The organism is Acinetobacter sp. NIPH 2100, assembly GCF_000369805.1.
Lineage (GTDB): Bacteria > Pseudomonadota > Gammaproteobacteria > Pseudomonadales > Moraxellaceae > Acinetobacter.
This window is the reverse complement of the sequence record NZ_KB850224.1, coordinates 3,380,034-3,431,148: the sequence shown is the minus strand read 5'-3', so window position 1 is coordinate 3,431,148 and position 51,115 is coordinate 3,380,034. Positions and strand designations below refer to the sequence as shown.

Here is a 51,115-nt window from a genome sequence, read left to right as displayed (position 1 = left end):
ATTCCGGTGACTGCACCCAGAGGGCCACCGTCACCAATACCGCCAGTAATGCCACCGATGATGCCAGTGACTGCGCCAAGAGGACCGCCGTCACCGCCACCAATTCCACCAGTGATACCACCGATGATGCCAGTGACTGCACCCAGAGGACCGCCATCACCGCCGCCAATACCGCCAGTAATGCCGCCGATGATTCCAGTGACTGCGCCAAGAGGACTGCCATCACCACCACCGATACCGCCAGTAATACCACCGATGATTCCAGTGACTGCACCAAGAGGACCACCGTCGCCACCAATTACACCGCCAATTGTTCCAGTAATGATGTCGAGAGGGCTGCTTCCTTCACCACCAAGTACGCCACCAACAACACTTGTGACTAGATCGAGAGGACTACCACCTTCACCACTGAGAACACCACCAACAATGCCAGTGACCACATCGATCGGATTGTAATCTCCACTAATAATGCCGTCTACGCTAGCAGTCACACCACCGACTGCACCAGTTACGGTACCCAAGACACCCGTGCTATCAGCATCACCTGTCACAACAGTGGCAAGATTAGTGACAGGTGTAACCAGATCACCATGCGATATGCTATTTAAATCGAGTACAGAGATTGCATTGCCAGAGAAGTTGATCGGGATAGTAATTGGCGTCACCATGTTGGTACCATCTCCAACGCCATTGCCGATACCATAGTTTTGGTCGCCATTACCTGCACCAATACCGTTGCCGATACCACCAGAGCCATTGCCGACTGAACCATTATTTTCAGTGTCATTGTCTTGGAAGTTATTATGCGTGGTCGTTGTTGCATTATTGGTTGAGGTTGAAGTTGCTGTACCAAATAATGAGATTGCATTACCTGAGAAGTTAATTGGAATCGCAATTGGAGCGACAAAGTTTGCATCATCTGCAATCCCATTGCCGATACCATAGTTGTGTTCACCATTGCCTGAAGCGATACCATTACCAATACCACCGCCAGAACCAACACCCGTGCCGCCGCCATTACTATTATTGGTGGTGTCATTGTCTTGGAAATTATTCGTGGTTGTCGTAGATGAGTTATTGGTTGAATTCGAAGTTGCATTGCCAAAGATCGAGAAAGCATTCCCTGATGCATTCACAGGTGTTGTGATTGGGATGATAATACTTGCATCATCTGCAATACCGTTGCCGATACCGTAGTTATGTTCACCATTGCCTGAAGCGATGCCATTGCCGATACCACCTGAGCCATTTGCAGCATTACCGCCGCTATTGCTGTTATTGGTTGTATCGTTATCTTGAACATTATTGTTAGTCGTGGTTGAAGAGTTGTTGACTGAGTTTGAGGTTGCATCACCAAAAATTGAGAAAGCATTGCCTGATGCATTTAATGGTGTGGTAATTGGGATTACGATACTCGAATCATCTGCAATACCATTGCCGATACCGTAGTTGTGTTCACCATTGCCTGCGGCAATACCATTCAGAATTCCTCCAAGATCACTACCAGAGCCAGTTCCTACGCCACCGTTATTACTATTGTTTATCGTATCGTTGTCTTGGAAATTGTTATTGGCTGTTGTAGAGGAGTTGTTGATTGAGTTGGAGGTTGCATTACCAAAAATAGAGCCCGCGTTACCTGAGAAATTAACAGGGCTGGTGATTGGCGCCACCACATTGGCATCACCGCCAATACCATTACCAATACCAAAATTATGGTCGCCATTGCCAGAGCCAATGCCATTGCCGATACCACCGCCAACACCATTACCTGCACTACCACCTACAAGTGTACCGTTATTGCTATTGTTGGTGGTGTCATTGTCCTGAAGGTTGTTGGTTGTTGTGGTTGAACCATTATTGACAGAAGTATTGGTTGTATCACCAAAGAATGTCCAGGAATTACCTAAACCATTGACTGGTGCTGTCACTGGCATGGTGACACTTGCATCATCACCGTTACCATTGCCGATACCGTAGTTATGTTCACCATTGCCTGCACCAATGCCATTGCCGATACCGCCGCCAACACCGTTACCCGTAGTACCACCGACACTTGTACCGTTATTGCTGTTGTTGGTGGTGTCGTTATCTAGCACCGTATTGGTTGTTGTGGTTGCCGCATTATTGTGGGAGGCATTATTGGCATCACCAACGAAGGAAAACTCATTACCTAGGCCATTGATCGGAGTAGTGACAGGGGTAACGACATCAACATCATCACCATTGCCATTGCCATTCCCAATGCCATAGTTTTGCTCACCATTGCCTGCACCAACACCACTGAGTAGACCACCCACCCCGTTACCAGTACCACTACCGGCACCTGTACCATTGTTGCTATGGTTGATGTTGTCATTGTCTGAGACGATATTGGTTGTATTGGTTGTCGCGGTATTGGTTGAGGTATTGCCTAGAGCATTAGAATTAGAGTCATTATCAAGTCCAGAGATGTTGTTACCCATGAAATTGATTGGCGTTGTGACTGGAGATGTCCAATCTGCATCGTCGCCATTGCCATTCCCAATACCGTAATTATGCTCACCATTACCAGCACTTACACCATTGAGTAAGCCACCTGCACCATTGCCTGTTGCACCAGTTACACCTGTACCGTTATTACTATTGTTGGTGGTGTCATTGTCTTGTACATAGTTAAGTGTGTTGGTAGAACCATTATTGACAGAACTGACATCGCCACCGCCGATAACACCCGCTGAATTACCTAAGACATGAACAGGTGTGGTCCATGGGGCAGTGATATCTACATCATCACCGTTGCCATTGCCAATACCATAGTTTTGTTCACCATTGCCTGCTGCTGGACCATTACCTAAACCACCAAGGCCATTGCCTGCATTTGTGCTAACTCCACTATTACTATTGTTGGTTGTATCGTTGTCATAAACAATATTTGATGTGTTGGTTGGCGCTGTATTGACGGAGTCTACATCACCGCCAACGCCCGCAACTGAGTTACCAAGAACTTGGACAGGTGTAGTAATGGGTGTCGTGACGCTCGCATCATCGCCATTGCCGTTACCGATACCATAGTTGTGTTCATCATTGCCTGCGGAAACACCATTGAGTAAGCCACCAGCACTCCCATTGCCTGTTGCACCAACACCGCTTTTGCCATTATTGGTGGTATCGTTATCTTCAATCACCGTAGAGGCATTGGTTGGGGCGGTATTCACTGAATTAACATCACCACCGCCAATTGCAGAGACTGAATTACCTAGGCCTTGGAAAGGTGAGGTCACAGGGATGGTGACACCTGCATCATCGCCATTACCATTGCCGATACCATAGTTTTGTTCACCATTGCCTTCTGCTGGACCGTTGGCTATACCACCAAAACCATTGCCAGCTACACCAGTTGCATGATTGCTATTGTTGGTTGTGTCATTATCTTGAATATGTGTGCTCGATGTCGTTGCTGCAGTGTTGACAGAATTCACATCACCACCGCCAATTGCGGAGACTGAGTTACCTACAGCTTGTACAGGTGTGGTCCATGGTGTGGTGATATCTGCATCGTCACCATTGCCATTGCCGATACCGAAGTTATTTTCATCATTCCCTCCAGATACACCGTTCAGTAAACCACCCTCATTACCATTGGTCGCAGCCCCAACACCATTGTTGCTGTTGTTGGTTGTGTCATTGTCTTGAATCGCTGTACTTGAGTTGGTCGAAACGTTGTTTACGGAATCGACATCGTGTGTGCCTATACCTGAAACTGAATTGCCAATTGTCTGAAATGGTGCAGTGACGGGTGCTGTGAAGCTGGCATCATCGCCGTTACCATTGCCAATACCATAGTTCTGTTCACCATTACCTGCTGCAGGGCCATTTGCTAAACCACCAAGACCGTTGCCAATCACATTCGTAGCTGAGTTATTACTATTATTTGTGCTGTCATTGTCCTGAATATTGGTGGTCGATGTTGTTGTTGAGGTATTGACTGAATCTACGTCACCTCCACCAATCCCTGAAATTGAGTTACCGACAGCCTGTACTGGTGTTGTCCATGGTGTGGTGATATCAACATCCTCACCGTTACCATTGCCAATACCGTAGTTATGTTCACCATTACCAGCAGATACGCCATTGAGTAAGCCGCCATGACTGCCATTGCCTGCTGCGCCGACACCGTTGTTACTGTTGTTGGTCGTGTCATTATCTTGAATATTTGTGTTTGAACTCGTTGAAGTATTAGTGGCAGAAGTTACATCACCACCACCAATCCCTGCGACGGAATTACCGATGGTTTGGAATGGCACCGTGATTGGTGTTGTGACGCTTGCATCATCACCATTGCCATTGCCGATTCCATAGTTTTGTTGGCCGTTGCCTGCCGCTGGACCGTTGCCCCAGCCACCAAGACCATTGCCAGTACCCGTAAGGCCTGTACCATTATTGCTATTATTTATGGTGTCATTGTCATGGATTGTAGTGGAGGTACCGGTTGTTGAGGTATTAACTGAATCCACATCACCGCCGCCAATGCCTGCAACTGAATTACCCACGGCTTGCACAGGTGTGGTCCAAGGCACTGTTACGCTTGCATCGTCACCGTTACCATTGCCAATACCATAGTTATGTTCACCATTCCCTGCACCAATGCCGTTAAGTAAACCAGCACCCACACCATTGCCAGTACCAGCGATACCAACGCCATTATTGCTGTTGTTGGTCGTATCATTATCATTAATTACACTGCTATTTGTTGTTGACGTGCTATTAAGTCCATTGACATGACCACCACCAATCGCTGCTGCTGAGTTGCCTATTGCTTGGAATGGTGCCGTGACAGGTGTGGTGATACCAGCATCGTCGCCATTGCCATTGCCAATTCCATAATTTTGTTCACCGTTACCAGCGCCAATACCATTTAATAGACCACCAGCACTGCCATTTCCAGCAGCGCCTATGCCAGTATTACTGTTGTTGGTCGTATCATTATCTTGAATCTGAGTTGAAGATGTTGTGGGTGATGTATTCACCGCGTTGACATCAGTATCACCAACGGCAGCAATTGAATTGCTTATTGCTTGACCTGGTGTTGTCCATGGCACGGTTACGCTGGCATCATCGGCATTGCCATTTCCAACGCCATAATTATGTTCGCCATTGCCTGCTGCGATACCATTTAATATGCCACCAGCATTGCCATTGCCAGCTTGGGTACCCGTATTACTATTATTCACAATATCATTATCGTGAATTTGGGTTGTTGATGTTGTTGGTGTTGTATTGGCTGTCGTAATAGGCGCTGTAGTGCCTAGCCATGAAAATGAATTGCTGAAGGGTTGAAATGCTGCTGTGAAAGAGGGGGTAAAGCTAAAATCGTTTGCGTTACCTAATCCTGGACCGTAGTTGTGACTACCATTACCTGCCGCTATGTCGTTAAGCAAACCGCCATGACTCGTATTCGTACCATTGTTTGTATTGGTTGTGGTACTGCTGTCTTCGATTACTGTATTTTGTACAGTGGGTACTACAGTATTAACCGAAGAGGAGGATCCTTGGCTATTGCTAGAAAGAGACAGAATACTTTTAATGGGTGATAAAATATTTTTGAATAACATGTCGATATACCTATAATTATTGGAGTTTTGTTTTATTTAAGTTTAATAATTATGTGACTCCTGTCTCATAATCTATTTAGTAGTATTTATTAGTTGTCTATTTAATGTCAATAATGCAGTGTGTATCATATTTTTAAAGAAATATAAAAGTGAAATAAAACAGGGGGCTATATCGAGGTTTAAAGATAAATGGTTAAAATCAAAAAGATATTATGAAAAAGTAGATTATTAATAAAAAATACAAAGTTTAGATCTGAATTAAAACGTGCCAAAAATAATATTTATTTGAATTTTAATAATAATTATGACTGTTTCTGTAGAGAAATTATCTTGTGACTTACGTCGGGTGAAGAAATCTTGATGTATAGTTAGGGCCAAGAAAATTGGATGAAATGTTAGTCAATACACACTAAAAACCCAAATAATGCCGAATCTATAGCCAGTTGAGTGTGATCTTGTGGAAAAGGTCTTATCATTTGGGGAAAAGTGCGTATAATGCCCTCCATCAAATATGCGCTCATAGCTCAGCTGGATAGAGCACTTGGCTACGAACTAAGGGGTCGGGAGTTCGAATCTCTCTGAGCGCACCAATTTGAAAAAAGAAACCGCTTTATTGCGGTTTTTTTGCGTCTCAAGTTTTTGTTTTGATTTTTTGCACAAAAACAGCATTGCCACCCACAGCGGGCAATACATCATGATAAGGCAAGCTGCGCATGGCTCTTAATAGGAAAGGAGCTTTCTCATCGATTTTCATCGCACTGGTCATTTTAAATAAAGTCCCCTGATCTAAACTCGTAAATCGCATTTGGCCTTTAATAAAACGTAAATCGCCACCATTGGCATAAAAATTATTTTCAGTACTTTGTGGATAGTTAAAACGCAGTTTAAATGCAAAAGGTATATTGATAACGCCAAGGCCCACATTGACCTGAATATCTGCATCTTGTGCCTGATTTTGGATTGGTGTGGTGATTACTTTCTTGATCTGTCGGGGAAATAGCTCTTGATAAGCCAAGGGTGTCAGCCATTTTTGTAATTGCTGCGGTGTTTGTTTATAAAATTGATAGGTGGTGGTAAAGCGCATGGGTTCCCGCCCATGCGTATAAAGCATACTGGTCGGCACATGAATAATACTGACAGGTTGTTGAGCTGTTTGAATAAGTTGGCTAATTTTTGTGAGTTGAGCCGTACTTAACTGAGGATTGGGAATTTGTCCTGCATTGAGTGGGGTCATATTAGGCTTAATAAAACGATTTCTTAAGGCTTCTAGAATAAAAGCATTACTCCCACTGGGGATGCCCAGTTTTGCTTCTGGAATTGCATTAAGAATTTTCTTAAAAATAAAACCTTTAGGCTGGTTTAAATCGCCCCATTGAGTCAAGGTGATTAAGGTTCGATGTTCATCCAGTGCAAACCACTCAAATTTGCCTGCCCCATAAGGAATGGGGGCATCAATGACTAAACTGGCAATGCTATTGGATTTAATTTGGTGCTGTAAGGTGACATCTTCATTGAAATTGAGAACTGGAATGGGGGTCGGAATGGAAACCCGATACTTCATTTGTACAATGTTGCCTGATTGTTCGAGTGGCTTGGCAGATTTGAGTGTGGGAAATAGCCCCACATATTGACTGAAATCAGTCAGTGTTTTGGCTACTTGTTGGGCGTTAACTGGAACAATGATTGCTGCTGAATTAAAACTGGCAGTGGGTTGAGGGTTACTTTTTTGCGTTGGGATCGAGGTTTTTGTGGCCGGATGCCCATAGAAGAAAATATTGTTTTGGGTATAACTGGCCAAGAGTTGTGGGTTGTTCTGAAAGGGCTGTAAGGCACTCGGAATATTGTCATTCCATGACAGGATTTGTGCAGTACTATTTTGTGCCACTGCCACAAAAATGCAGAGACACAAGAGACGATTCAAATAAGACATCACATTCCTTTGATTTTTTAATCCGTGATTGCATTGAGTGTATTGAAGACCTTGATCAACACCGCTTATTAATAAGTTTTTTTGTGCATAAAAAATAGTCGCATTGTGTAAAACCTAGGGAAATATTCTTTCGTTCGAGGCGGTTTAGATATTTACTTTTTATCAGTTCTATAGCGCAACAGGATTTAAATTAAATAAAAGGGTATTTGAAAAATTCTGACAGGACATTGATTTATAAAATGAAATGGTTGAATGAGAGGAAGATAAATAAGCATAGAAATGAAGCGGCGATATCATTTAAATTTTGTATTAAATCACCAGAAATGTGATTGCCCGTTGAATCATTTATGTTCTAATAGATCAGTTTTTTTCAAATGTTAGAAATCTAAAAATGTCTGAACAACGTCCAACGGTATCTGTACGCTATTATCTTAATCTAGAAGAATCTCAAGATGGTTTTGCTTTGGTCACGTTCGGCAAAAAAACATTTAGTCGCTTTTTAACCCCCGTGATTAGTGTTGCGATTATCTTGTGGGGTGTTTATTTAGGCTTTTCTGGAGTCGGACGTTATTACGTTGCACTCGGCGCTTTTTTCCTGATTATGCAGGGCCTAATGCGTTACTGGTTTTTGCCAATGTTATTTAAGCGTCAATTTGTACGTTATCAGTTTGGCAAAAGCGAACAAGGGATTGATCTTTATCAAGATCATTTTGAACTTTATGCCGCAGGTAAAAAGCAAACAGCACAGTATGCAGAAGTACAATCTTTTGCAATTGGGAAGCTGACCTATATGTTAGAACTTAAAAGCCATACTGTCGTCATTGTGCCTAAACGAGCATTTAGCAATTCTGCAGATCAAAGCAAGTTTGAAAATAGTTTTAAAAAGTAAATTTATTGACGGTTGAAAGAACAAGGAGTTTTCATGAGTACACGTCCTTCAAAAATTGTTTGTGTGGGCCGAAATTATGCTGAACATGCGAAAGAATTGGGGAATGCCATTCCTGATCGCGCATTGCTGTTTATCAAACCACCCAGCAGTCTTGGTTCTTTGACACAAGGGGTAAGCTGGAATCAAGCATTAGGTGAGTGTCACTATGAATGCGAAATCTGTTTGCAAATTGCCCATCCTTTATCACAAGAAACCGATCCAGCCAAAGCCTTAGAAGCAATCGGTGCAGTGACTCTGGGCTTAGATTTGACCCTACGTGATTTGCAGGGTGATTTAAAATCCAAAGGTGAGCCTTGGGAACGTGCCAAGGCATTTGATGGTGCATGTATTCTGGCGGACTGGATTGAAGCGGACGAAATTGGCGATCTGCAAGAACTTGAGCTGATTTTGAATATCAATGGGGTTGAGCGTCAGCACGGCTTTACCAAAGATATGATCTTTGATATTGGATCATTGCTTGTCGAGATTAACAAATCGTTTAGTCTGGAAGCTGGTGATGTGATCATGACGGGTACACCAGCAGGTGTTGGTGCGCTACGTGCCAATGATCAATTGACCATGAAATTGATTACTCAGTCTGGCGAATACGATTGGGATACTTTTGTGAAAGCATAAGTTGAAATACGATGGCGCTGGTTTTGCAATCAGTGCCATTTTTTATATCTCCACAAATGTAATTTTGTTTTTGCCCAAATACAAACCCAGTCACATGTTAACTGCCTTGATACAGTTTTCGAAATTGGTCAGGGGTAAACTGCATCCAGCGTTTAAACATATAAATAAAAGCCGAAGAGCTGGCATAACCTAAGTCCAAAGCAATATTTTCAATGGTTTTACCTTGATTTAGCATCGACATCGCTTTCATCACTTTTAAACGCTGCCGCCATTCATGCAATGACATTCCGAGCTCTTTTTGACTATAACGAGCAAGGGTTCGTTCAGTCATATTGATCATTTGTGCCAGTTCTTCCAACGTACTGTTATCGGCAGGAAATTCATGTAAATGGGTCAATATTTTAGCCAGTGCAGGATGTTGTGTTGTGGGTAAATAACTCCCAACAAGCTCAGCATGGGTGAGTGAGTCGAGTAACACTTGAAGCAAGCGTAAATACTCTGGATCCTGTTCAGAAAAGGGATATTTACGAATATGTTCGAGCAAGGCAGAAACCAATGGAGCAGACAATAAGATACCAGCCTGTTGAGGCATATTTTGGCACAGCGACTCATGCACATATAGGGTGCAATGGGTGACCTCGTTACGATTGATACCACTATGTTGTAAATGTGGTGGCAGCCAGATTCCATAGGGTGGTGGGGTTAAATAATGAATTTGATCAATATTCACCTCTAACACACCATCAAAAGCGTAGATAAATTCTCCCCAAGCGTGCGCGTGTTGTGGGTAGAAGGTCTCTGCGGGTGCATCACGAATCTGCAGCCATAAAGGTGCTGGAATATCGTTATAGGTCGGAATTGCCTGAAAATCTTGAATTCTGTGTGCCGATTTTTTCATAACATGAGAATTGCCTGAAAATACGCATCTATTGTCGTATTTTCACTATATCATGAAATTAAGACAGACTTATATTGGTGCTCAAATGAGAAAATGAGGAGCACGCGATGGATGAGCGTAAAGCATTAGACGCAACGGCATCGGGTTTGATGATTGTACTCTGCATGATTTGGGGGCTACAACAAGTCATCTTAAAAATGGCAGCTCCTGATATTTCTCCCTTAATGCAAATTGCACTCCGTTCAGGTTTGGCAGCCATACTCCTCTTGCCGTTGCTGTATCTCGATAAGACCAGCCAACTTTTGAATCGTCAGAACTTAAAAGCAGGTGCTTTGGTTGCTGTGTTATTTTCCTTAGAGTTCTTTTTACTAGCGCAAGCTTTGCAATTGACCTCAGCTTCGCATGCGGTGGTGTTGCTTTATACTGCTCCGATTTTTGTGGCCTTGGGTTTGCACTGGAAACTCCCTTCTGAGCGCTTAAGCATGCTGCAATGGAGTGGGATCGCGATGGCCTTTTTAGGAATTGTAGTAACTTTCTTGCGGGTGGATAACGGTACAGATTCTGTGTTGCAACAACAAATGTTATGGGGAGATTTACTTGCGCTTGCGGCAAGTATTGCTTGGGCAGCAACGACCATCACGGTTCGTTTATCTTCCCTTGCACAAGCTGCAGTGACACAAACTCTGTTTTATCAATTGGCGGGTAGTTTTGTATTGTTGTTTGGATTGGTTCTTATTCTTGGTCAAGGTACGATTCATTTTACGCCACTTGTGATCGGAAGTCTGGCATTTCATACTTTGATCGTTTCTTTTGCGAGTTTTCTGGCGTGGTTCTGGTTATTACGTAATTATTTGGCATCTCGACTCGGTGTGTTTTCTTTTCTGACTCCCTTGTTTGGTATGGCTTTTGGTATGTGGTTATTGGATGAGAAGATTGAGTTGAATTTTGTGATTGGTTCGAGCTTGGTTTTGCTGGGTATCGTGGTGGTGAGTTTACAAGGTTGGCTCAGAAAATAAAAAAAGACCTCGAAAGAGGTCTTTTTTTATTTTCTTTATTTTTGTTCAAAGATTGTAGACAGGGGAATAGACAGCTTGGCCGCTAAATAGTCGTTACTTTCAACCAATGACGGGCCGAGTCGTTCCATCCATTCATCATCCTGATGGATATGTTCGACATCATGACGTAGCGGCAGTGGATAAGGAAGTGCCGTGAAGAAACTCCAAAAGTCTACTTGGGCCAGATTGCGGACCAACACATATTCATCTTTATCGGTTCGCATTATTAGATTCTGTTGTTCGAGTTGAATGATATAGGCAGGCAAACGTCCCAATTCACCACGACCAATAATATTTAAAAGCTCTTTTTCACTGACACTTTGACCAATTTGTTGTTTCTTATAAAACAATTCCAGAATATCGAGCAGCATTAAAATCGGATGACGCTTTTGTTCTTTGCCTGAATGAAAGGCAGTCAACGCATAACTGATTTCGACACCCAATAAGATAATATTCCAAGACAAATAGATCCACAGTAGGAAAATCGGTACTGCCGCAAAGGCACCATAGACGATTTCATAACTGGTGAAGTTGCTCATCACCCAGCCAAAAAAACGTTTTAAAACTTCAAAGACCGTGGCACTAAAGCAAGCGGCGATGAAGGCTGAAAACACAGGAACAGTCCGATTTGGGATGGTCCAATATAAAATAAAGAAACCGACAATGGTCAAAACAAAAGAGATCAGCCATAACAGGAACGAACCATCTAACTGATAACCTGCAAAGTTATTACTCAGAATATTCATTGAAGCCACTGTAGACGACAGTACAAAGGCGCTGCCCAAAATAATGGGTCCCAGTGAAATAATGGTCCAGTAACGCATGAATCCGACTAAGCCTGTGCGTGTCTCTTTGACGCGCCAAATCCGATTGAAAACATTTTCAATCGAGGTCAGCATTAGCACCGTAGTGATAAAGAGAAACAGCACACCAATGATGGTCAGGTTGCTGGATTTCTCGGTAAAGGCATTTAAGGCTTTGTCAAAGGCGATGGTGCTTTTCGGTAAGAAGTTGCTATAAATCAGTTGTTGCAGTTGTTGTCTGGCAGGTTCCAGCGCTTTGATGGAAGAGATAATCACCAAAAACACAGTCAGCATCGGAACTACAGCAAACAGTGTGGTATAGGTGAGACCTCCCGCTTGTTCTCGGCAGCGATCTGCTTCGAAACGTCGTAACACAAACACAATAAATTGAAACCATGTTTTCTCTAAAAAGGGCAGATTTTTTAGATAACGCTTTAAGATCATGGGTTCTATCCTAGTTATTTTTAATAAAAATCCGGTGTAATCACTGGATTTACTACAGCTCAAAAAGTAAAAAATGTCGTATAGTGTTCTTTTTAACAAAATTCTTGAAAGTGATGCAACCTTACGTTCTTGTTCTTTATTACAGTAAATATGGTTCAACCCAGCAAATGGCGCATCTGATTGCCGATGGAATTGAAGCGGCTGGTGTCACTGCTCGCATTCGAACCGTACCGAATTTGGCCCCTGTTGTGACTCAAGCGGAAGCCAGTATCCCAGAAGATGGTGATATTTATTGTAGTTTAGATGATCTGACGCATTGTTCTGGTTTAGCCTTGGGTTCACCCACACGTTTTGGCAATATGGCCAGTGAGATGAAGTACTTTTGGGATCAAACCACTAGCTTATGGTTAAATGGTGCGTTGCATAATAAACCTGCCTGTGTGTTTACGTCTTCGGGTTCGATGCATGGTGGGCAGGAAAGTACATTATTGACGATGTTACCGCCGTTGTTTCATCATGGCATGATGATTATGGGATTACCAAATTCAATCCCCGCATTATCCAATACCAAAACTGGTGGAACACCCTATGGCGCTAGCCATGTCAGTGGGCCAAGACATGATCAAAGTATCAGCCAAGATGAAAAAATCTTATGTGAAGCGCAGGGTAAACGTTTAGGTGATGTCGTGAAGGCATTGGCTGGAAAATTTTAAGCCAGAGAATAACGATATTGCTGACCAATTTTGACCAACGTCCAGAATTGGAGATTGTCGGTCGGATAGGGAATGGATTGTTGCTTTGGATCAAGTACGTCTATTTTTCCTTTTTCCGCCACTAAAACAGCATAGACATAATCAAGCAGATCAAGCGCTGTAAAAACTTGTTTATAGGCATCTTGTAGTTCGGCATTTTGGTTGGCAAAACAGACGCGATGTGGCTGATCTTGGTCGTTAAAACTCAGCCCGAGAGATTTTTCAATTTGGATGACAAGGTGTTGATTAAGCTGCAAGGGAGATAGGCTAAAAACCAGCTCATGCACTTTAAAGCTGGCAAGATGCTGACTTTGTTGCTGCATCGACTCTCTCCTGAATGGAATAGAATCAATATACGCTGTTTCTGAAAGATTGATAAATGGCTTAAGTCGTCAGCCTAAAAAAGGGAGCATTCGCTCCCATTTTTTTATTTCTTTAACTGCCAGTCATAAATATTTTTACGGTAAGCATACCAGATCATCCATAGACCAATAATAATCATTGGGAAACTCAGGATTTGTCCTTTGGTCATCCAGCCAAATAAAATGTAGCCTTGGTCTGCATCGGGTTCGCGGAAGAACTCCATAAAGAATCGAGCAATACCATAGCCGACGAGAAACACCGCTGAAACAGCCATACGTGGGCGAGGCTTAGAACTGAACCACCAAAGTACGATGAACAGGATAAGACCTTCACAGAATGCTTGATAAATTTGTGATGGATGGCGAACCAGACCTAATGGATCGGTTGGGAAAATCATGCCAAATGGATAGCTAGGATCCTGGACTTGACGACCATACAGTTCACCACCAATAAAGTTACCAAAACGTCCGAACATCAAACCTGTTGGTACACATGGGGCAATAAAATCCAAAGTTTGGAACCATGTTTTTTGGTATTTCTTACACCAAAACAGCATTGCAATCATGACACCAAGGAAGCCGCCGTGGAAGCTCATGCCGCCTGTCCAGACTTGGAATAACCACAGTGGATTTTCTAGGAATTTATCAAACTCATAAAACAGCACATAGCCGACACGACCACCCAGGACCACACCCAGCGCACCGTAAAAGACCAGGTCTGAAACCATGTCGCCTGTCCAGCCATCACGTTGTTTAGCGCGATACGATGCCAAACCCCATGCGCATAGAAAAGCCAAGAGATACATCAGTCCATACCAGTGCACTTTGACTGGTCCTAAGCTCAGCGCAACCGGATCAATATTTGGATAGGTCAGCATTGCTGTTCCTCAATTTTATATTTTGAGCAGATTGTAGCGGAATGATGTTAAAAATGTTGTACATTCAATGTGAAAGATCAATGTTCCGAATATGTGAGAAAAAGAATCTATGTGTATTGTCGCTTTTGCATGGCAAGTGCTGGATGAGATGCCATTGTGCCTCATTTCAAATCGTGATGAATTTTATCATCGGCCAAGTTCGCTTTTGCATCCATGGGCAGACAGCAACATTGTTGCAGGGCAGGACTTACAGTCGGGTGGCACGTGGATGGGCGTTACAGCGTCGGGGCGTTGGGCGATTGTCACCAATTTCCGCAATGGGCGAGATCAAAATAAATATACGACTTCGCGGGGGCATTTGATCCAATCTTTTTTAGAAAGTGATTTGGCTCCTATTCGTTTTGCACGACAGTTGGAACAGCAGCAACAGGACTATGCAGGGTTCAATTTGTTTGTTGGCGATATAGAACAAGCCGTTTATATGAGCAACCGAGGTGAAGCTCCCCAAGTCCTCGCCAATGGCGTTTATGTGGTCTCAAATGGACTCATGTCTGAAGATTGGCAGAAAACCAGACATTTAAGTCAACGTTTTACTCAAGAATTTCTACCGATGCTACAACAGTCACAAGTATCAGAGTTAACGTTAAACGATGCTGCTTGGAACATTTTAGAAGATGAACGAAAAGTTATTCCAGATCTGTTACCCGATACGGGAATTAATCCAGACATGGAAGCTTTGTTGTCTTCAACCTTTATTCAAAGTCCAATTTATGGCACACGATGCTCTAATTTTTTAAGACTGACGCAAACACAATGGCACTGGCTGGAAAAATCTCAACAGGGTGAGCAGCAGGGAAAAGTTGTTGATCTTCAAATTGCGTTAGCTGATTAAATTGATATGTTATAACATAATTTATATATAAAACAACAAGATGAAATAATATTGTCATCAAGGTGACATAAAAGGGTCACCCAGCATTGTTATGGTCTATGCAACGAAATTACGTCCAAACAATAAATCTGGGGATATTTTATGTTCTTATCAAAGATGAGCTTTTCCAAAAAGCTATTGGCGGTCAGTTTGATAGCAGTCTTATCGGGTGGGATGGTAGCCTGTAACGATAATGATAATGATGAAAAAGCAGAAGTACCAAAGACACCAACCGCGAAAAATGTCATTTTCTTTTTAGGCGATGGGATGGGGATTACCACCTTAACTGCATCGCGTATTTATTCTGTTGGTGAAGATGGTGATTTGACCATAGATACACTCCCAGAAACAGCGTTTGTTCGTACCTTTTCAGAAGATGGTCAGGTGACGGATAGTGCACCGTCAATGGCTGCCTATATGACTGGCGTGAAAATGAAAAATGAAGTCATTTCCATGCAGACAGGCACGATCGCATCTCCACCGAAAGCAGATGGTACCAGTACCTGTGATGATGTTGCAGAGAATAAAGGCAAGAAACCTGCAGAAACCTTACTTGAACTTGCCAAAGCACAAGGCATGGGTACGGGACTCGTAACTACAACCCGTATTACCCATGCAACACCAGCAACGACCTATGCACATGTTTGTCATCGTGATGCTGAAAATGATATTGCAGCGCAACTGGTTCCTGCAGGGAAGGGTACTGGATGGGCGGCATATAACACCAAATTAAATGATGGTGTGGATGTGGTCTTGGGTGGCGGCTTACGCCAGTTTAAACCAACGACTGTATCAGGTGGTAAGCGTGCTGATGGTCGTGATCTGGTCAAAGAAATGCAAGATCAAGGTTATAGCTTTGTTACAACGGGTAGTGATTTGACCAAAATTGATCCAACCAAGACCAAAAAATTATTGGGCTTATTCAATGCCAGTCATATGAACTATGACCTAGATCGTACCAATAAGAAGATTGATGAGCCAAGTCTTGCAGATATGACCACCAAGGCAATTGATGTCTTACAAGCGAAAAATAAAAGCTTCTTCTTGATGGTTGAGGGCGGACGTATTGACCATGCCTTACATGACACCAATGCAAAACGTGCATTACAAGATACAGTTGCTTTTGATAATGCGATTAAAGCAGCGATTGATAAAGTTAAAAAAACAGATCCAGAACTCAAGAATACATTGATCGTGGTGACTGCTGACCATGACCATACCATGGTCTTGAATGGTTATGCGAAACGTACAGGTAAATATGTAAAAGGTGCCGAGACCAGCGTATTAGGTTTGGTTAAAAACTATAACAAAGCTGGCTATGCCACTGATGAAAACGGAACACCGTATCCAATTATTGGCTTTGGTACTGGTAAAAAGCGCCTAGATGATAACCGTCTTGAAGCACGTGGTAAGTTAGTGGATAACGATAGCTGTAATCCAGTCGCAGGCCCAGCAGGTAAATATACCGATAGCCGTGGAACGGACATTGACAAAGAGGGTTGGTGTATAGGTACGGCTGCAGATGATTTCCAACAAGAAGCCGTGGTGCAAACTGGTTTTGCGGATAGCGAAACACATGGCGGTACCGATGTATTCCTTGGTGCAATCGGTGTTGGTTCAGACAATTTCCATGGCAGCCTCGAAAATATCGAAGTATTTAACTTAGTTCGTAAAGCCATTGGCCTAGATAAATAACAACAGACTGGAGAACGATGATGTTAAAACAATTTAAATTAGGTCAGTTCGGTATGAAAGCCTCTGCTTTAACTGTTGCATTAGTTGCTGCAAGTACGGGTGCACAGGCTGCGGGTGAAGCCAAGAATATCATTTTCTTTTTAGGTGATGGTATGGGGCCAACCACAGTCACGGCAAGCCGAATTTATGGCTACGGTGAATCTGGTAAATTAACCATGGACACCTTGCGCCGTACGGTAAGAATTAAGACCTATTCAGAAGATGGTCAAACCACTGACAGTGCGCCTTCTATGGCTGCCTATATGACGGGGAAGAAAACCCGAAATGAAGTGATTGGGATGACACCGGGAACCATCGCAGTTGAACCAAGTGCAGGCACTGCGCCAGATGGTGTAACTAAAGTATCGAATGCCATTAATAATTGCCCAACACCAGGTTCAAGTGTCGCTGCTGGTAGCCCTGCGGAAACGATTCTTGAACTTGCCAAAGCCAATGGTAAAAAGGTTGGGGCGATTACCACCACAGAGTTGACCCATGCAACGCCTGCAGCGACATTCGCTCATGTGTGTAATCGTAATGCACAGTTTGAGATTGCACGTCAGGTGATTCCTGGTGGGGCAGGTTACAATACTAAATTGCTAGATGGTGTGGATGTATTAATGGGTGGCGGACGCAACCATTTCACACCTTTTAATGCGGCCGACAATAAAAAAGGGCGTATTGATGGGCGTAATTTACTTAATGAGTTGAAGGCTAAAAATTATACTGTAGGTGCGACCAAAGCAGAGATGGATGCAGCACCATTGAATAAAAAGTATATTGGTCTTTATTCCGCAACTTCACATCTAGAATATGATTTGGATCGCGCGAGAACTGCGCCAAATCAGCCAACTCTAGCTGAGATGACTGCAAAATCGATTGATTTATTACAGGCACAAGATACCGCGGGCAAAGGCTTTTTCTTGATGGTTGAGGGTGGTCGTATTGACCATGCTTTACATGGAACCAATGCCAAACGTGCACTACACGACACCATTGCATTTGATAATGCGATCAAGACAGCCTTGGATAAAATCAAGAAAACGGATCCTGAGCTAAAGAATACCTTGATCGTGGTGACTGCCGACCATGACCATACCATGACCTTTAATGGTTATACCGCGCGTACTGGAAAAACGACGACTGCGAATCCTGGTATCTTGGGTTTAAGTTATAGCTATCAAGAAGCCAAAGCGACAGATACGCGCACGCGTGTGTTGGCCGATGGCAAGAAGCATGCACCTAACTTAGATGCAAAGGGTAAAACCTCAGCCACGTTGGTCTTTGGTAATGGTGGTGGACCACGTCCAACTTCACGTATTGATATTACTGATGATGAAGCGGCGGCAGATGATTACTTGCAACAAGTCGGCGTTAAACTCGGTAGTCCTGGTTCTGAAACACATGGTGGTGGGGATGTCCTACTATTTGCTGAGGGTGCTGGCTCACAAGTGTTTAAAGGTACACGTGAAAATGCTTGGGTGTTTAGCAAATTGAAAGAAGCCTTTGGATTTAAATAAGTGCTTTATTCAATATTTTCATCATATTGCAAAAAACCTCAGTCACTATGACTGAGGCTTTTTTTATGCAGGAAATAACATGCGTCTAGTGATGAGTTCGGTATTGCTCAGTTTGGGAATGACGTCTTTGCATGCTGCACCGTTATTGAGTGCCAGTATTACACGTGAGTCTCAAAATATTGGCAATGATGGTGTGACCCGTACCAGTGTGTTTCAAGAACGTATGTATCGTGATACTCAGAATATTTGGATTGAACGTGTGTTGCCAAAGCACCATCAGCATGGCGATGAAAAGGGTGGACATAAACACTTAGATTTAGCCGAAGCGGCGCAACATTATTTTATTGATCAGAAAAAACAGCCCAAATTGAATTTGGTTTTGGTCGAAGATAAAACAGTCGTACGTTTGCAAGATGCGGATGTGGATATGCTGGGCTTAAGCAACTGTTGGTCATGTGTCTATTCGCTACTTGATCCTAAAACCTTAAAAGGGATGAAAATCACCAAAAAGGATACCAACAGTACTTGGTATGAAGCCCAAAATAAGAAGAATAAGATCCGTGTGGAATGGGATAATCGTAACAATATTGCGAAACGCGTTGATATTCGTAGCTTAGATGGTTTGCGCTATGACATTATGAAAGCAAACATTCAACAAGTGAATATGGCAGAACCTTGGAAAAAATATAGCAAATTCACCAGTAAAGATTATTCTGACTTTGGTGACTAATGATAGACAGTCAGATTGGTTTGATTTAGCTCCTTTTAAAGGAGCTTTTTTATAATAAGAAACATGAGAGAAAAAGAAGCGTTGTTCTGTTCACCTATTTACAAGCAGGAAAAGTGGCTGAAATAAAAGTATCGTTTGCTGTGATTTTTCACTGTATTCAAACAAGTGTGGGTAGTGCAGTGAGATTGCTTCATTGAATAAAAAATGCCGACATTTGTCGGCATTTTTTTGTGAGAAAAAAGCGTAGATTTAAGCTTTTTTCTCGATTGATGGTGCAACTGGATCGGCTGTGATATAGCCAACGCTTGCACTATAACCACCATTATAGTTCGCTAAAACTTTTGCTTTTAACTCAGCAGGAAGGTTTGAACTATCTCCCGCATGCTGGAAGTTGCTCATGATATAGGTCCAACCATTCACTGAATCAACTGCATGTAAACCTGTTGATTCTGCACCTGCTGGTGTCGATAAAATTCGATCTAAAGACTTGGTATCAACGTTATAAGCCCAAAGGAAGTTATTGGTATGGTTACCACTATCTTCACCGATGAACAAGGTACGTAAAGTTTCAGAGAATTTTAAATTGTCTGGACTTGCAACATTATTTGGATCTGCTGTATTGCCCAAACTATCCGCTGGAATATCTTTGCCCATCAGAACCATATGGCTTTGATACGGTGTCCATTCACTATTGATCACATTATTTAAGTGGTCAACTTGGCTGCCTTTAAGATCATGCGCAAGTACACCGCCTGCTTTCAGTGTATTCTTAAATTTAACATTGTGCGCTGCAACCCAGCCTGTCTTGCCTTCAATCATTGAGTCTTGAATATTGGCAAGCGCAGAATAAGCCACCTTGTCTTTAATATTAACTGTGGTTCCTTCCATTTTGGTGAATGCCATACTACCGCCTTTTAAAGCAGCATAACGGTGGGTTTCGAGGAAAGCAGCAGCTAATTCGATTTCTTCTTTGCTGAAACCATTATTCGCTTCTTTTAACTTGATCCAGAGGGTTTTCTTATCAAGTACAATCTGTGTATAACCCGTTAAATCCGCTGGTACGGTAGTCAAGCTCTCCATAATGTTTTCAGCTTTAATGCCGCGAACATTCACTAGATCTTCAATAGTCTTACTGTTGGTATGACCCAGTTTGATCCATTTAATTGGCGCTGTAGACGTCTCATTCAACTCAGCTGTGTATTTCGCAACATATAGGGTTCCAGCAGATAAATCTTTTTCTTTATCTGCAACGAACATAAAGAAGCCGCCGTTGGTATAGTCATCACCCATGATCACGGTACGGTTGTCTGGCATCACTTGAATCAATTCATGTGAAATACGACCTAAGCAATAGTGTTTAACTGCAGTACCACGACCTTTACCATCCAGAATAATTTCTGGTAAATGACCATAGTTATAGGCATTGGCTGTATTTTCATTGCCATAAAGATTTTTACTGTAGGCTCTTAGTGTTGCTAAGGTACTACCGATTTGATCGAATGCATCTGGCTCATACTCTTCACTTGAAAGGTGCGTATTCCAAGGTGAAAGACTGGCACCACAGGTAATCCATAGGCCGTGGACCTTAGACATATCAACGTTGAAATACTTTTTCAACGCCAGATGTCCAGTTTTTTGATCTTGGTCTAAGGTTAATACCGCAATCGGAGATGGTAATTGACCATACATACTTTGCTTAGCCAAGTTTTGAGTGGTGTACTCGAACTGGACCACATGAAAGACTGGGTTGGTAACACCCGCAACTTGCGCGTCTTTGAGATGAATCATTGAAGAACCATCTGGACAGTCAGAGAAGAATTGACGCTCTTGACCTGCAATTGATGTATCTCTGATCGCATTGTTATTAATGTCGTAATAGCTACCCGCGATAATTTTGCCGCCATTGATATTATCAACTTCCATACCTGTGCGGAAAAACTCTTGATAACCTAATTTATATTCGGTGCTTGTATTATCTTCCCAAGTCACGGTTAAGCTTGACTTGACTGAAGTTGTAGCCATCTCGGCAGTGGTGGTTGGTGCCGCCATTGGCGTAAATTTGGCATTTTTAAATTTAACCAGTTTTGTTGGTGGTGTAACAATGTCGTTATCATTGTCATCATTACAGCCCGCTAAAACTGCTGCTGTGCTCATTGCCCCGAGTGGTAAAAACGGTACACCCGCGAACCATTTTAAAATATCACGACGACTTGGCTGATTGGTATTGGCTGTCATAGTAAATCCGTATCTTTAATATATGTTAAATAAATCCTGATCGATTCTATGAAGCGGAGATGACAATTTTCTGACAGTTTGAAGGCAGTTTAAAGACAATTTAGATTTTTTAACTATTTAATAAATATAGGATTAAAATAAAATAATCCCCGAAATATTTTCGAGGATTTAGTTTTGTACTCATTAATTTGAAGCTTTTCTTTTTTCCAGTATTTTTCCAAATAATAAACCCAATTCAAATAGCATCCACATCGGAACGGCCAGCATAATCATCGACAAAGCATCGGGTGGGGTCACAAACATAGCAACAAAGAAGCATCCCACAACGATAAAACGACGCTTTTCGATCAGTGTTTGGGTGCTAACGACACCAATCAAAATCAGTACTAAGGTAATAATTGGGATTTCAAAGGTGAAACCAAATACCAAGAAAAGTTTTAAACAGAAGCTTAAATAACTATTGATGTCTGTCATTGGCGCAACGGTTTCAGGTGAAACGCTAATGAAGAAATGCAAAATTGCCGGTAAGGTAATGAAATATGCAAAGGCCACGCCTAAATAAAACAACACAATACTGCCTAGCAGCAAAGGTATTGCCAAGTGGCGTTCTTTTTCATACAGCGCAGGTTTGATAAACGACCAAATTTGATAAATGATGTAGGGCATTGCCAACATAAATGCGACAAACAGATTCAGCTTAAACGGTGCCATGAAGGTTGCCGTCACATCGGTCGCAATCATGGTTGAGGTTGCAGGAAGTTGTTGTCTTAACGGTTCAGAAAGCCATTGATACGTATGGTTTCGAAAAGGTAACAAGCAGAAAAAAAGAAAAATCGTTACACCAACAATTTTGAAGAGATATTGGCGGAGTACAATCAAATGCTGCATCACAGGCATTTGTTGAAGAGATTCTTCAGTCGTTACTGAAGTAGAGGGTAATTGGCTCATACGGCAATCTTTAATTCTGTATCAAACTTTTGAGCCAATACATTGGGTGACTCAAGATTGAAAGGTAATTGCTTTTGATAGGCAAGACTGAATGGAATGATCGCTTGCTGAGACCGTAAGGTGTAAGTCGCCGTTGATCGGTTAGTCTCTGCTTGTACTGGCTCAGCATCGGATGATGTTTGTGTGCTTTTAAGCGCATCTAGCTGTTGTTGCATTCTGCGTTCAAGTTCAGTAATTTTATCAATTTCTTTTTGCATTTCTTCGCGGAACTCAGAAAGGCGTAATTCGCGATCGATTTCATTCTGAATGTTGTTGATAAACTTTTTAATTTTGCCATACCATTTCGCTACGAACCGAGCAGCTTCTGGCAATTTATCAGGACCGAGGACCAGCAATGCAATGACTGCAAAGCAAAAAATCTCGGTCATTCCCAAATTCAGCATAGTCGTGCTCGCTTAGCTTTTTACTGAACTTTCAGTAGTTTTAACTTGAGCATCAATGGTACGCGGTTCATTTAAAGGAGTTGCAGCCTCTTCTTCTTTCATTGATTTTTTGAAGTCTTTGACTGCACCGCCGACATCTTTCCCTAAGTTTTTAAGTTTAGATGTACCGAAAAGTAGAATCACTACAATTGCAAAAATCAGTACATGCCAAATTGATAAACCAGCCATTATTCTATTCCTATAAAACTTTGGGTATATCTCAACAGCTTGGCATGACAACGATGTGACACTTATATTGCAGTTTTAAGACACTGCATCTACCAAATGGTAAATAGTGCTAGCATAGGCAGCATATCAATACATGATAAAAACCAGATCGACATGACCTTTCTCCTACCAATAAGTGCTTTTATTTTCGGGCTAGTGGCAGCTCAATTTAAATTTGCAGAACAGATAAAGAAGATACTCTCTTCCTTATTGGCACGGTTATTTATTCCTGTGGTCATCATTTACAACATGGTGTTTTATCAGCCGGGTAGTTTTGCCCTGATCCTGTTTAGTTTCATTTCATCAATCCTGCTATTTTATGTGTTTGCTTATTCTTCTAAAGATCGTTTACAGGCACTTTGTTCGAGTTATAGCAACATTGGCTGGTTGGGTTTTCCCTTTGCCATTGCACTCTTTGGCGAGCAGGTGAGTAGTGCCATGATTGCGCTGTATATTGGTGGTTCACTGTTTGGCAATATTTGGGCAGTTGCTGCGGTTTCAAAAGGGCCGATGGACTATGTTGCAACACTGCATAAGGTTGTAAAGTCACCGCCTGTGCTTGCATTATTGATCGCATTGATTTTATGGGGTATAGGATTTCAGAGCTTAGAGGGAAATCTGGTTTTAGAGTGGAGCTATGATGTTGCCAAATTTGGTATGAGCTTTGCGGGGATGTGTATTTTGGGCATGTGGTTACGACATACACGTGTACATTTTGCTGATTTGATTTTTAGTACGCGCGCACTCATCGTAAAAATGCTGTTGGGTATATTGATTTGTACATTGACCTATTCTTTTATTCCGATTCCCAACATTGAATTTTTGCTCCCTGTCTTGTTTTTATTATTCTGTTTACCACCAGCAGCCAATATTGTGGCGTTGGAAACGCATTATCAAGGCACGGGCGTATCCGCTCGCTATATTGCTGCGGGAACCATCGTGAGCTGTATCGTGATTGTGTTATATGGCATTGTATTGCATTTAAAAGTGCTCTAACCATGAGCTAAAGCACTTGTCTATTTAAAGCAAACTGGCTTTAAACAGCTGCATGGCTTGACCACGATGACTGATTTTATTCTTCTCAGCTTTACTGAGTTCAGCACTCGAAACATTCAGCTCAGGTAGCCAGAATAAAGGATCGTAACCAAAGCCATTTTCGCCACGTGCTGCTTCTAAAATATCACCTTTCCAGATGCCTTGAAAAATTTGTGGAAGTGGGTCTTCAGCATGCGTGACCAGTGCCAATACGCAGACAAACATGCCTTCAATCGCTTCACCTTGTTTACGGAAAGGTGCAAGATCAGCCAACAGTTTTTGATTATTGGCAGCATCATTACCATGCTCGCCCGCATAACGTGCCGAGTAGATGCCTGGCGCGCCACCTAAAATTGGCACACAAATGCCTGAGTCATCTGCAAGTGCAGGTTTACCTGATAGTTTTGAGGCATGACGTGCTTTGATAATGGCATTTTCAACAAAGCTGAGACCATCTTCTATCGCATCTTCAATATCGAGTTTGCCTTGAGGAATAATCTCGATAGGAAGATTAAGTTGTTGAAAGAGATGTTCAAATTCGACCACTTTGCCTTTGTTATTACTTGCAAGGACAAGGCTGCCTTGGTTGAGCCATGGTTGGGTAGACATATAAATTTTAAATTCGCTAAGATTGAGTAGAATTTTAGAAATTTTTTTAAGAAATTAGTAGTGAATATGTGTGTTATAAGAAAAAATATTAATGCCATTAGAGTTATGGTATTTTTCTAATTCTACTTATTTTATATTTTATATGATATCAGATGTAGTTAAGAATAATTTTTAGAGGAAGATATGGATTGGCCTACACAGATTTCTAAAATGGCTTATGTTAAATATAAGATAAATGAGGCTGATATTCAAAATATTTGGCCATATCATTTGCCAGAAGTAGCGGCAACTAAAATACAGTTATTAGAAGTAGAGCAATACTTAGAAAAATTTGTTGACCCTTTATATTTCAATTTTCTTAGTTATGCGAATGGTTGGAAAGGAATATATCAATATGTTGATTTATTTGGAACAGTTGATCTAATTGCGAGCCCACTTATGAGCTATGCAAAAGGTTTATTAGATGCTATTGAGGATTCTTATTTTGATCAAAAAAATATAACTAGAAATAGTGTTTTACCTATAGCTACAACTTTGATTGATAAGGATTTATTTGTAATTGGTGCTAAAGGAACTTTAATAGAAGGCCAAGTAATATGGCTAGCAGGAGAAGAAATAGATAGATTTCCAAATTTTGAGGAGTTCTTTCTTGCTATGGTGGATTACAATATTGAGGAATTCAATGATTTAAATTTCTTAAATATAAAACCGACATAGAAAGTCGGTTTTATATTTTCGCTAAATCTTACAATTAAGATTATTGTGCCTGAATCCATTTATCAGCACGGTCACGTGCAGTACGGATCTGATCTTGAGTCAGGTTAGCCGCCAAAGCAGTTTTCTTACCTTCAGAAAGTTTGATTACTTTGGTATCGAGCATGCCATCACGGGTTGAAAGCTCATACCACTGATAAGCACCCATATAGTTTTTCTTTTGCTCTTCCATCATCGCGAGATTAAAGCTAGCACGGTTATCGCCGTTACTGGCTGCTTTCTCAAAGTATTTACGTGCTAAAGCATCATCTTTTTTTGTGCCCATGCCATCTGCATACATACGGCCCACATTTAACTGTGCGGCAGATAAGCCCTGATCCGCTGCTGCTTTAAAAAGAGAGAACGCTTGTTTCTCATCTTTGGCAACGTCTTTACCATATTGATAACGTGTTGCTAAGTAAAACTGTGCACCTGCTTGACCCGCTTTTGCTGCGCTTTGTAACTCATTGATACCCATTACTGAATATCGCGCTGCTTGTGTTGCAACCGATTGGGGTTGAGCAACATAGTCAGCGTGCGCTTGTATACTGATCAGACCAAATAAAAATGTGCTGATTAATGTCTTTTTCATAGAGCGCTCACTCGATAAATTGCGACTTCACCAAATAGGTTCGGCATATGCTTACTGAGCACACTACCTTGTTGGTCACCATTAACGGCAAGTCGATTAATAATTTTAATCCGGTTCTCAGCACATAATGCTTCAAAATCACGGAAAGTACATAAATGAATATTCGGGGTGTTATACCACATATAAGGTAAAGCTTCCGAAACAGGCATTTTCCCTTTCAATGCAAGAAAAGAACGTGTCTTCCAATATGCAAAGTTTGGAAAAGTAATAATGGCCTGTTTGCCGACACGCACCATATCACGAAGTAATACATCGGGTGCATCTACAGCTTGCAAAGCTTGTGCCATAACCACAGAGTCAAAAGACTGGTCGGCAAAACGGCTTAAACCGAGGTTTAAGTCCTGTTGGATAATATTTAACCCCCGACTGATGGCAATTGCAATCTTTTCTTGATCAATTTCTAGACCATAGGCACGAATATTGTGCTGTTTGCTCATATGAGCCAGCAATTCACCGTCACCACAGCCTAAGTCTAACACGCTAGAGTTCGGGTTAATCCATTTTTCGGCGAGTCGTTGATCTATACGCATTAGTGTTGCTCCTGCGGTGTCGATTGCAACTGTTGTTCTCCACCTAAAAATGCTCGTAGGGTTTTCACATACAGTGGAATTGGAAATAAGAAAGAGTCATGACCTTGTTCAGCATCAATATCTAAGTAACTGACAGGCTTATGATTATCAATCAAAGCATCGACCAATTCCTGTGAACGGCTTGGACTAAAACGCCAGTCTGTGGTAAATGAAATGACCAGAAACTTGCATTTTGGTTGACTCATTGCCTTTGTTAAAGAATGCTCATATTCACGAGAAGGGTCAAAATAATCCAAAGCCTTAGTCATAATCAAGTAAGTATTTGCATCGAAATTGCGGCTAAATTGTTCACCTTGGTAACGCAAATAACTTTCAACTTGGAATTCGACATCAAAACCATACATAAATTTGCCTGATTTCAAATCACGACCAAATTTTTGTTTCATGGCTTCTTCAGACAAGTAGGTGATATGACCGACCATGCGTGCCAAAATCAAGCCGCGTTTTGGATAGCTATCATTTTCTAAATAACGACCATGATGGAAATCAGGATCGGAAAGAATGGATTGGCGTGCAACTTCGTTAAAGGCAATATTTTGGGCTGATAATTTTGGCGCGCTGGCGATGATGGCGCATTTTTGCAATCGGTCTGGATAGTCCAACGACCATTGTAAGGCTTGCATGCCACCTAAAGAGCCACCAATAACAGCGTACCAAACCTGTACTCCAAGACGATCGGACAGCATCGCTTGGGTTTTGACCCAGTCACGTACTGTAACCAATGGAAAGTCTGGACCATAGGGACGATTTTCATTTTCAGGATTCGGTGAGGTTGGACCTGTAGAGCCACTACAACCGCCGATATTATTTAAGGAAACCACAAAGAAGTGATTGGTATCAATTGCTTTTCCTGGCCCAATACAGCTGTCCCACCAGCCTGCTTTTTTATCGTCTTCATGATGGAAGCCCGCAGCATGGTGATGTCCTGAAAGTGCATGGCAAATTAGGATGGCATTCGATTGATCTGCATTGAGTGTTCCATAGGTTTCAACCATTAAATCAAAACGAGGTAAAACTCGTCCACATTCAAGTTCTAAAGGTTGTTCAAATTGAAACTTTTGTGGTGTGACTAAACCCACTGAATCCGATGGAAAAGACACTGGAATGATTCGCCCTATAATAAATCATTAATAATAAAAGGATACCAATTCAGGTATCCTTTCAAAAGTCATTTTTTCTGATATTACAACTCAGCTTTACTGACAATTATGTGATATTTCACTTATCTAAACAGCTGCAGCAGCCACTTGGTCGGTGGTCAACACACCTTGCTCAATCAAACGATTGGTACAGGCAATAATGGCTTCAATTGATGAAGTCACGATATTGTCATGCACCCCAGCACCGAATGCACTCTTACCTGTACCTTTCACTTGAAGCTCAATCAAGGCAAGGGCTTTGGCATTGGCACCTGAGCTGATACTACGCTCTTCATAGCTGACAACATCAATTGGGAGTTGTAAAGCATTCAACATGGCTGAGATCGGGCCGTTACCTTCACCGCGTAGACGTTGGATTTCACCTTCAATTTCAATGTCTAATTCGATGATTTGTGTACCATTGATATCGGACAATTGATAATGTTTGGTTTGATAATGGCTATTTTTCACATCCACATAGGTATTTTCGAATAAATTCCAGATCTCATGTGCACTGATTTCAGTGCCATTTTCATCGGTATGTTGCTGTACGATCTGACTGAATTCAATTTGTACGCGGCGTGGCAATGCAACGTTGTAATTCGATTCTAATAAGTAAGCGATACCGCCTTTACCTGATTGGCTATTCACGCGAATCACCGCATCGTAGTCACGGCCCAAATCTTTTGGATCGATTGGTAAGTATGGCATATCCCAAATGTCTTCGTTTTTCTGGAATTCGAAGCCTTTCTTAATCGCATCTTGGTGTGAACCAGAGAATGCAGTAAAGACTAAATCACCTGCATATGGATGACGAGGATGCACAGGTAAACCTGTACACTCTTCAACAGTTGCAATGATTTCATTGATATTGGAGAAGTCTAAGTTTGGCGCAACACCTTGGGTATACATGTTCAAGGCAATTGCGGCAACGTCAACGTTACCAGTACGTTCACCATTTCCAAACACACAGCCTTCAACGCGGTCAGCACCTGCCATGATTGCCAATTCAGAGGCTGCGATACCACAACCACGGTCATTGTGACAATGCACAGAGATAATCACGCCATCACGACGCGCCAAGTTACGGTGCATCCATTCGATTTGATCGGCATAGACATTTGGTGTAGACACTTCAACGGTTGCAGGTAAGTTTAAGATCACCTTGTTCGTCGGAGATGCTTCCCAAATTTCAGTCACAGCATCACAGACATCTTTGGCGACGTCTAATTCTGTTGCAGTGAAGCATTCTGGGCTGTATTGGAAAATCCAGTCTGTTGCAGGGTATTGCGCTGCATATTCTTTGACTTTGGTAGCCGCATTAATGGCAAGCTGTTTAGAACCATTGGCATCTACATTCAAGACTTTCTTACGGAAAGTCGGAGAGTTTGAATTATAGATATGTACAATGGCGCGTTCCGCACCGACTAAGGCTTCAAAGGTACGCTCAATCAAATGATCACGTGCTTGAACCAAAACTTCGATATACACATCTTCAGGAATCAAATCTTCTTCAATCAATTTGCGCGCAAAGTCGAAGTCGATTTGGGAAGCTGATGGAAAACCAATTTCAATATGTTTAAAGCCGATTTTGACCAACATATGGAACATTTTTAATTTTTGTTCCATATTCATTGGTTCAAAAATCGCTTGGTTACCGTCACGAAGGTCGGTACTCATCCAAATCGGCGCTTGATTGATTTCATTATTCGGCCATTGGCGATCTGGTAAATCCACTCGCTGGTACATACGGCGGTATTTTTTGCTTGGGTCAGCCAACATCATGAGATAACTCCTTGTCGTAGCATGGTTGCTGAGTCAAATAAAAGGCAACGTGCTACAAATATATATGGTGTCTATAAGAATTAATTTAAAGCGAATATGGGGATCGAACGCCTAAAAATGTAGGCGAAAAAATTTATACGCGCGCGAGGCGCAGCATCAGGAGAAGTGCAGTGAGATGTGTTGTATGAGACGGGTGGGTAAAGCCGCGATTTGTTTTCATCATCTACCATTCATATGGGTTATTTAATTTTGCAGTTATCTTAATCATCTAAGCGTAATCAGTCTAGGCGAAAATACAGACGGCTGCAAAGGTCTATACAACATTTTAATAAGAATAAATGGAAAATATTTCCCTGTTTTTTGCGCTATTTAAATTTTAATAGGAAAAATTTCCCGTAATTTTCTAAATTAGAGATAAAAAAGTTGATTTTATCTCTGAGCTTTGAAAAGTGTGTGAACTATAACTCAGACCACATGCGAATCAGGTTATGGTAAATGTTGGTGAGTTTCATCACTTCTGGATAAGCATCGCCATGGGTTTTCCGTAATTCACGAATACTTTCATCTAAACTAAATAACATGTGGCGCTTACTATCATCTCGAATCAGGCTTTGTACCCAAAAAAATGAAGCGAAACGGGTTCCTGTGCTAATACTGCTGACTTCATGCAAACTGGTTGATGGGTAAAGTACGACATCGCCAGCAGGAAGTTTAATCTCATGGTAGCCATAAGTGTCTTCAATGACCAGTTCACCACCTTCATATTCTTCTGGTTCGCTTAAAAATAAGGTGCATGATAAATCAGTGCGGATTTGCTCAGATGTGCCACGAATCAGGCGAATCGAGTTATCGACATGGAAGCCAAAGCTTTCAGATTCATCATAACGGTTAAACAGTGGTGGGATGATTTTATGTGGTAATGCCGCGGCTTGAAAAAGTGGGTTTTGCCAAATCGCTTTAATTACCATATCACTGAGCGCATGAGTCAGTGGATCTTGTTCTGAGAGCTGCTGATTTTTCTTGACTGAAGCGGAGAGGGTCCCCGCAGTGATTTTTCCACCCACCCAATTTGCATCTGCCATCAATTGGCGAAACTCTGCAACTTGTTCTTTGCTTAATACATTCGGGATATGATGGATCACGGTGAACACCTTTTGAATATTTATTGCAGTTGTAAAAATAGCCTCATGACGAGGCTATTTTATACGAACTAAGCTGAATGCCATAAAGTTATTATGGTTTTGACTTAGTATTTAAAGTTAATGGCTAAGACAGCATTACGACCATTACCTTCATTGGCATAATGAGCGGCATGTGCACCTGTAAAGTAACGTTTATCACCAATGTTATTCACATTCAGTTGTACATTTACATTCTTATCTACGTCATATTTTGCCATCGCATTATAGATGGTATAGGTCGGTAGGAATTTTGGTGCAGTCGTATTCGCGAATACTTTATCTTGGTATTGAACGCCAGCACCTAAAGTAAGTTTAGGGATGACTTTGTACGTCGACCATAAAGTCGCACTATTTTTCGCAACAAATGGTAGTGACTTACCTTGAGCTAATAGACCTGCTGAGTTTTGATTACCTTTGGTTAGTTCACTGTCTAAGTAGCTATAACCTGTAGCAATATCCCATTTATCTGTAATTTTGCCAGTGAGACCAAGTTCAAAACCATCAACTTTACTATTACCAATATTACGAGTATCTCCATTAGAGTCTGTTACACGTGAATCGGTTTTTTCTGTACGGAAAATTGCAGCAGTCACGTTAGCACGTTGGTTAAATAGATCCCACTTCGTACCTAATTCAATCGTACGGGCTTTTTCTGGTTTTAAATCAAGATAAGCAGTGCCAAGATCATTTTCACCATCACCTTGGCTGATACCTACTGGGCTAGCAGAAGTTGCATAGCTAGCATAAATGCTGCCTTGTTCTGTTGGCTTATAAACTAGACCAGCTTGATAAGAGAAGTAGTCGGTGTCGCTTTCAAGTTTTACACCTGTTGCTTTTGTAACTTGCTCAGTGTCAAATTTATCCCAACGAACGCCAAGATCAAGTAACCACTGAGGATGCAACTCGATACTATCCAATGCATAGATAGATGTTGTTTTACTGGTTACAGTGTTAATTGAGGTTGGATTAATATCAATCTTACCTAACCAAGGGTCATTTGGATTCGGGTTGTTTAAATCCGTACACCAGTAATTTGATGAAGCCCCAACGCCTAATGAACATGCACCTTTCAATGCATCACCATTATTGGCATTTGCAATATCTGTTAATAGATATGATGCTTTATCTGTTTCTTGGCGAGCATATTCTGCACCGACATTAAAATTATGCTTAAGAATGCCTGTGTTGAACTTACCCTTTAAAGATAACTGATCGCTAAAGGCATCTGTATCTCTAGTGTGACCATTTGAGCGGCGCCATACTTCGCCATTGTAAATGTTGCCTTTAGAGTCATCAGGCATAGAGTTGACATAGTCAGCTTTCGATTTAGTATAGGTCGCGACGTTACTCAGCGTTAAATTCTCATTAAAGTCATGTTCTAATTTTAACGTACCAATATGATTTTCGCGTTTATCAAAATCACGTGCTTTCCAGCCGTAGTAAGTACCTTGCTTCACATGAACAGGTCGACCATCACCTTTTTCAGTACCAGCTGGTGCATTGGTTGGAACATTTGAATTGTTAAATGGAATACCTGCATCTGGCTCATCATTACTTTTTAAGAAATAATAGCTAAGCGTTGCGCGGTTTGGGCTACCTAAGCCTAAGCTAATACTCGGCGCAATACCAACGCGAGCATATTCGGCACCATTGTGTTGACCTGGTTTTTCATTTTCATGACCCATTACCACAACACGGCCTGCTGTTCCGTTACCAAAATCTTTGTTGGCATCAAGCTGAATATGACGATAGTTATCGGTACCACCTTGAATACTACCTTGGTAAACGTCACCTTCATGCGCAACTTTAGTCACTAAATTGATACTACCACCGATGCTACCGCCACCACCTAGTGCAGATGAAGAGCCTTTAATCACTTCAACTTGTTCAACCGCAAACATATCACGGCTTTGTGAAGTGGCATTGCGCACGCCATCTACATAAATAGAGTTTTGGCTGTTGTAACCACGAATAATCGGCATATCCGTATAAGGCGTACCACCTTCACCAGCGCCTAGAGTAATACCTGGCTCATAACGAAGTGCTTCAAGCAATGTATTTGAGTTAGTTTCTTTAAGTAGTTTTTGCGACAGAATAGAAACTGACTTTGGTGTGTCTTTAAGAGGGGCAACAAATTTTGCATTTGCAGACTGATCTACTTTTAAAGACTCTTCTTTTGCTGCGTGTGCATGAATTGTTGGTAGTTGAACTGCTTGATCTTGAGCAATGGCTGGTACTGCAATAACTGAAAGTGATGATGCAATTGCAGAAGAAACAAGTTTCTTCCGTGATTTAATAAAAGACATAGGGCAGGCCTAAGAGTGTAAAAATTTATGCAAAGGATAATCATTGTTATTTCTATATTCATTTGTTTGAGATTGGATTTTTCAATTGTTTCTAATTGTTACAGTGGGAACTTAAATTAATTTTTGCCCTGAATTGTTTAAAAATGTTGTTAATCTGTTGATTTTTTTATTTAATCTAAAAAAACGATTGTGTTTTAAATATTAACTTTTAATTTAGATGTTATGACTTCTGTAATTTTACTGAAGTTTTATTTATATGATTTATCCTCAAAATCCTGAAAGTTTTTGGAATATCAGCTTGTTAAATCAAAGCCATATGATAAAGCTGATTATTGATCAATAAAGTCTGGGTTTATCTCTTTTAATGTTGCTGTTCCCATCAATGCCATGGTGATTTCAAATTCTTCTTTTAAGATTTTAAGCACATGGGCCACACCTAGGGCACCAGCCGTTGTCAGACCATAAATATAAGGACGACCGACCAGTACGGCTGATGCTCCAAGCGCAATGGCCTTGAATATATCGGAACCACGACGGATACCGCCGTCTAATAAAACCGGATAGTTTTCAGGAACAACAGCTCGGATTTTTTGTAGCGCAATTAATGGCGAAATCGTGGTATCGAGTACGCGACCACCATGATTGGAAACGATCAGACCTGAAACACCATATTCAACAGCTTTTTTGGCATCAGCAGGATGAAGTACGCCTTTTAGGATGACGGGTAAATGGGTATTTTTAATGATCCATGCAATATCCTCCCATTGGGGGGCATTTTTCATGAGGCCTTGAAAAATAGGATGCTCTCCAGTTGCTAAATTGCCAATTTCTAAATTAGCCGAGGCATGTGGGTGTGGCATGTTTTGGGGCAATTGAAAGAAAACTTTACGTTCTCGATCGCGGATACCTGTATGTGGCGCATCGATGGTGATGACGATCGCTTTATAGTTGTGTTGTTCTGCAAGCTGTATGAGTGCTAAAGACTGTTCTCGACTAGCTTGCCAATAGAGCTGAAACCATTTGTATGGGTTATCTGTATTGAGCTGCGTCATCTCAGTATTGCTCAGCGTGCTGAGTACAAAATTACTTTGCATCAACTCGGCAGCTAGGGCAGTGGCGTGTTCAGCTTGAGGGTGGAAAAGTGACTGATGCCCAATGGGGGCAAGAAAAATTGGATGAGGGTAATCCATGCCAAATAAGTTGAGCTGAGTATTGCCCTGAGAAAAATCATTTAAATGACGTGGAACTAGTCGAACATCTTGAAATTGGAACTGATTTTCTTGCACGCTCAGTTCATGCATGGCCCCCCCTTGTAAATAATGCCAAGTTGCTTCTACCAAATGTTGCGAAGCTTGTTGTTCGTAATCCGCCACGGTTTGTAAATGAGCTGGGATTGTAGTCAATGGGGGAAGAGGCGAGGGCTGAGACATCAGAAGATTCCCCATTGTCTTAAGAGGTTGTGATAATGACTGGTTAAGGCAACCACTTCCTCTGTGTCGCCAAGCTGCTGTCTTAGTTTTAGAATAGTCATATCTAAATTAAACAGCATGGTTCGTTGCCAGTCATCTTTGACCATGCTTTGAATCCAAGTGAAAGCGGCAATTCGACTGCCTTGAGTGACGGGTTCAACGCGATGCAGACTTGTGGACGGATATAAAATCGCATCACCAGCATCCAGCTTAACTTCGTGGCTGCCATAGGTATCTTCAACAATCAGTTCACCCCCTTCGTATTCATCGGGTTCGCATAAAAAAACCGTAATAGAAACATCGGTGCGAATCATTTGTCCTGTTTGTGAAGAAGCCTGAACAGCACTATCGACGTGGTTGCCATAATTGCCCTGATTTTGATAGCAATTAAACATTGGCGATAAAATATGTTGGGGCAGGGCCGCTGAGCGTAACATTAGATTGCGTTGTAAAGAGTTTAGAACAGACTGACTTATGGATTGATAGACATCACTATGGGTATCGATCTGTAAATTATTTTTGGTTTGCTGAGCTTGTGCACCTGCGCTTTGAGCGCCGTTAACCCATGCTGAGGCTGACTGCATTTGTTGGCGTAGTTCTAACACTTGTTGTTTACTGAGCAGCTCAGGGATGTGCAACATCATATTTAAAACCCTTCAAAAAAGTACAGCCTGTCGAAAAAGTATACCTTTTCTGACAGGCTGAGTTCATCTATTCAAGCTTAAGTTTTGATTGAATAATTTAGAACTTGTAGTTGAATGTTAATGCTGCTGAACGTGGTTGGCCGAGTACAAAGCGGCTACCACCATTGTTCAATGCGCTGATGTAGTCTTTATCTGCTAAGTTATAGACATTCAGGTTCAGTGAGGCATTTTTGTTGAAACTATAACCTGCCATTGCATCAAACACTACATAAGAGGGTACTTTTGGCATGTTTGCAGGCGCAGTGCTGTCGGTAATAACACGTTTTTGTTCATCTACATAGCGTGCACCTAAGCCTACTTTAAAGCCAGCGATGTCATATGTTGTCCATAACGTTGCAGTCCAGTCTGGTGACCAACGAACAGAATCGGTTACTGTTTTTTCGCCATTAGTACCAAAGCTTTGCTGGTTTTTTTGCTTGGTTTTCATGTGGGCAACACCCGCAGAAATATTCCATGCATCGGTAATTTGACCAACCACACCTAGCTCAACACCCTCAACTCGGGTTTTACCTTCTTGAATTGATTCTTTGGTAATTGGGTCAGTGGTAAATTGATTTTCATTTTCTGTACGATAAACAGCAGCGTTTAACGCCAGTTTATTTTTCAACACATCCCATTTCCCACCCACTTCATAGTGATTGGTTTCTTGAGGTTTTGAGCGTGCATTATTGGTTGCTTGAGTACCAGTGGTTTCAGCTGATAATCCAAAGTTTGCACTACCTGGAGGTGTCAGCGATTTTGCATAAGAGGCATAAACACTACTGTTTTCTGTTGGTTTAAATAAGCTGCCCAATTTCCAACTCACTAGAGTGTCGTGTGCTTTTAAATCTGTTGGTGTTTTTGTTACAACACCAGTTGATGAGTTGGTTGCAACTGTCAGTGCTTCATAGTCTGTGTGATAGTAATCTACACGAACCCCACCATTAAATTGTAAGCGGTTGTTCAATAATTTAATGGTGTCAAATAAATAAGCTGCGGCTGTATTGGTTTCACCATCAGTATATGCACCTGTATAAACGAGTTTAGGCATAACATCATAATGATTTGGATTGTATAGGTTTGCCGGTTTTGTTGATGGAGCAGGAATTTGTCCTGGTGCTTGGGTTGATAACGTACGAGAAATTTGCTGTTCTTGTAAGAATTCTAAGCCTGCAACCAGATCATGTTCTACTTCGCCAGTTTTAAAATTCACATTAAGAGATGAAGTATTGGCAAGAATTTTATTTTCTTGATCAACACCTTGATGTGAACGTGAAATCGTCCATGCATCTGGATTGTTTGATCCATTTTTATTTAATGCATTAATGCCTGTTAATGCGCGATTCATTTGCGACTTACCGTAACGAGAGGTATTGGTAAATTTAATTTTATCGCCAAAATCACTTTCAATTTTTGCGGTAACTATATCAGCGTCAACGTCTTCATAGTCATTGACACTGCCATAGTAATTCGAGCGATCAACCTCTTTTGCCTTATTTAAATCTGCATCTGCGTTATAAAAGCCTTTCATCCCGACTGTAGGAATACCACCATCAGGAATATTATTTTGGCGAACATGCTGAGAATATAGATAGAAACGTGTATCTGTATTTAGACCGAAAGCAATCGAGGGAGCAATTGCCCAACCATTGTTCTCAACAACATCGCGGCCTTCAACACCACCATCTTGTCCCATTACATTTAAACGAATCGCGGTGCTTTCGTTAATGGCTTGGTTAATGTCCGCAGTTAAGCGTGCATTCTCAGCAGTATTGTAGCGAGCAGAAACTTCTCGGCTGCTTTCAGCTTTTGGTAATTTGGTGACTAAGTTGATATAACCAGATGCTGCACCACGGCCAGCTTCAGAGCCAGAAGGGCCCTTTACAACTTCAATTTGTTCTAAGTTAAATACATCACGGCTGACGGCACCGAGATCACGAATACCATCGACATAGGTAGAGGTTTGGGTCGAGAAACCACGCATTTGGAAAGTGTCACCTGCGCTGGTATTTCCATTCTCACCCATTTGTAGGGTGATGCCTGGGGTATTGCGCAGTGCTTCAACTAATGAAGCAGCACCTTGTTCCTGTAACAGTTCTTTTTTGATGACTTGTACAGTTTGAGGTGTATCGAGTAATGGTTGCGTATATTTTGGAGAGCTTACTGTATCTACTTTATAGGTATTTTCTGCATTCACTTCAATTGTTGGAAGCTTTGCCACACTTTCTTCTTTAGGTGCGGCATGCACTGCTAAAGGTAAACTTGCCGCTAGAGCAACTAAAGGTGTGGTACGAAGGTGTTTACGACTTTTGATTTTTGCCATTGAGAGAACCCCTGAAATTGAAGTGGTGAATGACAGAACTTTCAACCTGATGAACTTTTACAGAAAAAGGAGTAAAAGTAGATTAATTGTTAATCTATGTAACAATATGTGCGAAGTCTATTGATAATTATTATCGTTATCAATAGCTTTAACTTCTGTATAAAGGGTTGTATATATTTATTGTTTTGAAATTTAAAGATATTTTCTTGAATTGGTATTAATGATGAATAATTGTGCAAAATGATAATGTAGTGATGGTTATATATAATTAATTGATATATATGTTTTATTTGAATTTTTTATGGACTCTGCTGAGAGGTTTCTTTTAGAAGCTTCTTTGTAAATTCTAAAGATCTTCGTATAAATGAATAAAGAAACCCTGCTTTAGCAGGGTTTTTGAAGCTCACAGAGTATTAATTTACTTAGAAATCATAAGAGACCGATAACCAGAAGTTACGACCTGCAAGATAAGTACCTGACATTCCTGAGCCAATCATCATATAGTCATAATAAGAGGCTGGGTTACCGTTTGAATCAATATATGAACCATTGCTGGTGAAATCTTTGTCAAGTAGGTTGTTGACCGCACCATTGAAACGTAATTGATCATTCACACTATAGCTTGCACCTAGGTTGAATAAGTTATAACCCTTTAACTTATTGTTGGTTGCATTGTAAATAAGAGCAGCATCACCAGCAGTTTGTGCTGTACTGTAGCGTTTACGCTCTGACTTATATTCATGTTGTAACCATAAATCAAATGCATCATTAATATGCCAAGTTGAGGTCATGTTTAGAGCATTTCTAGGTACATTGTTTAGATAAGAACCTTTATTTTTACCTTTAGTAATTTCGGTTTCCATATAGGTATATGCAGCTTTGATATCCCATTCTGGAATAATGCTATATTTCAAGCTGAGTTCAACACCTTTGGTTTCCGCTTCATCTGCATTAATGCTTTGGGAAAAACTATCCTGAGTGATATGTGATCCGTAATTTACACAACCTGGTCGATTTGGATTTGCTGTATAAAAGCAGTTTAGTAATTCTGGACCCTCGGTAATTAGGTTTTTAATCTTGGTAAAGAAAGTGGTAGTGGTAAGGTCTAAATTACCGTTGTTATAATTGAAACCTAGCTCATAGTTGATTGATTCCTCTGGTTTTAAATTAGGAGAACCAATTCCAAAAGAAGCGCCTTGAGCACTTACGCTAATAACACCATCATGAAGTGCTTTTGCCGAAGGAGCCTTATAACCTGTGCTGACACCACCTTTAAATGTAAGTTCGTCATTTGCATTCCAAACGAGGTATGCGCGTGGGCTAAATTGACCACCGAAACCTGAGTGATCCTCATAACGACCACCCAGCGTAAAGCCAAGGTTGTCTAGGATGCGCCATTCATCTTCTGCATAAACAGAGAACGAATCTTTTTTGAATGTTGCGCCAAGACCAGCAATATCATCTGCAATTTTAGCTTCTTTATATTCGGCACCAATCGTTAACTTATGATCAGCGATAGGTAAAACTACATGCGAGTCAGCAACTAAATCAGTGTTTTTTAAAGTGCGATCTTGACCACCAGCGGCATTACCAGGGAACGTATTTCTAGGAATTGTACGGCCAATTGTTTCTGTTTTAGTTTGGCTGACATAAGAGTTCCATTGACCAAAACTATAGTCACCATTATGGCCTACAGCAATTTGATCACGTTTGAACTCTAATTCGTCTTTATAACCATTGGCACGAGCAGGTGTATCAAGTGTACCTAAACGGTTATCATCATTTTTATAAGTTTGACTAGAGTGAAAACCATCAACCCAAAAATTATTTTGCTCATTTAATTTAAATGATAATTTCCCACCGATATCATAAATGTCTGCTTCGCTTGGGCGTGGGTCACGACCAGAAGTACCAGGAATGCGCTCAGACTTCTGACGATCTAAATAAGAACCACGTAACTGTACGCCTAGTTTATCCTGAATGATCGGACCATTTACGACGACGCTGGTTTTCCATGAATCGGCTTCACCGCCATGTTCCATTACATTGCCACTAACAGTGACATTGCCATTCCATTCTTTGCTAATTTTTTTGGTAATGATGTTAATCACACCGCCCATTGCTTCTGAACCATAGCGTGTTGCCATTGGTCCACGAATCACTTCAATTCGTTCAATTGAAGCCAGTGGCGGTAAGAAACCATTTGCTGACTCACCAAAGCCATTGGGTGTGACATCTGAAGACGTGGTTTGACGACGCCCATCAATCAGAATCAGGCTGTATTCATTGCCTAAGCCACGCATTTTAATATTTAAACCAGAGGTTTTCCCAATACCATCTCGGATATCGATACCAGGCACATCTGCAAGTAGGTCGGCAATGCTGGTTGCATTTTTCTTCTCAATATCTTCTTTTGTGACAACGCTAATAGAAGCGGGTGCATTTTTAATATCTTGTTCAAATCCAGCTGCCGATACCACAATTGTGGCCAGTTGGTGCGTATTTGAATGTTCAGATGTCGTGCTTGTATCTGCGAAAGCTGATGTGGTCATTACCCCAAGTAATGCGAATGAAAGGGGATTCAAATTAAATTTACTCATAACTAGAGTTCCAAAGATGGACGAGAAAAATAGAACAAATGTTCAAAAAGAATGCAAAGTATAGTGATAATACTTATCACTAACAACAAAAAGTAACGTTTCTTTTAAGCTTCATTTAAGAAAACTATGTTTTTGGGTAAAATGAGAAATAAATTTGCTTTTTTAGCATCCGATTTTGTATATCCAGAAAGTTGTCATATAATGTGGCACTTTAAAAATTGTTATTACTAACTAATATCGAGGAAGCCATGCAAGTAACGACTGAAGCGGTTTCGGGCGTTGCCCGTCGTTTAAATGTTTCTGTACCGACGAGCCGTGTTAACGAGCAGTTTGAAGCTCGCTTACAACGCACTGCCAAAACTGTGAAGATCAACGGCTTCCGTCCAGGTAAAGTGCCTTTGAATGTTGTTCGCCGTGAATATGGTGCGGGCATTTATCAAGAAGTTGTGAATGACATCATTCGCGACACAGTATTTGAAGCAATTCAACAAGAAAAAATCAATGCGGTCGGTATGCCGAATATTGAGAAAGTTGAAAACAAAGATGATGCTTTAGTTTTTGAAGCGACTGTTGAAGTTTATCCAGAAGTAGAAGTGAAGGCTTTTGCTGACTTGGAAGTTGAACGTAAAGCATCAGAAATCAACGACAAAGACGTTGATGTAATGATCGAAAACTTGCAAAAGCAACGTCAAACTTGGGCTGTGACCAAAGGTATGGCGAAGAAAGACATGCAAGTGACTTTCGACTTCGAAGGTACTGTTGACGGTGAGAAGTTTGAAGGCGGCGCTGCTGAAGACTTTAAACTTGTTCTTGGTTCTGGTCGTATGATCCCAGGCTTTGAAGACGGTATCGTTGGTATGAAAGCTGGTGAAGAGAAAGTTATCGACGTGACTTTCCCAGAAGATTACCAAGCTGAAAACTTGGCTGGTAAAGCAGCTCAGTTCAAAATCACTGTGAAGCAAGTTGAAAAAGCAAAACTTCCAGAAATCGATGCTGAATTCTTAAAAATCTTTGGTTTAACTGAAGAAGAAGGCTTAGACAAGTTAAAAGCTGACGTTCGTAAAAATATGGAACGTGAAGTTCGCAACGGTCTTCGTAACCAAGTTAAACAAGCTGCATTTGATGCACTTGTTGCTGCAAACGAAATCGAAGTTCCTGCTTCAATGGTTGCTCAAGAAGTTGATCGTCAACGTCAACAAATGATCCAACAATTTACTCAGCAGTTTGGTGCTCAAGGCGCAGGCGCATTTGACAGCAGCATGCTTCCAGATGAATTGTTCAAAGAGCAAGCTGAAAAATCAGTGAAGCTTGGCGTATTGGTAAGCAAAGTATTGGCTGACGCTAAACTTGAAGTTGACCAAGAACGTGTTAATGCTTACATCGATGACATGGCTTCTTCTTATGAAGATCCAACAGAAGTTGTTGAATACTTCAAAAATGACCAACAACAACGTGCTCAAATTGAAGCTGTTGTGTTAGAAGACCAAGTGGTTGATCACATCTTAGCTGCTGCTAAAGTAAAAGATGTTGCGATCAGCTATGAAGACTTATTGAAAGAACAACAAGCTCGCCGTGGCTAATCTTTTAAAAAGTTGATGAAAGAAAAAGGCGCTTAATGCGCCTTTTTCTTTAGGTATTTTGAGTGCTGTATTTCATGATGATTTAAAACCGTAAGACTTGGGCTTGCAGAGCTTTAAGCATAACTGTGAAAGCGCATATGCTGTGTTACGTATCATCAGAAAATCTCTATGGTTGAAAGTATCGATGTAAAGTCTGCAAACCCTCTGTTAGCAAAGTGTTAATTTGTCGAAAAATTGCCAGATTTTAGTCTAAAAAATCGAATATTTCAGATTGAACCTTTTGCAATTTCATTGATTATCCCTCATATTGTTGGCATAGATCGAGTCACAATAATTTAGGAATAAGTAAACGTATGTATGTTCCAACTATTGAAAATGCTTTAGTTCCTGTTGTCGTTGAGCAATCATCTCGTGGTGAGCGTTCATTCGATATTTTTTCACGTCTATTACGTGAGCGTGTTATTTTCTTGACGGGTGAAGTTGAAGATAACATGGCGAACTTAATCGTTGCGCAGATGTTATTTCTTGAAGCAGAAAATCCAGAAAAAGATATTCACCTTTATATCAATTCACCAGGCGGCTCGGTGACAGCAGGTATGGCGATTTACGATACCATGCAGTTTATCAAACCAGATGTTGTGACATACTGTATGGGACAAGCGGCATCAATGGGTGCATTCTTGTTAAATGCAGGTGCAAAAGGCAAACGTTACTGTCTTGAAAATGCACGTGTCATGATTCACCAACCATTGGGTGGTTTCCGTGGACAAGCGTCTGATATCGAAATTCATGCACGTGAAATTTTGTTTATTAAAGAGCGTTTAAATCGCTTAATGGCTGAACACAGTGGTCAAGATTATGAGACCGTTGCACGTGATACAGATCGTGACAATTTCATGACTGCACAAGCAGCCAAAGAATATGGTTTAGTCGATGAAGTGCTGAGCAAACGTCCCTGATTTTTAGGACCTAAGTTTAAGATTTAAGTTGTGGAGTAAATATGTCCGAACATCCTCAAGGACAAAAACATTGTTCATTTTGTGGTAAGACGCAATCTGAAGTTGGAAAATTGATTGCTGGTGAGGACGCATATATTTGTAATGAGTGTGTAGATGTCTGCTTAGATCTCGTTCAAACCAGCCAACAAGTTGAAGCAGGTGATTGGGCAACCAAAGCTTTGCCAAAACCACACGAAATACGTGCTGCCTTGGACCAATATGTCATTGGACAAGATGTTGCGAAGAAAACCTTATCTGTTGCGGTCTATAACCACTATAAGCGTTTAAAAGTAGGTCAGTCGACTCACGGACATCAAGACATTGAAATCGCAAAAAGTAATATTTTGCTGATCGGACCGACAGGTTCGGGTAAAACATTACTTGCTCAAACATTGGCTCGTTTACTTGATGTTCCTTTTGCAATGGCCGATGCAACCACCTTAACCGAAGCAGGTTATGTGGGTGAAGATGTTGAAAACATCGTGCAAAAGTTATTGCAAAAAGCCGATTACGATGTAGAAAAAGCGCAAAAGGGCATTATCTATATTGATGAGATTGACAAGATTACCCGTAAATCTGAAAATCCTTCAATTACCCGTGATGTGTCTGGTGAAGGTGTACAACAAGCATTGTTAAAAATGATTGAAGGTACGGTTGCCTCTATTCCACCACAAGGTGGTCGTAAGCACCCACAGCAAGAATTCATCCAGATTGATACTGCCAATATCCTGTTTATTTGTGGCGGCGCATTCTCTGGTTTGGAAAAAATCGTACAGCAGCGCCAAGAGAAAGGTGGTATCGGTTTTACTGCGGATGTAAAGAACAAAGATGACAGTAAAAAAGTCTCTGAATTGTTCCGTCAAGTTGAAGCGACTGACTTGGTTAAATTCGGTTTGATTCCCGAGTTTATTGGTCGTTTGCCTGTCATTGCAACTTTGGAAGAGCTGGATGAAGAAGCATTAATGCAGATTTTGACAGAACCGAAAAATGCATTAACACGCCAATATCAATACCTCTTCACCATGGAAAATGTAGATCTGGTCTTTGATGAGTCTGCGTTACGTGCTGTGGCGAAGAAAGCGCTTGAGCGTAATACGGGTGCACGTGGTTTGCGTTCTATTTTGGAAAATGTTTTGCTTGAAACAATGTATGACTTACCAAGTCGTACAGATGTGGGTACCGTTATTTTGAATGAAGCTGTCATTAATGGTACGGCTAAACCAACCTTTAAAGCAGAGCGCTTACCACAAGTGGGTACGTCAGAAGTTACTGAAAAGAAGGATTTGAAGGTGATTGATTCCAAATCAGCCTAATTCTCATTCATCTAAAAAAGCATGAAAGGCTTGGCTTTTCATGCTTTTTTTATTTGCAATTAAGCGTTGAGGTGTTAATCTTAAAAAATTGAAAAAATGTGCATAGTTTTGCGCTGTTAAAAATAAATCCAAGAAAACGCCTTGAGGGATGTCATGCGTTATTTAGTATTGTCATTATGTTGTGCAGGGGTATTGGCGGGCTGTCAAAGTCATAAGACAGTTGAAGAAAAACCAATCGCGCTGACTGCAACCTTACCAGCTGTGGATACAGAAAAAGAACCGGGTCTATTTGATCAATATCATGTCGGCGGTTTCTCTGTTGGCGGTTGGGTTAATCAAAAATTAGGCCAATATTACGCGCCAATCAAACCGCAAAATGAACAGGCTGCGGTGGTCTATTTATATCGTCCAGATACGCGTTGGAACCGTCAGGAAATTGCAGCAGCAAATCTATTTATTAATGGGCATCGAATTCCAAGCTTATTGCACAACCACTATTATTGGGTTGAGCTGCCAGCAGGGACTTATCGCCTGAGTGTGAGCCGTCCTTTGGCAGGATTACATTTCCAAAAGCCAAAATATTTAGACTTCACGGTCGATGCTGCACAAACTTATTTTATTAAATACGATGAAGAAAATAAGATATCACGCAGTGAGCACACAGGCCCATTCATGATTACACCAGACAAGGTGGCACATCAGGAAATTGCCTTCACACGATTAAAATCGTCCAGCTATAACTTTGTCGCTCAAGATGCATCAGGCAAGGTTCGCTCAAAACCTCAAGAGTTAAAACCAGCCAAATATGATGAGAAGTCTGAAGTTCATTTGGTTAAGCCATTTAAGCTTTGGAATCCATTGACTTGGTAACCATGATTGAGCAGTTACTCCTCTTGAATTAAAGGTTTGATGATGGTGAGGAACTGCTCTTTCAATTGTGAACTTTGCGCTGGATCATTTAAGGTTTTTTGACTTAAATTATTCATATATTGAAAAACATTGGTGCTGATTTTCAGTGTTTTTTGATTAATCGATTTGCCTTCAGGCGTTTTGAGAAATTTTAAATAGGCTTGTATTTCTTCTTCGCTCAGGCTATCGGCATAAATTTTCTCTATTGCTCGAACGGTTTCTGGGCGAGCAAAGACTTTTGAGCTGGTTTCTTTTAATAATTGGCTTAATTCCAGCACAGCAAGATGCTCTTGTGTGGTGATAAGTTTTTCTTTTCCTAAAACGCGCAATAGAATGTTTTCTGCTTCGAGATCAAGTGCGGGTTGCATCTCATCCAATGAGGTATTTAAAACATGTTCGAGGTCACTGAGTTTGATCAGTTCTTTGACCGATTTATTTTGGGCTGGGGATGCAAAGGTATTTTGCATGCCAATGAGAAGGCAAAGTCCAATCATCATGTTGAACATGTATTTATTCATCTATAGACCGCCTTATTGTTCTCGTCTTTTTTATAATTTAGCAGAAGCCCCATACAAATCAAATAGCAGAGTTCAGTGACTCAGCTATTTGATTTGTATAGGGTCTATTGATATATAAATATTAGAAGAATCTTATTTAAAGCAAGAATATGCATAACTCGTTCTTATTCTACTCGGAGCGGTTGAATGATTTTATTTATTTGATTTTGAAATTGCTCTAATTGTTTTGGGTCTTTCCATGCCTGATTATGCATAATATTTAAATATTGAAGTATCTGCGGGTTTAATACACTAAGTTTTTTATGTATGTTAGAGCCATTAGGTGTTTTGAGAAATTGAATATAAAATTGTATTTCTTCTTCGCTAAGGTTTTTTGCATAAATATTCTCAATTTCTCTCATTGTTGTGGGATGTTGAAAAAATTGTTCAGTAGTATTTTTAAATAGTTGTCCAATTTGGACTACTGCTAAATGTTCATCAACTGTGGAAAGTTTCTCTTTATTTAATTGCTTTATTAATAGTCTTTCAGCATTGCGATCAATAGAAGGTTGCAGCGCATTTAACTCTATTTGGATTGTACTCTGAATATCAATAAGTTGGAGTAACTCTTTAATAGAGTTTGATTTTGCAGGAGATGCGGAAGCATATTGAAAAGTAATTGTAAGATAGCATCCTAAGAGGCATTTAGCGATGTTTGTAAGCATAATTGATATGATGATTTAGAAGTTTATAGGTTTAAATTTAGCAGAAGCAGTAGGCAAAAAAATAGCCGAATACGATGATTCGGCTATTTGAATTGTATGAATATTATTTATGATGCAGCTGCGTCAACCACTGGAATCTTACCAATTTTCGCTTGCCAGATTTTTGGCGCAGTCGCATGAATCGATGTTCCATTCACATCAACCGCAACAGAGACAGGCATATCTTCAACTACGAATTTGTAGATTGCTTCCATACCTAAGTCAGCAAAAGCAACCACTTCCGCTTCACGTACTGCTTTAGATACGAGGTAAGCTGCACCACCAACGGCCATCAGATACGTTGCTTTGTTATCTTTGATTGCTTCAATTGCAGCAGGACCACGGTCTGCTTTACCGATCATACCGAACAAACCAGTCGCTTCTAAAACTTGACGAGTAAACTTATCCATACGGGTTGCGGTTGTAGGACCAGCAGGACCAACCACTTCATCACCAACTGGATCAACAGGACCTACGTAGTAAATGAATTTACCTTTTAGATCGACTGGCAGTTCTTCGCCATTATTTAACATGTCGACCATGCGTTTATGGGCTGCATCACGACCTGTATAAATAGTACCGTTCAACAATAATGTATCACCTGGTTTCCAGGCATTCATTTCTTCTTGTGTAATGGTATCAAGGTTGACACGCTTCGATTGAGAAGAATCCCAAGTCACAGCAGGGTAATCTTCAAGTTTTGGTGCCTGAATATGCGCAACACCTGAACCGTCTAACTGGAAGTGTGCGTGACGAGTTGCAGCACAGTTTGGAATCATACCGACTGGCTTACCTGCTGCGTGGCATGGGTAATCCTTGATTTTAATATCCAGAACAGTGGTTAAACCACCAAGACCTTGCGCACCAATACCCAATGCATTTACTTTCTCGAAGATCTCGATACGGAGTTCTTCCATTTTGCTTTGTGGGCCACGACGAAGTAATTCGTCCATGTTGATTTCTTCCATGAGTGCTTCTTTTGCAAGCATCATGGCTTTTTCAGCAGTACCACCGATACCAATACCGAGCATACCTGGTGGACACCAACCTGCACCCATGGTCGGAACAGTTTTAAGTACCCAATCCACGATTGAATCAGATGGGTTTAACATCGCAAGTTTAGATTTATTTTCTGAACCGCCACCTTTTGCAGCTACAGTAATATCCACTTTATGACCAGGTACGAGTTTGTAGTGGATTACGGCAGGCGTATTGTCTTTGGTATTCTTACGACCAAAAGCTGGATCTGCTAAAACTGAAGCACGAAGTACGTTTGAGTTTTCTAGGTAACCTTGGCGTACACCTTCGTTGACTGCATCATCCAAGCTCATGGTTAAATCGAATTTAACATCTAAGCCAACTTCAAGGAAAACGTTAACAATACCAGTATCTTGACAGATTGGTCGGTGACCTTCAGCACACATACGTGAGTTGATGAGGATCTGTGCAATAGCATCTTTTGCGGCTTTGTTCTCTTCACGATCATATGCACGGCTCATCGCTTGGATGAAGTCTTGTGGGTGATAGTAAGAAATAAACTGCAGGGCATCCTTGATTGATGTAATCAAGTCATCTTGTTTGATGATCGTTGTCATATCAAATTTCTCTTGAGCGGGCGATTAGCTGGCGGGCTAAATTATATGACAAAAAGGAATGAATGTGGGAGTTTTAGCGTATATTTGGCTAAAGGTCTAAAGTGAATCTTCGATTTAAATTACAGCAACAAGAGATCGTCTTTGGATTTTAGTTTTTTCTGATTTGGGATGGAGAATAGCCAAACTGTTTCTTAAAGCGATGGCTAAAATGGCTGCTTGAACTAAAACCATATTGCACTGCGATCTCTGTCAGATTCGCGGTACTTTGTTCAAGGGCTTGATGTACCAGTTCTAGGCGGCGTTGCATTACATATTGATGTGGTGGCATCTGCATCGATTGCTTAAACATATGAGCAAAGTGATACTCACTCAATTGTGCCTGTTGAGCCAAGTCAGACAAGGTCAAGCTGAGATGGAGATGTTGATCAATCCATTCTAATAACTGCTTAAGCACATAAGGGGACAGTCCACCTTTGACCTCAGGTGCTTGCCATTGTGCATGACTATAATTTTTGATCAGGTGATTGAGGAGTAACGTGGTCGCAGTACTCATCTGCAAATGATTTTCTCGGTTTTGCCATGCGCCGTTGAGTAAGAAGTGCCGATAGATCATGGAAATTTGTGCATCTGCCACAAAAATCTGCGGATTTAAAATAATCTGGCTAGGTTCTCGATCCCAAACTTGTTCAGCCACCCGTTGTAGGTGCTGCTCCGTATAGTAAAGATGCACAAATCTGAGTGGATCACGTAGATCCCAAGTCGACTCAAAATCCTGTGGCATCAGACACATTCGATCTGGACCGCCACCGTTGTGCCAGCCCTGCGGCGTCTTTTGGTAGCTTTCATAACCGCCTTGAATATACATACTCAATGTATGGTGATTGCTACAGACACTGACACGATCTTGGTTATTTTGCCACATGGCCAACTGCATACCCGAACCCAGTTCAACCGAGTCGAGCAATTGCGCTTTATATTGCTGTAATTGATCTAGAATCTGATATTTCATCTTCTATACGCAGTGCCAAATATGATCCAGTTTAGTGTAGAACGTTCGGCCAGTTTTGTCATCTGGTCAAAAAGTTCTTAGAAAAACGCAAATCTATGACAATCACCGCAAGATTGTGCAAGAACTCAAGTCATCAAATCTCGCAAAATAGCGTTCGTCGTGATTAAGTGTGGTTTAAAAAGAAATGAATGCGCTGTTATATGCTTTGGTTGTGGTGATCTGGGGAACAACATGGATTGCAATTACGCTGCAACAGCAAAGTGGAATTTCGGCCAGTGTTGCGGTGTTTTGGCGTTTTTTTATTTCCGCCATGGTGTTATTTGCTTTCGTCGCTTTGAGCCGCAAGTTACAGAAACTGGCTGGTAAAGACCATCTGTTTTGTATGTTACAGGCCTGTTGTATTTTTGGTTTTAACTTCGTCTGTTTCTACTATGCCGTACAATATATTAGCAGTGGTTTGGAGGCCGTGATTTTTTCCATGGCTGTGATTTTTAATACCATTAACGCTAAATTATTCTTTGCTCAGCAAGTATCAACACGTTTTTATCCAGCAGCTTTACTCGGTGTACTTGGCATTATTGCCTTATTTTGGCATGACGTGGTGGGCACCACTTTAAATAGCAATACATTGATTGGTATTGGACTGTGCATTTTAGGAACCTATGGTTTTTCTTTAGGGAATATGATCAGTACTCGCCATCAAAAACATGGGCTAGATATTTTCACCACCAATGCGTATGCCATGTTGTATGGCTCGTTGTTGATGGCTGTGATTTCATGGTTGAGACAGGATGACTTTTTTCCAAGTATGCAATTTAGTGCAGTGAGTGCTTTATTGTATTTAGCTATCTTTGGTTCGGTGATTGGTTTTACTGCCTATTTCTATTTGGTCGGACGGATTGGCGCAGGTAAGGCGGCCTATAGTACTTTGTTATTTCCTTTGGTTGCTTTGGTAATTTCGACAGTATGGGAAGGTTATCAATGGCAAATGAATGCGGTGATTGGTGTGATATTGATTTTATGTGGTAATGCGATTTTCTTTGTAAAAGGGCCGAAAACTAAGAAAATCCAAACCTTGAATAAGCCTGAGTCTTGTTAAGTTTTTTGATAGATTGATTATTCTGGAATTGGTGATTCACGATAGAGGCAATAAAAATGGTAAAGGAACATCTAGCGCAGAATATTATTGAACTCTATCAAATATATGCTCAGGAATGGATTGAATTACGAGGCAAGGGACTATCTGAGAAAGTTTGGCTCGATCGTTTTCTAAGCTTGTTACCAAGCTCGGCAAATATTTTGGATTTGGGCTGCGGTTCAGGGCAGCCGATTGCTGCCTATTTTATTGCGCAAGGCTACCAGATAACAGGTGTAGATGCTTCGGAATACATGATTGAAATGGCACGGCAGTCTTTCCCTGAACATATCTGGGTGCAGCAAGATTTTCGGGAGTACTTTACTGAACAAAAGTTTCAGGGGGTTTTAGCGTGGGATAGTTTCTTTCATCTCACACCCGATGATCAACGTAAGATGTTTAAACGTTTTGCCGAATATGCACAATCAGGAACCGCTTTAATGTTTAGTAGTGGCCCTGAGCAGGGTGAGGCGATTGGCTCGCTATTTGGAGAGCCACTTTACCATGCCAGCCTCTCAGTGGAGGAATATCAGACGTTGCTCCAAGACAATGGGTTTAAGTTGATTAAAATGATTGCTGAAGATGTTGAATGTACGGGACATACCATCTGGTTGGCTCAATACCTCTAATCAAAAAGCCCTTTCGATCAAAAGGGCTTTTTTAAATTTCGATTGATAGTAGATTTAATCTTGTTGTTTAGCCTGAATCGCCGTTAGAGCAATGGTAAACACAATATCATCGACCAATGCACCACGAGATAAGTCATTCACAGGTTTATTTAAGCCTTGTAGCATCGGGCCAACACTCACGACATTGGCAGCACGTTGTACCGCTTTATAGGTGGTATTACCTGTATTCAGATCCGGGAAGATAAACACATTGGCACGACCAGCGACTTGAGAATCAGGCGCTTTTTGACGACCTACGCTTTCAACCGAAGCAGCGTCATATTGCAATGGACCATCAATCAGTAAATCAGGACGACGCTGTTGAGCAATTTTAGTGGCTTCAGCCACTTTCTCGACATCAGCACCTGTACCCGAAGTACCTGTAGAATAACTGATCATGGCAATACGCGGGTCTAGACCAAAGGCTTTGGCTGAGT

General features: G+C 41.2%; 42 protein-coding genes and 1 tRNA gene (1 of these 43 running past the window's edge). 17 read left to right on the top strand and 26 right to left on the bottom strand.

Annotated features, from left to right (window positions below):
* On the bottom strand, positions 1 to 5,591 hold a 5,591-nt coding region (locus tag F887_RS18700), incomplete at its 3' end, for a beta strand repeat-containing protein (RefSeq protein ID WP_005297073.1).
* A gap of 513 nt (positions 5,592 to 6,104) precedes the next feature.
* On the opposite strand from F887_RS18700, the gene F887_RS02240 reads away from it, so the two are divergent.
* A tRNA-Arg gene (locus F887_RS02240) sits at positions 6,105 to 6,181 on the top strand.
* A gap of 41 nt (positions 6,182 to 6,222) precedes the next feature.
* Here the strand turns inward: F887_RS02240 and F887_RS02245 are convergent.
* Positions 6,223 to 7,521, bottom strand: a complete 1,299-nt coding sequence (locus F887_RS02245) for an SRPBCC family protein (protein ID WP_005297071.1) — start codon at positions 7,519 to 7,521, stop codon at positions 6,223 to 6,225.
* A gap of 391 nt (positions 7,522 to 7,912) precedes the next feature.
* Here F887_RS02245 and F887_RS02250 point away from each other — a divergent pair, with 391 nt between their 5' ends.
* Both F887_RS02250 and F887_RS02255 read left to right on the top strand, forming a co-directional pair.
* Positions 7,913 to 8,410 carry a YcxB family protein gene (locus F887_RS02250; protein ID WP_005297069.1) on the top strand — a complete coding sequence of 166 codons (498 nt, stop codon included), beginning with the start codon at positions 7,913 to 7,915 and terminating at the stop codon, positions 8,408 to 8,410.
* A gap of 33 nt (positions 8,411 to 8,443) precedes the next feature.
* On the top strand, positions 8,444 to 9,085 hold the full coding sequence (locus F887_RS02255) for a fumarylacetoacetate hydrolase family protein (protein ID WP_005297068.1): 642 nt from the start codon (positions 8,444 to 8,446) through the stop codon (positions 9,083 to 9,085).
* A gap of 97 nt (positions 9,086 to 9,182) precedes the next feature.
* On the opposite strand, the gene F887_RS02260 is transcribed toward F887_RS02255, so the two are convergent.
* On the bottom strand, positions 9,183 to 9,983 hold the full coding sequence (locus F887_RS02260) for an AraC family transcriptional regulator (RefSeq protein WP_005297066.1): 801 nt from the start codon (positions 9,981 to 9,983) through the stop codon (positions 9,183 to 9,185).
* Between the two features lie 107 nt (positions 9,984 to 10,090).
* Here F887_RS02260 and F887_RS02265 point away from each other — a divergent pair, with 107 nt between their 5' ends.
* Positions 10,091 to 10,999, top strand: a complete 909-nt coding sequence (locus tag F887_RS02265) for a DMT family transporter (protein WP_005297065.1) — start codon at positions 10,091 to 10,093, stop codon at positions 10,997 to 10,999.
* A 35-nt stretch (positions 11,000 to 11,034) separates the two neighbouring features.
* Here F887_RS02265 and F887_RS02270 read toward each other — a convergent pair whose 3' ends face one another.
* On the bottom strand, positions 11,035 to 12,285 hold the full coding sequence (locus tag F887_RS02270) for a YihY family inner membrane protein (RefSeq protein WP_005297063.1): 1,251 nt from the start codon (positions 12,283 to 12,285) through the stop codon (positions 11,035 to 11,037).
* Positions 12,286 to 12,398: 113 nt separating this feature from the next.
* On the opposite strand from F887_RS02270, the gene wrbA reads away from it, so the two are divergent.
* Positions 12,399 to 12,998, top strand: a complete 600-nt coding sequence (gene wrbA, locus F887_RS02275; protein WP_005297061.1) for an NAD(P)H:quinone oxidoreductase — start codon at positions 12,399 to 12,401, stop codon at positions 12,996 to 12,998.
* Here the strand turns inward: wrbA and F887_RS02280 are convergent.
* Both F887_RS02280 and lgt read right to left on the bottom strand, forming a co-directional pair.
* Positions 12,995 to 13,360, bottom strand: coding sequence for a hypothetical protein (locus F887_RS02280; protein WP_005297059.1), 366 nt, complete (start codon positions 13,358 to 13,360; stop codon positions 12,995 to 12,997). The two genes, wrbA and F887_RS02280, sit on opposite strands and share 4 nt — an antisense overlap.
* A gap of 104 nt (positions 13,361 to 13,464) precedes the next feature.
* A complete protein-coding gene (lgt, locus tag F887_RS02285; RefSeq protein ID WP_005297058.1) occupies positions 13,465 to 14,277 on the bottom strand; it encodes a prolipoprotein diacylglyceryl transferase in 813 nt (270 codons plus the stop codon).
* Between the two features lie 109 nt (positions 14,278 to 14,386).
* Between lgt and F887_RS02290 the strand changes: the two genes are divergently transcribed.
* The 4 genes from F887_RS02290 (at position 14,387) to F887_RS02305 (ending at position 19,192) form a co-directional block, all read left to right on the top strand.
* The gene (locus tag F887_RS02290) at positions 14,387 to 15,169 is read left to right on the top strand and encodes an NRDE family protein (protein WP_005297056.1); all 783 of its coding nucleotides are present in this window, start codon (positions 14,387 to 14,389) and stop codon (positions 15,167 to 15,169) included.
* A 141-nt stretch (positions 15,170 to 15,310) separates the two neighbouring features.
* Entirely contained in the window at positions 15,311 to 16,903 is a 1,593-nt protein-coding gene (locus tag F887_RS02295; RefSeq protein ID WP_005297054.1) for an alkaline phosphatase, read from the top strand.
* Between the two features lie 20 nt (positions 16,904 to 16,923).
* Complete coding sequence (locus tag F887_RS02300; protein ID WP_005297052.1) at positions 16,924 to 18,462, top strand: alkaline phosphatase; 1,539 nt, start codon at positions 16,924 to 16,926, stop codon at positions 18,460 to 18,462.
* A gap of 79 nt (positions 18,463 to 18,541) precedes the next feature.
* Complete coding sequence (locus tag F887_RS02305; protein WP_005297050.1) at positions 18,542 to 19,192, top strand: hypothetical protein; 651 nt, start codon at positions 18,542 to 18,544, stop codon at positions 19,190 to 19,192.
* Between the two features lie 249 nt (positions 19,193 to 19,441).
* Here the strand turns inward: F887_RS02305 and F887_RS02310 are convergent, their stop codons facing one another.
* From F887_RS02310 to tatA, 4 genes are all read right to left on the bottom strand, one after another.
* Entirely contained in the window at positions 19,442 to 21,427 is a 1,986-nt protein-coding gene (locus tag F887_RS02310; protein WP_005297047.1) for a PhoX family protein, read from the bottom strand.
* A gap of 183 nt (positions 21,428 to 21,610) precedes the next feature.
* The gene (tatC, locus tag F887_RS02315; RefSeq protein ID WP_005297045.1) at positions 21,611 to 22,375 is read right to left on the bottom strand and encodes a twin-arginine translocase subunit TatC; all 765 of its coding nucleotides are present in this window, start codon (positions 22,373 to 22,375) and stop codon (positions 21,611 to 21,613) included.
* Positions 22,372 to 22,818: a Sec-independent protein translocase protein TatB gene (tatB, locus tag F887_RS02320; RefSeq protein WP_005297043.1), complete on the bottom strand. Its 447-nt coding sequence runs from the start codon at positions 22,816 to 22,818 to the stop codon at positions 22,372 to 22,374. Before tatB ends, tatC begins: the two co-directional genes overlap by 4 nt.
* Before the next feature lie 12 nt (positions 22,819 to 22,830).
* A complete protein-coding gene (tatA, locus tag F887_RS02325; RefSeq protein WP_005297041.1) occupies positions 22,831 to 23,046 on the bottom strand; it encodes a Sec-independent protein translocase subunit TatA in 216 nt (71 codons plus the stop codon).
* A 153-nt stretch (positions 23,047 to 23,199) separates the two neighbouring features.
* On the opposite strand from tatA, the gene F887_RS02330 reads away from it, so the two are divergent.
* Positions 23,200 to 24,081 (top strand): AEC family transporter, encoded by an 882-nt coding sequence (locus F887_RS02330; protein ID WP_005297037.1) that lies wholly within the window; start codon positions 23,200 to 23,202, stop codon positions 24,079 to 24,081.
* Positions 24,082 to 24,105: 24 nt separating this feature from the next.
* On the opposite strand, the gene rdgB is transcribed toward F887_RS02330, so the two are convergent.
* The gene (gene rdgB, locus F887_RS02335) at positions 24,106 to 24,729 is read right to left on the bottom strand and encodes an RdgB/HAM1 family non-canonical purine NTP pyrophosphatase (RefSeq protein WP_005297035.1); all 624 of its coding nucleotides are present in this window, start codon (positions 24,727 to 24,729) and stop codon (positions 24,106 to 24,108) included.
* A gap of 183 nt (positions 24,730 to 24,912) precedes the next feature.
* Between rdgB and F887_RS02340 the strand changes: the two genes are divergently transcribed.
* Positions 24,913 to 25,446, top strand: a complete 534-nt coding sequence (locus F887_RS02340; protein WP_005297032.1) for an SMI1/KNR4 family protein — start codon at positions 24,913 to 24,915, stop codon at positions 25,444 to 25,446.
* 40 nt (positions 25,447 to 25,486) lie between these two features.
* Here the strand turns inward: F887_RS02340 and F887_RS02345 are convergent, their stop codons facing one another.
* The 10 genes from F887_RS02345 to F887_RS02390 form a co-directional block, all read right to left on the bottom strand.
* Positions 25,487 to 26,074, bottom strand: a complete 588-nt coding sequence (locus F887_RS02345) for a tetratricopeptide repeat protein (RefSeq protein WP_005297030.1) — start codon at positions 26,072 to 26,074, stop codon at positions 25,487 to 25,489.
* The gene (gene metW, locus F887_RS02350) at positions 26,071 to 26,664 is read right to left on the bottom strand and encodes a methionine biosynthesis protein MetW (RefSeq protein WP_004804210.1); all 594 of its coding nucleotides are present in this window, start codon (positions 26,662 to 26,664) and stop codon (positions 26,071 to 26,073) included. The genes F887_RS02345 and metW overlap by 4 nt, the downstream gene beginning before the upstream one ends.
* Positions 26,664 to 27,824: a homoserine O-succinyltransferase MetX gene (gene metX, locus F887_RS02355; protein WP_005297027.1), complete on the bottom strand. Its 1,161-nt coding sequence runs from the start codon at positions 27,822 to 27,824 to the stop codon at positions 26,664 to 26,666. Before metX ends, metW begins: the two co-directional genes overlap by 1 nt.
* 126 nt (positions 27,825 to 27,950) lie before the next feature.
* A complete protein-coding gene (gene leuA, locus F887_RS02360) occupies positions 27,951 to 29,648 on the bottom strand; it encodes a 2-isopropylmalate synthase (RefSeq protein WP_005297026.1) in 1,698 nt (565 codons plus the stop codon).
* Between the two features lie 458 nt (positions 29,649 to 30,106).
* On the bottom strand, positions 30,107 to 30,790 hold the full coding sequence (locus tag F887_RS02365) for a Fe2+-dependent dioxygenase (protein ID WP_005297023.1): 684 nt from the start codon (positions 30,788 to 30,790) through the stop codon (positions 30,107 to 30,109).
* Between the two features lie 104 nt (positions 30,791 to 30,894).
* The gene (locus F887_RS02370; protein ID WP_005297021.1) at positions 30,895 to 33,135 is read right to left on the bottom strand and encodes a TonB-dependent receptor; all 2,241 of its coding nucleotides are present in this window, start codon (positions 33,133 to 33,135) and stop codon (positions 30,895 to 30,897) included.
* Positions 33,136 to 33,464: 329 nt separating this feature from the next.
* Positions 33,465 to 34,565, bottom strand: coding sequence for an alpha-hydroxy acid oxidase (locus F887_RS02375; protein WP_005297018.1), 1,101 nt, complete (start codon positions 34,563 to 34,565; stop codon positions 33,465 to 33,467).
* On the bottom strand, positions 34,565 to 35,248 hold the full coding sequence (locus F887_RS02380) for a Fe2+-dependent dioxygenase (protein WP_005297016.1): 684 nt from the start codon (positions 35,246 to 35,248) through the stop codon (positions 34,565 to 34,567). Before F887_RS02380 ends, F887_RS02375 begins: the two co-directional genes overlap by 1 nt.
* A 97-nt stretch (positions 35,249 to 35,345) precedes the next feature.
* Entirely contained in the window at positions 35,346 to 37,610 is a 2,265-nt protein-coding gene (locus tag F887_RS02385; protein WP_005297014.1) for a catecholate siderophore receptor Fiu, read from the bottom strand.
* A gap of 422 nt (positions 37,611 to 38,032) precedes the next feature.
* Positions 38,033 to 40,210 (bottom strand): TonB-dependent receptor domain-containing protein, encoded by a 2,178-nt coding sequence (locus F887_RS02390; protein WP_005297012.1) that lies wholly within the window; start codon positions 40,208 to 40,210, stop codon positions 38,033 to 38,035.
* A gap of 248 nt (positions 40,211 to 40,458) precedes the next feature.
* On the opposite strand from F887_RS02390, the gene tig reads away from it, so the two are divergent.
* The 4 genes from tig to F887_RS02410 all read left to right on the top strand — a co-directional run bounded on the left by tig (position 40,459) and on the right by F887_RS02410 (position 44,971).
* Positions 40,459 to 41,790, top strand: coding sequence for a trigger factor (tig, locus tag F887_RS02395; protein ID WP_005297010.1), 1,332 nt, complete (start codon positions 40,459 to 40,461; stop codon positions 41,788 to 41,790).
* 353 nt (positions 41,791 to 42,143) lie between these two features.
* Positions 42,144 to 42,749 (top strand): ATP-dependent Clp endopeptidase proteolytic subunit ClpP, encoded by a 606-nt coding sequence (gene clpP / locus F887_RS02400; protein WP_004775790.1) that lies wholly within the window; start codon positions 42,144 to 42,146, stop codon positions 42,747 to 42,749.
* A 41-nt stretch (positions 42,750 to 42,790) separates the two neighbouring features.
* Complete coding sequence (gene clpX, locus F887_RS02405) at positions 42,791 to 44,101, top strand: ATP-dependent Clp protease ATP-binding subunit ClpX (RefSeq protein WP_005297007.1); 1,311 nt, start codon at positions 42,791 to 42,793, stop codon at positions 44,099 to 44,101.
* Between the two features lie 153 nt (positions 44,102 to 44,254).
* Positions 44,255 to 44,971 carry a DUF2846 domain-containing protein gene (locus F887_RS02410; protein ID WP_005297006.1) on the top strand — a complete coding sequence of 239 codons (717 nt, stop codon included), beginning with the start codon at positions 44,255 to 44,257 and terminating at the stop codon, positions 44,969 to 44,971.
* Positions 44,972 to 44,985: 14 nt separating this feature from the next.
* On the opposite strand, the gene F887_RS02415 is transcribed toward F887_RS02410, so the two are convergent.
* The 4 genes from F887_RS02415 to F887_RS02430 form a co-directional block, all read right to left on the bottom strand.
* Complete coding sequence (locus F887_RS02415; protein WP_005297003.1) at positions 44,986 to 45,528, bottom strand: DUF2059 domain-containing protein; 543 nt, start codon at positions 45,526 to 45,528, stop codon at positions 44,986 to 44,988.
* A gap of 164 nt (positions 45,529 to 45,692) precedes the next feature.
* The gene (locus F887_RS02420; protein WP_005297000.1) at positions 45,693 to 46,232 is read right to left on the bottom strand and encodes a DUF2059 domain-containing protein; all 540 of its coding nucleotides are present in this window, start codon (positions 46,230 to 46,232) and stop codon (positions 45,693 to 45,695) included.
* A gap of 107 nt (positions 46,233 to 46,339) precedes the next feature.
* Positions 46,340 to 47,866: a fumarate hydratase gene (locus tag F887_RS02425; RefSeq protein WP_005296998.1), complete on the bottom strand. Its 1,527-nt coding sequence runs from the start codon at positions 47,864 to 47,866 to the stop codon at positions 46,340 to 46,342.
* 148 nt (positions 47,867 to 48,014) lie between these two features.
* Positions 48,015 to 48,875, bottom strand: coding sequence for a helix-turn-helix domain-containing protein (locus F887_RS02430; protein ID WP_005296995.1), 861 nt, complete (start codon positions 48,873 to 48,875; stop codon positions 48,015 to 48,017).
* A 184-nt stretch (positions 48,876 to 49,059) separates the two neighbouring features.
* Between F887_RS02430 and F887_RS02435 the strand changes: the two genes are divergently transcribed.
* Positions 49,060 to 49,974 (top strand): DMT family transporter, encoded by a 915-nt coding sequence (locus F887_RS02435; RefSeq protein WP_005296992.1) that lies wholly within the window; start codon positions 49,060 to 49,062, stop codon positions 49,972 to 49,974.
* A gap of 56 nt (positions 49,975 to 50,030) precedes the next feature.
* The gene (locus F887_RS02440) at positions 50,031 to 50,639 is read left to right on the top strand and encodes a class I SAM-dependent methyltransferase (RefSeq protein ID WP_005296989.1); all 609 of its coding nucleotides are present in this window, start codon (positions 50,031 to 50,033) and stop codon (positions 50,637 to 50,639) included.
* A 54-nt stretch (positions 50,640 to 50,693) separates the two neighbouring features.
* Here F887_RS02440 and pta read toward each other — a convergent pair whose 3' ends face one another.
* Positions 50,694 to 51,115 carry the 3' portion of a phosphate acetyltransferase gene (pta, locus tag F887_RS02445; protein WP_005296987.1) on the bottom strand. Its footprint extends 1,714 nt past the window's final position, so only the last 422 of its 2,136 coding nucleotides appear in the window; its start codon lies off the right edge, out of view; the stop codon is at positions 50,694 to 50,696.

What these genes read in the sequence shown, in the direction of transcription:
- F887_RS02245 (WP_005297071.1), bottom strand. Translation starts at nt 7,521, where the DNA reads ATGTCTTATTTGAATCGTCTCTTGTGTCTCTGCATTTTTGTGGCAGTG.
- F887_RS02250 (WP_005297069.1), top strand. Translation starts at nt 7,913, where the DNA reads ATGTCTGAACAACGTCCAACGGTATCTGTACGCTATTATCTTAATCTA.
- F887_RS02255 (WP_005297068.1), top strand. Translation starts at nt 8,444, where the DNA reads ATGAGTACACGTCCTTCAAAAATTGTTTGTGTGGGCCGAAATTATGCT.
- F887_RS02260 (WP_005297066.1), bottom strand. Translation starts at nt 9,983, where the DNA reads ATGAAAAAATCGGCACACAGAATTCAAGATTTTCAGGCAATTCCGACC.
- F887_RS02265 (WP_005297065.1), top strand. Translation starts at nt 10,091, where the DNA reads ATGGATGAGCGTAAAGCATTAGACGCAACGGCATCGGGTTTGATGATT.
- F887_RS02270 (WP_005297063.1), bottom strand. Translation starts at nt 12,285, where the DNA reads ATGATCTTAAAGCGTTATCTAAAAAATCTGCCCTTTTTAGAGAAAACA.
- wrbA (WP_005297061.1), top strand. Translation starts at nt 12,399, where the DNA reads ATGCAACCTTACGTTCTTGTTCTTTATTACAGTAAATATGGTTCAACC.
- F887_RS02280 (WP_005297059.1), bottom strand. Translation starts at nt 13,360, where the DNA reads ATGCAGCAACAAAGTCAGCATCTTGCCAGCTTTAAAGTGCATGAGCTG.
- lgt (WP_005297058.1), bottom strand. Translation starts at nt 14,277, where the DNA reads ATGCTGACCTATCCAAATATTGATCCGGTTGCGCTGAGCTTAGGACCA.
- F887_RS02290 (WP_005297056.1), top strand. Translation starts at nt 14,387, where the DNA reads ATGTGTATTGTCGCTTTTGCATGGCAAGTGCTGGATGAGATGCCATTG.
- F887_RS02295 (WP_005297054.1), top strand. Translation starts at nt 15,311, where the DNA reads ATGTTCTTATCAAAGATGAGCTTTTCCAAAAAGCTATTGGCGGTCAGT.
- F887_RS02300 (WP_005297052.1), top strand. Translation starts at nt 16,924, where the DNA reads ATGTTAAAACAATTTAAATTAGGTCAGTTCGGTATGAAAGCCTCTGCT.
- F887_RS02305 (WP_005297050.1), top strand. Translation starts at nt 18,542, where the DNA reads ATGCGTCTAGTGATGAGTTCGGTATTGCTCAGTTTGGGAATGACGTCT.
- F887_RS02310 (WP_005297047.1), bottom strand. Translation starts at nt 21,427, where the DNA reads ATGACAGCCAATACCAATCAGCCAAGTCGTCGTGATATTTTAAAATGG.
- tatC (WP_005297045.1), bottom strand. Translation starts at nt 22,375, where the DNA reads ATGAGCCAATTACCCTCTACTTCAGTAACGACTGAAGAATCTCTTCAA.
- tatB (WP_005297043.1), bottom strand. Translation starts at nt 22,818, where the DNA reads ATGCTGAATTTGGGAATGACCGAGATTTTTTGCTTTGCAGTCATTGCA.
- tatA (WP_005297041.1), bottom strand. Translation starts at nt 23,046, where the DNA reads ATGGCTGGTTTATCAATTTGGCATGTACTGATTTTTGCAATTGTAGTG.
- F887_RS02330 (WP_005297037.1), top strand. Translation starts at nt 23,200, where the DNA reads ATGACCTTTCTCCTACCAATAAGTGCTTTTATTTTCGGGCTAGTGGCA.
- rdgB (WP_005297035.1), bottom strand. Translation starts at nt 24,729, where the DNA reads ATGTCTACCCAACCATGGCTCAACCAAGGCAGCCTTGTCCTTGCAAGT.
- F887_RS02340 (WP_005297032.1), top strand. Translation starts at nt 24,913, where the DNA reads ATGGATTGGCCTACACAGATTTCTAAAATGGCTTATGTTAAATATAAG.
- F887_RS02345 (WP_005297030.1), bottom strand. Translation starts at nt 26,074, where the DNA reads ATGAAAAAGACATTAATCAGCACATTTTTATTTGGTCTGATCAGTATA.
- metW (WP_004804210.1), bottom strand. Translation starts at nt 26,664, where the DNA reads ATGCGTATAGATCAACGACTCGCCGAAAAATGGATTAACCCGAACTCT.
- leuA (WP_005297026.1), bottom strand. Translation starts at nt 29,648, where the DNA reads ATGATGTTGGCTGACCCAAGCAAAAAATACCGCCGTATGTACCAGCGA.
- F887_RS02370 (WP_005297021.1), bottom strand. Translation starts at nt 33,135, where the DNA reads ATGTCTTTTATTAAATCACGGAAGAAACTTGTTTCTTCTGCAATTGCA.
- F887_RS02375 (WP_005297018.1), bottom strand. Translation starts at nt 34,565, where the DNA reads ATGTCTCAGCCCTCGCCTCTTCCCCCATTGACTACAATCCCAGCTCAT.
- F887_RS02380 (WP_005297016.1), bottom strand. Translation starts at nt 35,248, where the DNA reads ATGATGTTGCACATCCCTGAGCTGCTCAGTAAACAACAAGTGTTAGAA.
- F887_RS02385 (WP_005297014.1), bottom strand. Translation starts at nt 37,610, where the DNA reads ATGGCAAAAATCAAAAGTCGTAAACACCTTCGTACCACACCTTTAGTT.
- F887_RS02390 (WP_005297012.1), bottom strand. Translation starts at nt 40,210, where the DNA reads ATGAGTAAATTTAATTTGAATCCCCTTTCATTCGCATTACTTGGGGTA.
- tig (WP_005297010.1), top strand. Translation starts at nt 40,459, where the DNA reads ATGCAAGTAACGACTGAAGCGGTTTCGGGCGTTGCCCGTCGTTTAAAT.
- clpP (WP_004775790.1), top strand. Translation starts at nt 42,144, where the DNA reads ATGTATGTTCCAACTATTGAAAATGCTTTAGTTCCTGTTGTCGTTGAG.
- clpX (WP_005297007.1), top strand. Translation starts at nt 42,791, where the DNA reads ATGTCCGAACATCCTCAAGGACAAAAACATTGTTCATTTTGTGGTAAG.
- F887_RS02410 (WP_005297006.1), top strand. Translation starts at nt 44,255, where the DNA reads ATGCGTTATTTAGTATTGTCATTATGTTGTGCAGGGGTATTGGCGGGC.
- F887_RS02415 (WP_005297003.1), bottom strand. Translation starts at nt 45,528, where the DNA reads ATGAATAAATACATGTTCAACATGATGATTGGACTTTGCCTTCTCATT.
- F887_RS02420 (WP_005297000.1), bottom strand. Translation starts at nt 46,232, where the DNA reads ATGCTTACAAACATCGCTAAATGCCTCTTAGGATGCTATCTTACAATT.
- F887_RS02425 (WP_005296998.1), bottom strand. Translation starts at nt 47,866, where the DNA reads ATGACAACGATCATCAAACAAGATGACTTGATTACATCAATCAAGGAT.
- F887_RS02430 (WP_005296995.1), bottom strand. Translation starts at nt 48,875, where the DNA reads ATGAAATATCAGATTCTAGATCAATTACAGCAATATAAAGCGCAATTG.
- F887_RS02435 (WP_005296992.1), top strand. Translation starts at nt 49,060, where the DNA reads ATGAATGCGCTGTTATATGCTTTGGTTGTGGTGATCTGGGGAACAACA.
- F887_RS02440 (WP_005296989.1), top strand. Translation starts at nt 50,031, where the DNA reads ATGGTAAAGGAACATCTAGCGCAGAATATTATTGAACTCTATCAAATA.